48 protein-coding genes, 1 tRNA gene, 1 pseudogene and 1 riboswitch (1 of these 51 only partly in view) are annotated in these 57,671 nt (G+C 36.1%); of the genes and pseudogenes, 30 read left to right on the forward strand and 20 right to left on the reverse strand.

The features are described from left to right. The first annotated feature begins 78 nt into the window (after positions 1-78). The 9 genes from JOD29_RS11890 to JOD29_RS11930 all read left to right on the forward strand — a co-directional run bounded on the left by JOD29_RS11890 (position 79) and on the right by JOD29_RS11930 (position 17,935). Positions 79-3,141 carry a UvrD-helicase domain-containing protein gene (locus tag JOD29_RS11890; RefSeq protein ID WP_124765253.1) on the forward strand — a complete coding sequence of 1,021 codons (3,063 nt, stop codon included), beginning with the start codon at positions 79-81 and terminating at the stop codon, positions 3,139-3,141. A gap of 3 nt (positions 3,142-3,144) precedes the next feature. Further along, positions 3,145-5,808: a hypothetical protein gene (locus JOD29_RS11895; RefSeq protein WP_124765255.1), complete on the forward strand. Its 2,664-nt coding sequence runs from the start codon at positions 3,145-3,147 to the stop codon at positions 5,806-5,808. 184 nt (positions 5,809-5,992) lie between these two features. Beyond that, positions 5,993-7,408, forward strand: coding sequence for a 3'-5' exonuclease (locus tag JOD29_RS11900; protein WP_124765257.1), 1,416 nt, complete (start codon positions 5,993-5,995; stop codon positions 7,406-7,408). A 325-nt stretch (positions 7,409-7,733) separates the two neighbouring features. Further along, a complete protein-coding gene (locus tag JOD29_RS11905) occupies positions 7,734-9,971 on the forward strand; it encodes a HelD family protein (RefSeq protein WP_124765259.1) in 2,238 nt (745 codons plus the stop codon). A gap of 384 nt (positions 9,972-10,355) precedes the next feature. After that, entirely contained in the window at positions 10,356-11,825 is a 1,470-nt protein-coding gene (locus JOD29_RS11910; protein WP_124765260.1) for a MutH/Sau3AI family endonuclease, read from the forward strand. A 106-nt stretch (positions 11,826-11,931) separates the two neighbouring features. Then, entirely contained in the window at positions 11,932-13,278 is a 1,347-nt protein-coding gene (gene dcm, locus JOD29_RS11915) for a DNA (cytosine-5-)-methyltransferase (RefSeq protein ID WP_124765262.1), read from the forward strand. A gap of 292 nt (positions 13,279-13,570) precedes the next feature. After that, positions 13,571-15,211 carry an McrB family protein gene (locus tag JOD29_RS11920; RefSeq protein ID WP_124765264.1) on the forward strand — a complete coding sequence of 547 codons (1,641 nt, stop codon included), beginning with the start codon at positions 13,571-13,573 and terminating at the stop codon, positions 15,209-15,211. Next, positions 15,183-17,591, forward strand: coding sequence for a restriction endonuclease-like protein (locus JOD29_RS11925; RefSeq protein WP_158610570.1), 2,409 nt, complete (start codon positions 15,183-15,185; stop codon positions 17,589-17,591). The genes JOD29_RS11920 and JOD29_RS11925 overlap by 29 nt, the downstream gene beginning before the upstream one ends. Before the next feature lie 98 nt (positions 17,592-17,689). Then, positions 17,690-17,935 carry a hypothetical protein gene (locus JOD29_RS11930; RefSeq protein WP_124765268.1) on the forward strand — a complete coding sequence of 82 codons (246 nt, stop codon included), beginning with the start codon at positions 17,690-17,692 and terminating at the stop codon, positions 17,933-17,935. A gap of 231 nt (positions 17,936-18,166) precedes the next feature. On the opposite strand, the gene mutT is transcribed toward JOD29_RS11930, so the two are convergent. After that, entirely contained in the window at positions 18,167-18,571 is a 405-nt protein-coding gene (mutT, locus tag JOD29_RS11935; RefSeq protein WP_124765270.1) for an 8-oxo-dGTP diphosphatase MutT, read from the reverse strand. 320 nt (positions 18,572-18,891) lie between these two features. On the opposite strand from mutT, the gene JOD29_RS11940 reads away from it, so the two are divergent. Further along, positions 18,892-19,629, forward strand: coding sequence for an IclR family transcriptional regulator (locus tag JOD29_RS11940; protein ID WP_239585690.1), 738 nt, complete (start codon positions 18,892-18,894; stop codon positions 19,627-19,629). A gap of 61 nt (positions 19,630-19,690) precedes the next feature. On the opposite strand, the gene JOD29_RS11945 is transcribed toward JOD29_RS11940, so the two are convergent. From JOD29_RS11945 to JOD29_RS11960, 4 genes are all read right to left on the reverse strand, one after another. Continuing rightward, positions 19,691-21,097, reverse strand: a complete 1,407-nt coding sequence (locus tag JOD29_RS11945; protein WP_124765361.1) for an amino acid permease — start codon at positions 21,095-21,097, stop codon at positions 19,691-19,693. A gap of 251 nt (positions 21,098-21,348) precedes the next feature. Beyond that, complete coding sequence (locus tag JOD29_RS11950; RefSeq protein WP_124765272.1) at positions 21,349-22,149, reverse strand: dimethylarginine dimethylaminohydrolase family protein; 801 nt, start codon at positions 22,147-22,149, stop codon at positions 21,349-21,351. A gap of 206 nt (positions 22,150-22,355) precedes the next feature. Then, on the reverse strand, positions 22,356-23,246 hold the full coding sequence (locus JOD29_RS11955) for a dimethylarginine dimethylaminohydrolase family protein (protein ID WP_239585691.1): 891 nt from the start codon (positions 23,244-23,246) through the stop codon (positions 22,356-22,358). A 361-nt stretch (positions 23,247-23,607) separates the two neighbouring features. Further along, positions 23,608-24,159 carry a GNAT family N-acetyltransferase gene (locus JOD29_RS11960; protein WP_192894229.1) on the reverse strand — a complete coding sequence of 184 codons (552 nt, stop codon included), beginning with the start codon at positions 24,157-24,159 and terminating at the stop codon, positions 23,608-23,610. A 327-nt stretch (positions 24,160-24,486) separates the two neighbouring features. Here JOD29_RS11960 and JOD29_RS11965 point away from each other — a divergent pair, with 327 nt between their 5' ends. Beyond that, positions 24,487-25,941, forward strand: coding sequence for a serine hydrolase domain-containing protein (locus JOD29_RS11965; RefSeq protein ID WP_124765276.1), 1,455 nt, complete (start codon positions 24,487-24,489; stop codon positions 25,939-25,941). Between the two features lie 61 nt (positions 25,942-26,002). Here JOD29_RS11965 and mntA read toward each other — a convergent pair whose 3' ends face one another. Next, positions 26,003-26,413, reverse strand: coding sequence for a type VII toxin-antitoxin system MntA family adenylyltransferase antitoxin (gene mntA, locus JOD29_RS11970; protein ID WP_124765278.1), 411 nt, complete (start codon positions 26,411-26,413; stop codon positions 26,003-26,005). Positions 26,414-26,547: 134 nt separating this feature from the next. Continuing rightward, complete coding sequence (locus JOD29_RS11975; protein WP_124765280.1) at positions 26,548-27,699, reverse strand: YhgE/Pip domain-containing protein; 1,152 nt, start codon at positions 27,697-27,699, stop codon at positions 26,548-26,550. A gap of 128 nt (positions 27,700-27,827) precedes the next feature. Between JOD29_RS11975 and JOD29_RS11980 the strand changes: the two genes are divergently transcribed. The 4 genes from JOD29_RS11980 to JOD29_RS11990 all read left to right on the forward strand — a co-directional run bounded on the left by JOD29_RS11980 (position 27,828) and on the right by JOD29_RS11990 (position 29,131). After that, positions 27,828-28,412, forward strand: a complete 585-nt coding sequence (locus JOD29_RS11980; protein WP_124765282.1) for a TetR/AcrR family transcriptional regulator — start codon at positions 27,828-27,830, stop codon at positions 28,410-28,412. Between the two features lie 19 nt (positions 28,413-28,431). Next, positions 28,432-28,557 (forward strand): hypothetical protein, encoded by a 126-nt coding sequence (locus JOD29_RS20615; RefSeq protein WP_275579651.1) that lies wholly within the window; start codon positions 28,432-28,434, stop codon positions 28,555-28,557. 207 nt (positions 28,558-28,764) lie between these two features. Next, positions 28,765-28,932 (forward strand): hypothetical protein, encoded by a 168-nt coding sequence (locus JOD29_RS11985; RefSeq protein WP_192894226.1) that lies wholly within the window; start codon positions 28,765-28,767, stop codon positions 28,930-28,932. 127 nt (positions 28,933-29,059) lie between these two features. Continuing rightward, positions 29,060-29,131, forward strand: a tRNA-Asn gene (locus JOD29_RS11990). A 294-nt stretch (positions 29,132-29,425) separates the two neighbouring features. Here the strand turns inward: JOD29_RS11990 and JOD29_RS11995 are convergent. Further along, positions 29,426-30,058 (reverse strand): MOSC domain-containing protein, encoded by a 633-nt coding sequence (locus JOD29_RS11995; RefSeq protein ID WP_124765284.1) that lies wholly within the window; start codon positions 30,056-30,058, stop codon positions 29,426-29,428. 248 nt (positions 30,059-30,306) lie between these two features. On the opposite strand from JOD29_RS11995, the gene JOD29_RS12000 reads away from it, so the two are divergent. From JOD29_RS12000 to JOD29_RS12030, 7 genes and pseudogenes are all read left to right on the forward strand, one after another. After that, entirely contained in the window at positions 30,307-31,242 is a 936-nt protein-coding gene (locus JOD29_RS12000) for an NADP-dependent oxidoreductase (protein ID WP_124765286.1), read from the forward strand. Positions 31,243-31,779: 537 nt separating this feature from the next. After that, positions 31,780-33,027 carry a DUF4153 domain-containing protein gene (locus tag JOD29_RS12005; RefSeq protein WP_124765288.1) on the forward strand — a complete coding sequence of 416 codons (1,248 nt, stop codon included), beginning with the start codon at positions 31,780-31,782 and terminating at the stop codon, positions 33,025-33,027. Between the two features lie 177 nt (positions 33,028-33,204). Continuing rightward, complete coding sequence (locus JOD29_RS12010) at positions 33,205-34,086, forward strand: MaoC/PaaZ C-terminal domain-containing protein (RefSeq protein ID WP_124765290.1); 882 nt, start codon at positions 33,205-33,207, stop codon at positions 34,084-34,086. Positions 34,087-34,273: 187 nt separating this feature from the next. Further along, positions 34,274-34,582, forward strand: a pseudogene (locus JOD29_RS12015) (chromosome condensation regulator); the annotation flags it as partial. An 87-nt stretch (positions 34,583-34,669) separates the two neighbouring features. Further along, positions 34,670-35,092, forward strand: coding sequence for a VOC family protein (locus JOD29_RS12020; RefSeq protein WP_124765294.1), 423 nt, complete (start codon positions 34,670-34,672; stop codon positions 35,090-35,092). Positions 35,093-35,296: 204 nt separating this feature from the next. Beyond that, positions 35,297-35,500: a nucleic acid-binding protein gene (locus JOD29_RS12025; RefSeq protein ID WP_124765296.1), complete on the forward strand. Its 204-nt coding sequence runs from the start codon at positions 35,297-35,299 to the stop codon at positions 35,498-35,500. Between the two features lie 291 nt (positions 35,501-35,791). Continuing rightward, positions 35,792-37,045: an S-layer homology domain-containing protein gene (locus tag JOD29_RS12030; RefSeq protein ID WP_124765298.1), complete on the forward strand. Its 1,254-nt coding sequence runs from the start codon at positions 35,792-35,794 to the stop codon at positions 37,043-37,045. 277 nt (positions 37,046-37,322) lie between these two features. Here the strand turns inward: JOD29_RS12030 and JOD29_RS12035 are convergent, their stop codons facing one another. Beyond that, a complete protein-coding gene (locus JOD29_RS12035; RefSeq protein WP_124765300.1) occupies positions 37,323-37,889 on the reverse strand; it encodes a nitroreductase family protein in 567 nt (188 codons plus the stop codon). Between the two features lie 348 nt (positions 37,890-38,237). On the opposite strand from JOD29_RS12035, the gene JOD29_RS12040 reads away from it, so the two are divergent. Next, positions 38,238-38,813 (forward strand): hypothetical protein, encoded by a 576-nt coding sequence (locus tag JOD29_RS12040; RefSeq protein ID WP_239585692.1) that lies wholly within the window; start codon positions 38,238-38,240, stop codon positions 38,811-38,813. A gap of 149 nt (positions 38,814-38,962) precedes the next feature. Beyond that, entirely contained in the window at positions 38,963-39,460 is a 498-nt protein-coding gene (locus tag JOD29_RS12045) for a P-loop nucleotide/nucleoside kinase family protein (RefSeq protein ID WP_124765304.1), read from the forward strand. 159 nt (positions 39,461-39,619) lie between these two features. Here JOD29_RS12045 and JOD29_RS12050 read toward each other — a convergent pair whose 3' ends face one another. The 6 genes from JOD29_RS12050 to JOD29_RS12075 form a co-directional block, all read right to left on the reverse strand. Beyond that, a complete protein-coding gene (locus tag JOD29_RS12050; protein ID WP_124765306.1) occupies positions 39,620-40,108 on the reverse strand; it encodes an SRPBCC family protein in 489 nt (162 codons plus the stop codon). A gap of 156 nt (positions 40,109-40,264) precedes the next feature. Next, positions 40,265-40,981, reverse strand: a complete 717-nt coding sequence (locus tag JOD29_RS12055) for a hypothetical protein (RefSeq protein ID WP_124765308.1) — start codon at positions 40,979-40,981, stop codon at positions 40,265-40,267. A 186-nt stretch (positions 40,982-41,167) separates the two neighbouring features. Beyond that, positions 41,168-42,220: a nicotinate-nucleotide--dimethylbenzimidazole phosphoribosyltransferase gene (gene cobT, locus JOD29_RS12060; RefSeq protein ID WP_124765310.1), complete on the reverse strand. Its 1,053-nt coding sequence runs from the start codon at positions 42,218-42,220 to the stop codon at positions 41,168-41,170. A gap of 98 nt (positions 42,221-42,318) precedes the next feature. Then, positions 42,319-42,495: riboswitch (cobalamin riboswitch) on the reverse strand. 218 nt (positions 42,496-42,713) lie between these two features. Next, positions 42,714-44,480: a methyl-accepting chemotaxis protein gene (locus JOD29_RS12065; protein WP_124765312.1), complete on the reverse strand. Its 1,767-nt coding sequence runs from the start codon at positions 44,478-44,480 to the stop codon at positions 42,714-42,716. A gap of 231 nt (positions 44,481-44,711) precedes the next feature. Continuing rightward, entirely contained in the window at positions 44,712-45,305 is a 594-nt protein-coding gene (locus tag JOD29_RS12070; RefSeq protein ID WP_124765365.1) for a DUF421 domain-containing protein, read from the reverse strand. Between the two features lie 183 nt (positions 45,306-45,488). Continuing rightward, positions 45,489-46,220, reverse strand: a complete 732-nt coding sequence (locus JOD29_RS12075; protein ID WP_205101676.1) for a tryptophan-rich sensory protein — start codon at positions 46,218-46,220, stop codon at positions 45,489-45,491. Positions 46,221-46,539: 319 nt separating this feature from the next. Here JOD29_RS12075 and JOD29_RS12080 point away from each other — a divergent pair, with 319 nt between their 5' ends. From JOD29_RS12080 to JOD29_RS12090, 3 genes are all read left to right on the forward strand, one after another. Next, entirely contained in the window at positions 46,540-46,923 is a 384-nt protein-coding gene (locus JOD29_RS12080; RefSeq protein WP_124765316.1) for a VOC family protein, read from the forward strand. 203 nt (positions 46,924-47,126) lie between these two features. Further along, positions 47,127-47,747, forward strand: coding sequence for an NAD(P)-dependent oxidoreductase (locus tag JOD29_RS12085; RefSeq protein ID WP_124765318.1), 621 nt, complete (start codon positions 47,127-47,129; stop codon positions 47,745-47,747). Positions 47,748-47,805: 58 nt separating this feature from the next. Beyond that, positions 47,806-48,138 (forward strand): DUF1904 family protein, encoded by a 333-nt coding sequence (locus tag JOD29_RS12090; protein ID WP_124765320.1) that lies wholly within the window; start codon positions 47,806-47,808, stop codon positions 48,136-48,138. A gap of 196 nt (positions 48,139-48,334) precedes the next feature. Here the strand turns inward: JOD29_RS12090 and JOD29_RS12095 are convergent, their stop codons facing one another. Together JOD29_RS12095 and JOD29_RS12100 are read right to left on the reverse strand one after the other, a co-directional pair. After that, positions 48,335-48,742: a carboxymuconolactone decarboxylase family protein gene (locus JOD29_RS12095; RefSeq protein WP_124765322.1), complete on the reverse strand. Its 408-nt coding sequence runs from the start codon at positions 48,740-48,742 to the stop codon at positions 48,335-48,337. A 100-nt stretch (positions 48,743-48,842) separates the two neighbouring features. Next, positions 48,843-49,736 (reverse strand): LysR family transcriptional regulator, encoded by an 894-nt coding sequence (locus JOD29_RS12100; RefSeq protein WP_124765324.1) that lies wholly within the window; start codon positions 49,734-49,736, stop codon positions 48,843-48,845. Positions 49,737-50,350: 614 nt separating this feature from the next. On the opposite strand from JOD29_RS12100, the gene JOD29_RS12105 reads away from it, so the two are divergent. Continuing rightward, complete coding sequence (locus tag JOD29_RS12105; RefSeq protein WP_124765326.1) at positions 50,351-51,670, forward strand: GntP family permease; 1,320 nt, start codon at positions 50,351-50,353, stop codon at positions 51,668-51,670. 145 nt (positions 51,671-51,815) lie between these two features. Continuing rightward, positions 51,816-52,646 carry an NAD(P)-dependent oxidoreductase gene (locus JOD29_RS12110; protein WP_124765328.1) on the forward strand — a complete coding sequence of 277 codons (831 nt, stop codon included), beginning with the start codon at positions 51,816-51,818 and terminating at the stop codon, positions 52,644-52,646. 523 nt (positions 52,647-53,169) lie between these two features. Here the strand turns inward: JOD29_RS12110 and JOD29_RS12115 are convergent. Both JOD29_RS12115 and rocF read right to left on the reverse strand, forming a co-directional pair. Beyond that, complete coding sequence (locus JOD29_RS12115) at positions 53,170-54,606, reverse strand: amino acid permease (protein WP_124765330.1); 1,437 nt, start codon at positions 54,604-54,606, stop codon at positions 53,170-53,172. A 47-nt stretch (positions 54,607-54,653) separates the two neighbouring features. Next, positions 54,654-55,556 (reverse strand): arginase, encoded by a 903-nt coding sequence (rocF, locus tag JOD29_RS12120; protein WP_192894230.1) that lies wholly within the window; start codon positions 55,554-55,556, stop codon positions 54,654-54,656. An 867-nt stretch (positions 55,557-56,423) separates the two neighbouring features. Here rocF and JOD29_RS12125 point away from each other — a divergent pair. Further along, entirely contained in the window at positions 56,424-57,401 is a 978-nt protein-coding gene (locus JOD29_RS12125) for an NAD(P)H-quinone oxidoreductase (RefSeq protein WP_124765334.1), read from the forward strand. A gap of 72 nt (positions 57,402-57,473) precedes the next feature. On the opposite strand, the gene JOD29_RS12130 is transcribed toward JOD29_RS12125, so the two are convergent. Next, positions 57,474-57,671, reverse strand: partial view of a manganese catalase gene (locus JOD29_RS12130; RefSeq protein ID WP_124765336.1) — the 3' end only. The gene runs 657 nt beyond the window's last position; the window shows 198 of its 855 coding nt (coding positions 658-855); its start codon lies off the right edge, out of view — the gene reads right to left on this strand; the stop codon is at positions 57,474-57,476.

A 57,671-nucleotide genomic window follows, 5' to 3' on the forward strand; every position in this document is an offset into this window, starting at 1 on the left:
AAAAAATTATACTACTTATAAAATTTTCGTAAATTAATAGCTTATTAAGCCTATATGGAAATTTAATTGGAGGATCATATGGCTAATTTTTACAATCAGTTCGAATTACAAAAAGTGCTTTCCTTTTTAAAATCGGCTGAATACATAGAAGAACAACTAATTTCTAAGTATTTTGAACCAGCTTTTTCAAGGGTTGAATATCGCAAGTATAAAAAGAGAATGCCTTTACTTTTAAAGGAACTGTATTTATTAATTATTGAACTTCAGAATCTTCCATCATTGAATGAGTTTGAAGACGCTTATATCAAACGTCATAAAATTAAAGAAACTGAATACTTTAGCGAAATTACTGCGGTACATAAAGCGTACAACTCGTTAGTCCGAGATCTACATTTTTATTATCTACTTAAGGAAAGTAACAAGTTTGATAACGTTGAAATCAATTATCGGTTTGATTTACAGGCACAGACTGACATTTTATTGCAGAAAGGTAACAAACGACTGGGATTACAGTTGTTTACGGGTGGTAAAAATGCGAAGGAAAGGAAACTAAAGCATTATCGAAAATTTAAGGGGAAAAACAACTTTGAATTGCTATTTTTCGGTACAGAAGGTAAGGGTGAACGGAAACGAATAGTAACAGATTCTGGTGCAATCTTTACGTTGTATAGCGAAAGCGATGTGGATCTTGTATTTGATGCGTTATTAAAAAGTGACTCAATTATTCCTTCTTTAAATGATGATAATTTTGATGAATTCGATGAATTTGTTGAGAGTAAACCGCTAAATCCTCCATCATTGAAAATGGATAAAGAAGCGAAGCATTCGATACTGGAAATAGGTTATGTTACGAAAGCTGAATTGGAGAAGAAACAAAAAGAGTACAAATATAAAGGGATTACTTATTATTATTGTGAAGTAAATATCGCACCAAACATCATAGTTTTCGATGGAAAGGATTTTAAAGAATACGAGTCGCTATTAGAAAGAAATAAGTTCGAAAGTTTCAATATTGAACAATATAAAATTGAGCATGAGTTGGAAAATGTAGATATTGCAGTTATGGCTGGCGCTGGTTCTGGAAAAACCCATACTCTTGTATCTAGGACCCTTTATTTATTAAATATGGGGTACATTGACCATGTATATGAAGTTGCGATGATTACATTTACCAACGAAGCTGCAAACAACATCTTAGAAAAGTTGACTAAGCGATTCATGGAAATGTATGAGGATACAAAAAATAATCGTTTTATGCGTTATTTGGAAGAGCTTCGTGAAATGAAAATTATGACGATTCCAGCGTTTGCGAAGTTTGTACTTAATGACTATGGTCATCATATTGGCCTAGGTCAAAACGTAAAGATTTCAGCAATGACAATGAAAAAGCGTGAGTTTGTGGAAAAGCATCTAAATGATGTTTATGGTTTTAAATCATACGATTCCCGTGTTTTAGAAGGAATTGAATATTACCAAGTACGAGACTTTGTAACAGCTTTTGCAGACAAACATGAGCAAAAGGGTGTGCTTGCTGAAAATATTGTAGACAGAGTTACTAAAGACAATCAATTTGAAGAATTAATGATAAATACTCTTGTAGGAGTTGAAAAAAGCTTAAATGACTATAAACAGGAGCGTGATATTTTAGGATTATCAGATTTAAATAGATATTTAAAGCGTTTAATTGATAACTCCCAATCAATGAAAAGTTTACGTAAAAAGTTCCGTTATTTATTTATCGATGAATTTCAAGATACGGACAATTTACAAATTGAATTTATTGTTAAATTGAGCGTTAACGCAAAAATTCCATTATTAATTGTTGGAGATATTAAACAAGGTATATATCGATTCCGTGGTGCCAATGTAACGGCATTTCAACTTATATCTGAAAAGTTGTATGAATCTGGACGAGCTGTTGTTGAGCATAAGCTAGTGAAAAACTATCGTACAGCGAGGGACGTATTAATTAAAGTTGAGGATATTTTCTCTAATTGGCGCAAACTGGGGCATTTAACTAATGATGATCGTATGCAACCAACTCGCCCAAAGAGTTTAGCGAAGAAAAGCTACGTTGAAAGTAACGCCCCAATTAGTACGAAAGCAATTTTAGATTTATATAATGAAATGCTAAATCGTAAAAAGGAAAACGAAAACGAACGTCGCGTGTTGGCAATTTTAGTTCGAAAAAATAGGGATGTTAATGAAATTCATTCACTACTGACGAAAAAATGTAATGAACTTGAAATTCCTCTACAAATCGTTAAGGAAGGTACATTGTTTAATTCGCGTGCTGCTAAGGATTTAAATGCACTTTTATATTCGTGGTTAAATCCTGAGGATTCGATTGCACTATTTGAACTATCACAAACGGTATTTTGTAAACCTGTTGAACTCCCCGAACTTAAAGAAGATGATGGTTATTATGAAATGGAGGATTTATCCTACGAAGTACCAATTACATGGGAAATGGCTCTAGAACAATTTAAGTTAGCACCGGCAAATATAGTTCTTAATGAATTTCTATCTACAACACCGTTTAGAGGTAATTTCAATGAAAAGTTACAAGTTGGTAAAGCAGGAAAACCAATAGAAACTGAAGAAAAACAATACGTTTTAAACTTGCATAAGATTATCACCTTAATGAACAACGCTGTTCAAAATGAAAGCATGGATTTGTATTCCTTATATAAATGGCTAAGTCTTGAAATCGCTACAAATAAACGTGATGATGAGGCTGAATTAACTGATGCTGATTTTAATAAGGATTATATTAAAGTAATGACGGTTCATAAATCGAAAGGTCTAGAGTTTGATACAGTCATTTTACCGTACGTCCATGAACAATTCGTGTTACCGTATGTTAGAAATTGTGAGATTCTCGTTGAATTGGATGAAACTAATGTTAACTATGCTTGGCACTTTAAAACAAAAAAGGGCTTCGAAAACGTAACAGGTAATTTCGATGAAATGATGAACGATGAAAAGCCTCAGATTTTAATGGAAGAAACACGTAATTTATATGTAGCTTTAACTCGCGCGAAGGAATGCCTCGCTATATTTGATATGCAAAAGCCTGTTTCTGCTAACAATGTTAAAAACCCAAATACATGGCATCATCTCATTAAAGGGGGGCGTTAAACAATGGCAATACGAGTTTTAACTTACTCTACGGTTGAACAACTTTACGAAGAAAATTCCGCTTTTTTACAGTGGAATGATTCACTACATATTACGTCGACTGTATCCTTACGAAAGGGGATCTTTGAAAATTTAGCAGAAGAAAATGACTGGTTAACGAGACCAGTTCTAACCTTTGGTCAAATTTTAAATAAAATTGGCAATAAAGATTGGTATTGGTATAGCTCTAAAACTCAATTAAAGCAGTTTTCAATCATTTCACAAAAGCTACGTGAACTTGCTGAAGAGAATGGAATCCAAGATGAGAAGACTTTTAATGCTATGTCCAAAAATAAACAAGTATTATTACGAACTATACGGATGTTCACAGAAGCAAAGGAAACGAGCGATAGCGTAAGAAGAAAATTGTCTAACAAGGTTTCTGTGGAAGAAGAATTAGCGTTAATCATTTGGAAAGCTCTAGAGCGAGATGGAACATTTGCTGCATATCGTCAATGGTTAGCAGAGTTTACAGATGTACAAAGTACAGATGCAAAGTTTACTAGTATGGTTGGAGACATTTTATTAGATGTTTATAATAACGAAAATGAACTTGAACGACAAATGGCAAATTTAAAGCCACTTACTCGCTATTATGATGAAAAAGATTTAGAGATTCTTATACATCGTGCGACAAAGAGTTTATTATCGAGCAAAAAAATAGTTCTTCATGGATTTTACTTCATTACGCCAATTCAGAAACAAATTATCAAAGCTTTAGACGCTGCTGGCTATGAGATTGTTCAACTAATAAACTATCAGGAGAATTATCCCAATGTATTTGAAGCTGTAGAGGACTTTTTAGAAATAGAAAAATATCCATTCGAACCTGTAAGTAAAACGCCTGCTTTTATAAATAAAATTGCTCAAAAGTTTTTACAAGTTTGCGAAGGTGATTTTAGCTTAGACATAACAAATATGCCTGATAAGTATTTTGAATTTAATCATATGTATCAGTTTAAAGAGTTTATCGAGAATGATATGCAAATCGATAAGGAAATAAATGATTTCCTTATTTCACCTCGTGCTCGTGAAATCCGTAGGCAAGTAGAGGACATTAATTCGATGCCCCCCCTTACGCTAAAGGATTATCCAATAGGGAGATTTTTAATTGATTTGCACTCATTAAACATTACTACCTTCGATGAAGAGAAGAAACAGTTTAATGATCGCGAAGAATTAAGTATAGATATTTTAGTGCGTATTTTTGCTTCAGGTTATATAAAAGTTTCGGGCACCTCTACACATTTACTTGTAAAAGATTTGAAAAAGTTGGAAGAACGACTTAATAACAAGACGACTTTTGAGGAATGGATTGTTGAAATTGAAACGATTATCGATGATAAGAATCGAATAGAGGCTGCATTAACACCGGATGATATTACATTAACAGCTGACAATGAAATTTATGTTTATAAGAATCGTTTATTATCGTACTTCGATGTACCGGAGGAAAACTTAAAATTAATTTTAGAAGCATTAGAAGAGGCACGAAACTTATACAATATTATTTTTACTGACAAAACAATTGAAGTAAAAATGTACGTCGAGCGATTACTCGAACATTTAGAAGGGAAAATTGTGCCCAATATAGAGAGAGAAGAGGAAATCGCTGTAGCAGAGCAATTACTTGAAAAACTTAATGATATGCGTTCAAGTGATTTTGAACATTTTGATCGTCAGGATTTAATTCAAGGCTTGCGCTTCTTCTTAAGCGAAGAACTAGAAAATACGGATAACTCATTATTCGGGGAAAGTTTAATAGACAGCAAAATTGTATCCCTTCAAGATGGTGATTTTTTACCTTTTGCGGAAAACCAATCTGTTCACCTTGCATTTTTGGATAATAAAGCCTTACCTTTATCGCAAAAATTAGTTACTTGGCCTTTTAATGATGATTCTATGGAAGTGTTATACAAAGACTCGTTACTGGAGCTTGTTCAAAAGCGTAAAAAAAATGATGCAGCAATTACGAAATACTTACTTTATTTAATTATGGTGAACGCTGCGAACTTAAAGTTTTCAACCGTTGCGAACGTCGGGGTAGAAAGGGAACTGAAACGTTCCTTTTACTTGGATTTGTTAAAAATTGAAACAGCAAGTTCAGATGTGAAAGAAAATGGATTATCTACTAACATGCAGCAAATTAATTATATATCTAAAACAATTAGCTTCAAAAAACGGAAGCAATCAGCGCTATTACTGGAAACAAAGACAATATGCAATAAGCGAATGATTTTGAGTTATTTATTGCAACAATCACCAAGCTTTGAATCCGAGTTCCACCATAGATTCCTATTTGAGAAGTTTATTGCCCAACTGAAATTCTTTTCAAGGCATTATAGTATTGATTTATCAAAAAATGAAATTCGTGAAGTCGTCTCTGATTGGTTTCCTCAATGGGATGAAACGAAACGTTCAATTCTCGCAACCAATGGAGAAAAGTGGGATTACTATATGAAATCCGAGGAAATAGATGATGTGTTTTTTGCGGATAACTTAAAATCTATCGCTTTGTTTGGACAGCTTGATAGGGACGCTACAAAATTTGCGAACTCTGGGTCTCATTGTAAATACTGTCCTTTTCAAAATCGGTGCAGGGAGAGTGAGTATATAAAAGATGAATGAAACTCTATTAATAAAGTTAAAGAATTTAAGTAACGTCACTGTTAAGAAGTTATATAAAGCCTCGGATGAAATTACTTCATCTTCTACTATGCTAATTCGAAGAACGAGAGGACCACGTCAAAACGATGGTAGAAAAAAACAAAGACTAAAGGCACAACTAAAAGATTTATAAAGGATGTAGAATATGGTCAAATATATATTAACGCCAACCCAAATGGATGCGGTAAACGCTAAGGGTGAACATATTTTAGTAAAAGGTATTCCCGGAAGTGGAAAGACCACGGTATTACTAACTAAATTACAAAACATTGTTGAAGAAGATACCACTGCTAATATTTTGTTTATCACATTTAATAATACACTGCAAAAGTATATAAAGGAGTCTTTGCAAAACGATCTTGAAGAAGAGCTTCAAATAGAACTTGATAAATTAAATGTTGAAGTGTACACCTATCATAAGTGGGCTGCAAAAATGCTTCATAAACTAAGAATGTATAAAGATCCTGTTGAAAAGGACACATTTAGTACATTTTTTAAAGAATTAAAAGGTACACACCGTTTTTATACAGATAAAAAATATCAATCGTTTGTAGAAGAAGAGATTGCTTGGATTAAAGAGAAAGGTATTAAAACTTTCGATGAATATAAAGATATTCGCCGTACTGGTAGAGGAACAGCCCTTCAAGCAAACGATCGTAAGATTGTTTACACAATATTAGAGGCGTGGAACTCATATTTAAATGCGAAATCCTTATATATGTGGCAGGATTATGCAAACGTAGTAAATGATAATATAAATCTAGTAAATAAGAATTTCAAATATGACTACATATTTATTGATGAAGCACAGGACCTTTCGCAAATTCAATTAATAACGTTACGTAAAGTAGCTCGTAAAGGTATAGTTGTTGCCGCGGATTTAGGCCAAAAAATTTATAAAACCGACTTTACTTGGTTAAGTGTCGGTATTAAAGTTCAAGGTGGTCGTACGAAGAAGCTGAGTGGTGCCTTCCGTAGTACAAAGGAAATTATGGACTTAGCAAACTCACTACTTAAGCATGACTCAACTTTAAATCCGGAAGATATCGAGCAGGAATATGATGCAGAGGAATCAGGATTAATACCTGGGGTGCTTAATGCAGATTCTTACAAGTTTGAGACTGAATTAGTTGCGAAACTCATTAAGGATATCCAAGCTCAGACTAAGGCAGATGGCTGGGAGCCGACAATCGGTGTATTACTCTTTGAAAGTCATCGATTAGACGGTTGGCGAAAAAGTTTATACTATAGTAATATTCAAAGCGAAATTATCCGTGATCAATATGGTAGCGCCTTAACTACAGGCGTTAAACTATTAACTATGCATGGTGCCAAAGGTTTAGAATTTGATTATGTAATTATTTCAGGACTTAATGATCGTTTTCCATCCCTACGAAATCGCCTAGAAGATGAGATTACACATACAATTGATATCAATCGCCGTCTTCTTTATGTTTCAATGACACGTGCAAAGGAGAACGTATACTTAACGTACAAGGGTAAACCATCTCGTTACATTGAGGAACTAGATAAAAATTTATATAGATTTGAAGTGCAATAGTAAAGAGGGAGTATAAGTAGCACTGGGTGTTTGTTACTGACATAAAGGTAAATTTATTATTTCAGACATCTAGTGGTTAAAAGACAAATAATTAAGATAAAGTCGATTTTCTAATAAATAGGAAGTCGGCTTTTAATATATATAAATTGATATGAAATGCAACCTTTAAATTTTTTAATTCTAAATATACAGGTAAAATTAGCCAATTACAAATTATAGGAAAGTAGTTCGTTGGTTGTGTAAATTAATGATAATATATGTAAAGTAAGAATATTCTTAGTAATACCAGAACCGAATTATTCAATAGATTTGAGGTTGGTTAAATATGCAAGATGAGATAAAAAAGGAACAATTAGAATTAGATAATATAATTAAAAATATTGATAATAACGTCTATTTAGTTTCAGAATCTGCTGAAAAAAATGCCCATTCAAGAACTATAGACGACACATCGATACTAGAGAATGTTAAAAGTAATCCGTATTTTGGTAAAATGACAATTTATTCTGAGGATTATGGTGAAGAAACTATTTCTCTTGGGAAAAATGGTATAAGAAATAAAGAAGAAGATTTAGTTGTTGTTGATTGGCGCAGGCCAGTTGCAAGTGTATATTACAATTTTACCCCTGGGCAAAGTTTACAAGAATACACTATAGACCTAAATGGAATTGAAATGAAAGAAACAGTTGAAGTATTAAATAAAAAGGAAATTCAAATAAAAAATCGAAAAGTATTAAAAATTATTCAACAAGTTTCGGAAGAACATAGCGAGTTAAATGGGGTTATTACCGAAAATGGAATCGAAGTAAACGTAACTGATGAGGTGTTACGTTCAATATTAGAAGAAGGCGAAACTTCTGGGTATCTAAAAGAGATTATTGCCACAATCCAAAAAGAACAAGATATAGCCATCAGACAATCAATTGATAAAAACGTTATTATACAGGGGGTTGCAGGATCAGGGAAATCCTCTATCGCATTACATAGACTCTCATATTTACTTTATAATCATAAAAATTTAAACTCTGATAATGTATTAATAATTGCTCCATCTGAATTATTCATCCATTCAATTAAAGACTTATTACCAGGATTAGAGCTAACAGGAATAAAACAAGTTACATTCAACAGGTTGGTAAAAGAATACTTAAAGTCAAATACGAAAATAAAAGATTATAACTATAAACAACACTTCGAGAAGACCCTTTTTGCTGAAGATGTAAGTAATTCTCAATATATAGGATTTAAGGGTTCCAAAGAGTTTAAAGAATTACTTGATCAACACTTAAACAATATAAAAAGTCAGTATAGAGAGGGTATAGCATTTATTGATGTTAATGGTGATTTTCTAACGAAAGAAGAGCTTCAAAAGATATATGATGAGTATAGTTATCTTTCCTTTTATAAGCAAGCTGAAAAATTTCTTCAGCATGTAGAAAACCATTTTAAGGATTTGTCAAAACAAAAAGTAATTCAATTGAAGAATAAAGAAGAAGACATACTTAGCTTTATAAGAGGAGGTGGCTTAACAGACTCTGAAAATAAAGAACTAACAGTATTGTTAGAAAAGGTAAAGCGTAATAAAGCAATGATAATAAAAACAGAACTTGAGAGAGAAGTAACATCTTGGGTTACTGATATGAAGCCACCAAGTATATTAGATATATATCATCAACTATTTGTATACTTGAATTCGGAAGAATTTAAAACTAGTGAAATGCAAGCTATTTTGAAACACTATAAACCAGGTGAAATAGATTATTTTGATCTTGCTCCTTTATTCTATATTCAGGTATTTCTAGAATATGATAAACCGAAATACTCTCATATTATCATTGATGAAGCTCAAGATTTTAGTTACATACATTTTGCTGCTTTAAAAAAATTAACTTCTACAATGACGATAATAGGTGACACTGAACAATCTATTTTTATGGAATATGGTCAAAAAACATGGGATGAAATTGTACAAAGTTTATTTTTAAACGAAGAAACAACTATCTTGCAACTGAAAATGAGTTATCGTTCTACTAAAGAAGTTATTGAGGTTGCTAATCATATCCTAAATACCAAGTTTAAAGATAAGAGAGAAGATATTGTTCCTTTTAGTAGGAATGGTGAACCAGTTGGCTATAACCGAGTGGAGACGGGAATAGAATTACGAGATAAAATTATCGATACATTAAAAGAGTGGGAGTCAAAATATAAGAGAATTGCCATTATCCATAAAGATGAAAATAGAGCTAAGGCTTTAAGTGAAGTATTAAAGAATCACTTTAGTAATGTACAATATGTGACATTAGATGATGAAGCAAATGAACAAACAATCTCTGTAATTGCATCTTATAACTCAAAAGGTATGGAATTTGATGCAGTAGTAATCGCTAATGCAAACGAAAGAAGCTATCCAAACGATGATCTACATGCAAAATTATTATATGTTGCTGTTACAAGAGCACAAAAAGAATTGAAGATATTCTATCAAAATAATCCATCGGAATTATTGGCAGGATTAATTAATACTGAACATACTAATCAGTCGGAGTTGGATTTTATATTATAGTAGAAGTTAGAGGATTACATAGAAATACTATGTAATCCTTAATTTTTTTTCTATTATTAGTATCATAATATTTGTTATTAGTTGAAGAAGTATACTTATGAAGGGGATAACTGTTAAGACTAGGTGCCACTATAAAATGCTATAATATTTTAGTTAAGCAATCAAAATGTAATTCTATTGTAAAATAACACTATGGATTAACTTGCTGAAAACGAGGAGTGTTAAGGTTTAATCCAAGCAAAGAAAAACAGAGGCACGTAATCCAATCAATTTATATATTTGAATATAGGTCAAGGAATGGATAAATCTATTCTATGTATTAATTTAAAATCAGAGAAATCTTCGACGTGATATAGACTTCAGGGTTTCGTTAGGGGAATTAATATGGAGCATATTTTTACAAGAAAAGAACTTGATGAGAAATTAACTAGTGTAACAAGTAAGACACTTGGAGAAGTGGATGTTAATGACGTTTTCGCTAGAGCAATTGATAAGCCAAAGATTACGGGAATAGCGGGAGATGTTATTGAACAATCGGTGCTAGGATATCCTGCTGATAATAAGCAAGAGCCGGACTTGATAGTTGATGGAGTACATACAGAATTAAAAACTACTGGTCTTAGGAAGCCAAAGAAACATGAAAATAGTGAAAATGACAAAGATTTTATCGCAAAAGAAGGTGTTTCTATAACAGCTGTTTCTCCAGAAAACATTACAAGCCAAGAATTTGAAAATTCTTATTTGTGGCATAAGATGGAGCATATGTTATTTGTGTTTTATCATTACGATTCTTATCAAGTTGTACCCGCGTATGATTACTCTAAGTTCAAAATATTAGGGCATCATTTTTATGAGTTTTCAGATGAAGATAAGGAAGTTATTTATAATGATTGGAAAATCGTACGTGATAAAGTTGAAGAAATTCAAAAGACTTCGTCAAATCCTAAGGCGGAATACCCATCGCTTACCAAATTACGGAGTGAGCTGATGTATTTCGATTTAGCACCTAAGAAAAGTCCTCGTTTTCGTTTGAAGAAAGATGTTGCAAATGGGATTATCGGTGAGTTTTTTGATAAGAAACTCGAAAAGTTACAAAGAAGGATTACAAGCTACTCCCAATTAGATGAGTTATTGCATCATTTTACTGTGCTTTACAATGGTAAAACTCTTAAAGAAATTGCGACAGATTTAGATGTTGAATTACCAAAAGCCGTTAATAAAAATATTGTTGAACAAATTATTACGAAGTTCTTTGGTTCTGAAAAACAAAAGTTAAGACAGATTGATTTATTTTCGAAAATTGGTCTGATACCGAAAACAATTGTCTTAAACCCAAATGGCGGAAGAACAGAGGATATGAAGTTTGACAAGATTAATTTCAACGAATGGTTTGTTGATGGAGAAGAATATGAAGATAGCTATCTTTATGATTTTTTCTATAATCATAAGTTTCTTTTTGTAATTTTTAAAGAATCTAAAAAGGATTCTCCGCTACTTGAAAATCAATTTGTTGGATTCAAACGATACAGTTTTACAGAAGAGTTTTTGGAAACTGAATTAAAGCCATATTACTATGAGTTGAAACGATTGATTTCAAATAATGAAATTCGCGAGGAACCTGTACTTTATAAAACCGGCGAAAAAAAGGGACAACCGATTATTAATCCAAAAGGTACTATGAAAACTGAGATAAATTTCCCTAAATCTAAAGATTATAAAGTGTTTACGAGAGGTTCAGGTGTTGATTCATCAAAAAAACCAGTAGTTCTCAATGGCGTAAAAATGTATGCACAATACTTTTGGATTAAAGGAAAATGGATTGTAGACGAACTTGAAAACGAGAAATATATCTAGTAAGAAAATAAAATCTTGTGTAGTGATTTCTTTTTGAATTTATGCTTGATCTTTTAAAAATGATCGGTTATAATAAAAACAACAATAAACGAAAGGATGTTCGTATATGTGTCAAAGACAATTAAACATCCTCGAACTCTTTGCTGGAGTCGGAGGATTTCGAGTTGGTTTAGAGAACTCAAATCCTGATTTATATAAAACTAAATGGGCGAATCAGTGGGAACCTTCTAAAAAATCACAAGATGCATTTGAAGTGTATAACTATAAATTTCCGGATAGTGAAAATATCAATATTTCAATTGAGGATATTACCAATGAAAAGTTTGCAAGCATGGATGCAGATATTATTGTAGGCGGTTTTCCTTGCCAAGATTATTCGGTTGCAAGAAGTAAAAAACATGAATTAGGAATTGAGGGGAAAAAGGGAGTTCTATTCTGGCAAATCATTAGAGCAACTAATTGCATAAAACCCAAATATTTGATTTTAGAAAATGTAGATAGACTATTGAAAAGTCCATCAAAGCAACGTGGACGTGACTTTGCGATAATGTTATCTGCTTTCAATAATTTAGGCTATTCAGTTGAATGGAGAGTTATAAACGCTGCTGAACATGGCGGTGCACAACGACGTCGTCGAGTATTTTTCTTCGTTTATCGTAATGATACTCCATTTGCAAAGGAAATGGATGAAAAATACGGAGTAATGAAGAATGATGTTATTCTAGACTGGGATGACCATGCATTTGATGAATACATTTTCAAAGATGGATTATTTGCACGCCAATTTCCAATAAAACAAGAGTTGAAATATGACGGAAAAAAAGCACGTCACTATTCAGACCGACTTAGTGATGATACAGTTGAAGTTTCTGATAGGTTTACAGGAAAGGTTTGGAATACTGGTATTATGCGTTATGGTCGATATTTTACGATTGATACACAAGCATCAGACTCAGAATTAGCAAAAGTACGTACACTTGGTTCAATTTCACAACTAGTTGAAGAAGTGGACGAGAGTTTCTATATTACTGATGAATCTAAATTAAAGAAATTCCAGTATTTGCGTGGACCGAAGAAAATTCAACGTACGAGTGCTGAGGGACATCAGTACACGTTTTCAGAAGGTGGAATGGCTCCATTTGATGATTTAAATTTACCAGGGCGTACGATGCTAACAAGTGAAGGATCTGTAAATAGAAGCACACACCTCTTGAAAATAGGAGAACGTTACCGTTTAATAACTCCGATTGAGGCAGAGAGATTAAATGATTTTCCTAGTGATTGGACACGCTATAAGTTACATAGTGGCCAAATAGTTGAGGTTAGTGACCGCATGCGTTACTTCTTTATGGGAAATGCGTTAGTGACAAGCATTATCAAACGTATTGGTGATGAATTACAAAGCATCATTGCGATGGAAGAAGAAGAGGAAAAAGAGAAAGTTCTAATATAATTTTCAAGAAAACTAATAGACTTTTTATAAGAGATTTAGAAAGCTCATGTTAAGTTTGTAGAAGATGGTGTCTGTATTGTGCAGGCATCATCTTTTTTAGTAACCATATTCTTGGAGTAATTCAATATTTATTAAATGGTTCTCCTAAATAGTCAATACTTTATATGAGCATTAAGACTTTCCGTCTGACGGATGTACTTTTATTTAGTAATGGATAATGGATATGTGTAAAAATGAAATTGGATATTCATGGAATAAGTGTAGTAGTCAATAAGCTAAAGGAGATGTATAAATGGATAGCTATGAAGAATGGTTGATAAAACAAAATTTATCTGACTCTTCAAAAGGTAATTACATAAGAGCAATAAATTTTTTAAAAGCTGAATTAAACAATGCCTATACAAAAGAGTTATTCGAAAGTGATGATTTATCTGCAATCGATAAATTACTTAAAGAGAAAGCATTTATTGAAATAAATAACAGACACCATCATGTTTATAGTGCCGCCTTGAGGCATTATAGAAAGTATATTGAGGAAACAGCTAAAAGTGACAAGGATATGGATGGAAATTCTCAGTCAATTAAAGATGAAATCATTGAGGCATTAAAAGAATTAGGCGGGAGTGGGAGCTTAGAAGAAATTTATAATAGTGTAAAAAACAGAAATATATTGGATTTAAATAAATATAAAGATTGGCGAGCTCAAATTAGAAAGGTTATTTATTTATATTCTAGTGATGCAGACAAAGTATTTAAAGGGCAGCCTAGAGACTATAATGATATTTTTTATGCTATACAGGGCAAGGGGAATGGGATATGGGGGTTACGTAATTTTGGCCAAGATCCTAGAAACGGTAATTCAGAAGACAAAGAAGTGAAGTTAATGGAATTAAATAATGTAGAGTTAATTGAGCATATCTATTCTTACATTTCATCCATTGGATTTAGTTATTCATACTCCAACATTAAAAATCTCTTTCTATCCATACGCTCAAAACCCTTCGTCATTATCTCAGGAATCTCCGGAACAGGAAAAACAAAAATTGTCCAACTATTCGCAGAGGCAATTGGCGCAACAGAAAAAAACGGGCAGTTCAAATTAATCCCAGTACGCCCTGATTGGAGCGATAGTTCGGACTTACTTGGTTACAGAGATATTAAAGGGGAATTTGTGAAAGGTCCGTTAACTGAGATAGTGGAACATGCTTTAGACAATCCTGATTTACCGCATTTTGTTCTTTTAGATGAAATGAACCTGGCGCGTGTTGAGTATTACTTTAGTGATGTTCTAAGCGTGATGGAAAGTCGCAAAAAGGATGGGAAGGGGCGCTTTTCTTCATCCCCATTACTTCCGAGTTATGATGAATCGCTGACGCTCCCTGGCAACTTGTACGTAATCGGTACCGTGAACATGGATGAAACCACTTATTCTTTCAGTAAGAAAGTATTGGATCGTGCCAATACGATTGAATTTAATGAAATTGATTTACTGAATTTTGATTCGATGATGGATAATGAGCCGATTGAGCCGATTCGAGTTTCAAACGATGTACTTGAATCTACTTACATTCATTTAAAAGATGCATTCCAAACTCACGAAGCACTTATTCGAAAAGTTTCAGAAAAGATCAATACAATCAACGACTATCTGGTACCAATTCATGCCCAAGTTGGTTATCGTGTTCGGGACGAGATTTCTTTTTACATGGCACATAATACTGAAGGCGGAATGTTACTAACAGAAAATGAAGCGATGGATTTCTGTATGATGCAAAAGATCCTTCCACGTATTAGCGGTACCGAAAGTGTTGTTCGCCCAGTATTGAAAAATCTAGAAGAAGAGTTAAAACAGTATCCTAAATGTACAGCCAAGATTACTGAAATGATTGCGAGGTTAGATGATCATGGCTTCGTATCCTTCTGGACTGCTTAAGAACGAGCAACTGCTAACGATCAAAACCGATGAACTCTATTTAGTCATTTCGGGTGATCTCGATTTGAACCGCTACAATCAGGAAAGCTACAAATCCTTTATTGAAGAGAACGAATCCATGTATTTTAGCTCTTCAAAAGAAGCCATAGTCGAAGTATTTGATATTGAAAGTAAACAATTAGTTGAGCGAGTTGGTCAACCTTTTCTGCCAATTTTCTTTGAGAACGGAAGATATGAAGTACAGGTCATGCCGAAGAATGATAGTGTGATTCAGTTTTATCATGAATATGAAGGCTTTCGAAAAGCTGTACGTCCCATATTGAACACAAACATTCTGAGTGGTACGCTTCATTTCCAAAATGAAGTGGGCTTTAGTAACTTTGAAATTCGTGATAATCATGGAAATACATTGCTATCGGTTGTTATTGAGGTCTATCCAACCAAACTCGATTATAAGAAGGACTATCGTGCACTTTTAAATGAAGTGAGTGAGGAAGTTTATAATCTAGCATATGACTTTTTGAAGCGTACCTTTTTAAAAGGGTCTACCGAAGTGTACAAAGAGCGAACAGGCGTGGAATTTTATCGTCTCATTCAAAAACATTTTGAAGAGTATTTGAAAGCAGTTAACTTCGTGGAGCAAAAGCCGCATCGCCAATTAGAAACAACCTACCAGGAAGTTCGTGGGGAGCGCTTACGAAAGCAGGATAGTGTAGGACGAGCCTATTTGCGAAAGAATGCCAATTTGTTTGTTGAGGTGGGGAGTGGTATTCCCATTAATGGGAAACAAATGTTGCCTAAAAAAGGGCTGCTCATTAAGAAGGTTCATACTTATGATACCCATGAGAATCGCTATGTGAAGATGACGCTTGAACGACTTTATCATCGCATTGAGAGTCTTTCCCAAAGTATCCAAAAAGCAAAAGAGCAATTTCAGGTGAACCCGGATCTAGAAGTGATAAGAATACTTGATTCAATGAAAGATGATTTATCAAAAAAACTGAAAAAACCTTTTTGGAGAAACATCGGAAGACTAGATCGTTCCGTAATGAGCGTCGTATTACAAATGGCGGCAGGCTACCGGGATGTTTATCAAATCTATGCGACTCTTTCTAAAGGGATAGTTCTTAGTGGTGAAATTTATAAGATGTCCATTAAAGATATTGCGTTACTTTATGAATATTGGACATTTTTAAGACTCGGTCGAATTTTAAATGAGCAGTGTGATCAAATTTCTCAAGATATTATTAAGGTGCATAACAATGGATTAGTCGTCAATCTTCGTTCAGGTAGTGGGGCTAAGAGAGTATTTCGTAATAAAACAACTGGCGAAATCATCAAGCTCCAATATCAATATTCAACAGGGAAGAGCGCAGTTACCGTAAGACAAATCCCTGATACCATGCTCATCATTGAAAAGTTGGGGAAAAGTTATAAATATATGTACATTTTTGATGCGAAGTATAGGGTGAACTTTGGAAATGATAACAACCCAAATGGGCCTGGGCCAATGGAAGATGACATTAATACGATGCACAGATATCGAGATGCTATCGTTGCTGAGAGTAATGGTGAATATGAACGGGCTGCTTTTGGAGCGTTCGTGTTATTCCCATGGAGCAATCAAGAGGACTATCAAAACCATTCTCTGTATCAAAGTATTGAAAAGGTAAATATCGGTGGACTCCCATTCTTACCGAAAGCTACAGATTTGGTTGAGGGCATAATTCATAACCTATTAAACAAAAGCGCGGATGAATTACAGAGTGAAGGGATTTTACCAAGAGGCACGAAGGAATTTTTATATTCCAACAATGAGGACTTAGTGTTGATTGTGCCGGTAGAAGACGGTTTGGAAGAGATTTTATTAAACCGTTCAATTCATGTACTAGAGAAAGCTCTTCCTTCTCATTGGACGAAAGCAAACAAAGTAGCTTTATGTACGAATGAAGGGATTATAGAAGAAGGCCTCATTGAGAAGGTTGTAAGAAAAGGTAAACAGCTTACATTCTACTTAGAATCTTGGGCATCACAATGGGAGCCTATTGAGGCAAAAGGTTATCAGTTAACAGAACCTATATTAGTTGAAGAATATTTATATAATGATGCAAAGATGTTACCTGAATTATTCATAACACCAGAGCAGCGGCAGGTTTGGTTGATGTTGAAGGGGATATCTAACCACATTGACATCGAACTAGATTCAAATCTCGCCTCACAACAATCTAGAATTAATTCCTATCAACTAAATGAACATAAATTTATTTGGACATCCAGTTACTTACTCCATGAATATCACGAAACTATTGACTTAATTCCTTTAGAAGATTTAAAAGACAATTCATTTAGAGTTCTAAGCGAGCTAGCAGCTAAAATTTAGTAGGGTTTATGCATTACAAACAATGGATTCATTCATTATGTTCTTGAAATAAATATGCTATCCTAATGATAAATGACAAAAACAAGGAGTGATAAATAATGAAATGGGAAGATGTTCGTAATTTATACCCTGATCAATATGTAAAACTTAACATCCTTGATTTTTATCTAGAACCTGATAGGAAAATTGTCACTGACGTTGCATTGGTGAATGTTATTGAAGATTCAAAATTGGCTACAAAAGAGTTACTAAAATCCAAAGGCGATACCATTGTTTATCATACAGGTTCAGAAAAAATTGTGATTAAAATGAGAAACCCTACAGGCTTAAGGAGTATCAGTTAGCATTAGTGGATAAGAATATTCTTTTCAAAAAACCGTTGATTTTATAAGGCTCGGTTCTCATTGAAAAAAGAAATGAAGCTTGATTTTGGAAATTTAGCTGATTGGGGAATCAATGGTCTCATAGACTCGATATTTTAATTAATGGGAAATTTACCATTGACCTAGATAAGTTAGAGTTAGTTCAAAATTATTAATAAAAACATGGATTTGCGGCGTACCTTCAAATGAGGGCTACGCTTTTTCTTTTTCACTTGCAATTTTCTCAACAGCTGGAATATCGGCAGGGGCAAAAGTAAGGTTCTTGATTTCATCTCGTGTTACCCATTTTGTGTCTGCATGTTCTAAAGCGGTAGGTTGTCCATTAACTAGTTTAGCCTTATAGGTCTCCAGACGAACTATGACTTTTTCATACTCGTAAGTTGTATCTTCAACTTTTTCTCCAACTTGGATGGTACAATTGAATTCCTCTTGAATTTCTCGTTCTAACGCTTGTTCAGGCGTTTCTCCTTCTTCAATCTTGCCTCCAGGGAATTCCCAAAAGTTTGGAAGGGACATTTTCGGACTTCGTAATGCGCAAAAAATTTCATTGCTTTCATTTTCAATAATTGCTCCAACTACGTGGACTGTTTTTTTCATAGATAGATCACCTTTGCTTATTTTGATAATGTAATTCTACCCAACTTCCAATACTTGAGCATCACTTTAATCGAAGTTGAAATAAGCTCTTTTTCTAGAATTAAATATATATTTAATTGTCATTTTGTCCCTTTTCTAAAATTAGCATATACTTAACCCAAATTATAGTTTTGTTAGATGGGTGGAATAGTCTTTTTCGCTGGATAAATAAAGTTAATAGATTATATTCCGTATAATGAAAGTGACTTTTACACAATGGAAAACAACCTCATTCTATGCTATAATTAACATATAACAACCGAAGTAGAAAGTGATGTGACATGATGCAAACAATTGATCGAGCGATGGATATTATAAGGGTATTGTCCAAAAATGCCCAAGGACTACCGATCACAGAGCTTTCAAAGGAATGTGGCCTTCCACTTAGCACAATGCACCGCTTGTTGAAATCATTAGAAGAAAATGGTCTCATTCAACAGAATGAAAAAACGAAGGAATACGGCATGGGAACGCTTTGGCTTGAGTATGGGTTACAAATGTATGATTCCATGGACTTTACTAGTCATATCAGAACGGAAATGGAAAAGCTGATGCACATAGTGAAGGAAAGTATTTATTATAATAAGCCAGTGAGTGGGATAGAATCTTTAATCCTTGAACGTATTGATAGTCCTGAAAATGCCATCCGCGTTTTCGATAAAATTGGTTTAAGAATTCCCATGAATATTGGGGCAGCCAATAAAACCATGCTTGCTCATATGAATAAGGTAAAGTCAGATCAGTTCATCAATGCGCTCATTCCGGAAGAGGAAAAGTCTAGTTTTTATGAGCAACTACATGAAATCAAAGCAAATGGTTATGGAATTAGCCGTGGTGAACGAACTGAAGGAACCATTTCTATAGCAGCGCCTGTTTTTAATCACTCTGGTGATATAGAAGGGGCTATTAGTATTGGGTGCGTAAGCTTTAACATGACGGATGAAAGGCTGCAATTTTTAATTGAATATGTGCTGGAAAGTGGCAAACGCATTTCGAAAAATTTAGCTTATAATGGCTAATGGTTAGACTTGTAATCAATGAAAAAATGCCCCAAAGTTTTGGGGCACATCAAGGTCTTGCTTATACTTTTAAAGTTTCTTTTTCTCTATCTTCAACAATTACCTCAGCTTGAAGTATATCAACGGGTTCTCGTTTTTTACGATACTCATTTTTGAAATAGTAGAATAGATAACATGCAGCTAAGAATGCGATTCCGATGACCAGTCCTAATATTTGTGATGGATCTGTTGCTAAGAATGCTAATAACCCAGTACAAATGACAATACATGCGATGGGTACGAAAGGATAGAATCTAACTCTGTACCTTAAATCCTCTACTTTTCCACCAGCTTTGATATATTTTCGTCTAAACATAAGTTGTGACACGGCAATCCCAATCCAAGAAATTGTTACGGAAATACCTGCGATGGACATTAAGATGACAAATACAGTATCAGCTGCTAATACGCTTGTTAATAACGATAACAAGGAAAATACCATGGTAAAGACTAGTGCCGCAAATGGAACTTTGCGTTTATTTAAGGTACCAAACATTCTCGGAGCCATGCCTTCATTGGACATGGACCATAGTAAACGTGTGGAAGCATAAATACATGAGTTTCCTACCGATAGAACAGCTGTTAAAATAACAAAATTCATAATATCGGCTGCATAAGGAATGCCGACTAAATCCATTAACGTCACGAAAGGACTTTCCATTAACCCTAGTTCACTTGCTGGGAAAATCGCAGACAAGATAATAATAGAAGAAAGGTAGAACACGACGATTCGGAATAATACATTTCGAATGGCGCGAGGAATGTCTTTATTCGGATTTTCACTTTCACCAGCCGCAATCCCGATGAGCTCAGACCCTTGATAGGAGAAAATAACATTCATCATCGTTATAAAAATAATGGCAAGTCCAGCAGGGAACATACCTGTTGGGGCTAAATTCTCTACAAATGGTGCGGGGCGGTCTTCTAGTGGCATGATGCCCACTGCAGCTGCTAGTCCAATCAAAATAAATAAAATAACGGCCACCACTTTAATCCCTGCAAACCAATATTCCGCTTCCCCAAATGCTTTTGTTGTCAGAGCATTGAGTCCAAAGAGTAGGGCGATAAAAACGGCACACCAGATCCATATTGATGTATCCGGGAACCAGCGTTGCATCAAGATTCCAGCTGCCGTAAATTCAACGCCTGCTGTTGTCGCAGAGCCAACGAAATACATCCAACCCAATGAGAAACCTGCAGAAGGGTTAATAAATTTCGTTGCATAGGTTTGGAATGAACCCGAAACAGGCATGAATACTGCAAGCTCTCCTAAACAAACCATCACCATGTATAATATTAAGCCACCAAATATATAACCTATTAATGCACCTCCAGGGCCCGCCTGATTAATCGTATACCCTGCATTTAAAAATAGACCTGTCCCAATTACACCACCAAGAGACAACATAAATAAATGGCGACTCTTCATCGCGCGGTTTAATTGGTTTGATTGATTATTCAAATTTTCCACTCATTTCACCATCCTCTTTGTCTAGTGGGTGTTCTTTTAATCCTTAAAAGTAGGAGAACACTAGATTATTTCTATCTAAATTTCCAGACAGATTAGTAGAGCAATTTACATGAGGAACACTTTATTTCATATGGTTTATGCAATGATGAAGGGGAGAGGGAGGGGCCTAAAAGTTAGACCCATTCTCTCGGTTTAACAATGTTTGGTTATTAAAAACGTAGTGATAAACAGCTTAACCCGCCATCTTGTTTTTGGAATTCTGTCATTTCAAGCTCAATTGTCTTAAAGCCTGCATCTTCAATTTTTTGCTTTGTTTCATCGTATCCTTTTGGAAGAATCACATAGTCATTGACGCGAATACAATTTGCTGAGTATTCATTCGTTTTGGAAACAATGATTTTGACATATTGTTCAAAATCAGGGTGATCAATAAACTCCCCAGCCACAACCATTTTGTTATTGCCAAGATACGCGATTCCAGTTTTTAGATGGAAGAACTCTTTTAGTTGAACAATGGTTGCTTTATAACCTTCAGACTCTAAAATTTCTTTTAATTGGCGAGCACCTTCTTCGTTCGTACGTGTTGAAATCCCAATATAAAAGTGATCATCAGCTTGAAGAACATCACCGCCATCAAGAGTACCTGGAGATTGGATGTGATAAATTTTGTCATAGAATTCCTTTAACACAGGTTCCATTTCAACGATTTCTTGATTTCTAGATGCCGCGCCTGGATTTGATACAACTGCGAATTCCTTAGTTAAAACGGCTGTATCTTCAACAAACGTAGAGTCTGGGTAATCTTCACTGGCTGCTAGGTGAGTGACTTCCACACCACATTGTTTTAATGCTTCAATATAAGCGGCATGTTGAACTAACAGTTGATCGTAATCGGGTGTTCCTAAATCAGAAGTCGTTAATCCGTTCACGTAGCTTTTTCCTGGAGTTTTAACAATGACATGTTTAAACGTAATTTCTTCTAACGTTTTTTGAGTTTCATTTTTTAACATAATTAATCTTCCTTTCTATTTATCAAGTTTAATGGGGTAGTGGATAGCACAGTTTCTTAAAATAAAATTTCAAATTTTGAACAGTGTCTAGCTGCGGCGGCTACACCCTCGAGGTCGCTTCGACAATACCAGCGAAGGCAAAAAAGCGCCTTCACCGGTATTGTCTCCAGCGCTTGTCGGGTGTGGACGAGCCGCCTTCGCTTTTCTTAAATCCGAACAACCGGGCAAGTTAGGCAAGTAGGGCCACCTGTTCCTTTGTAGCTAATTTCAGTTCCTGTGTATTCGTAAACCGTAGCACCCACATCTAACAAATGTTTCTTTGTCACTTCATTTCCAGCGACCATAACACATACTCTTGGAGCTAAAGCCAGAACGTTACATCCTAATTTCAGATACTCATCGTCTGGCACTTCGACTAATTTAATGCCGCGTTTAATTAATAACTGTCTAAAGAAAACAGGCATTAATCGAGAGTGCACAACTGCTAAATCGTGATCAACCATACTAATAAAGGACATCAAGTGAAGACACTCACTTTCTCCTTGATCATGTGGAAGCTGTACAACAATGAACTCATCAACTAGATCTTTTGTGATTTCTCTTAATTGATTAATAGCTTCTAAGTTTGTTCGATAACCCAAACCTACAGCAAGTGTGCGTTCTCCTAACCAAACGATATCTCCGCCGTCACATACGGCATCACCAGTTAATTCTCCGATGATTGGGATTCCTTTTTCTTTTAAATATTCTTTATAAACTTGAGCTTCAGGTTGTCTGAGTTCTTTACCAGACTTTAAGATAATTGCTCCGTCTTTAGTGAACTTGACTGGATCATGAGCATAAATGGAATCCAATCCTACTCGACTTGTTTGCGGGAGAAAATCAATGCTAGGTACATGCTTTTCTAGGATGGAAAGAAATTCACCATATTCTTTTAAGCTTTCTTCAAAATTAGGCTCTTCAATATAATTGAATGTTTGCCAGTTCTCACTTAAGTGCTTCTGACTAATAAACGCATCATTTGGGTGTTTAACAATGACTCTTTGTAGGGAGTTCACCATGGATGTGCAATAACTAGTTGAAGTTTGAGTTGACATGTAAAATACCTCCGTTTCCGTTATGCGGAAAATTATTTTATTAATCGGAAAACCTGATTTAAATTTAACATCGACATCATTAAACAGTCAATTGAATTTTTTGAATATTTGATAAATCAACTTCTTATGATTCTTATTTTGGGGATCCTGGTGAAGCGGGCAGGGGGTAAAGGTGAGAAGGGGTGGTGAGTTAAATAAGGATTGTGTTGGAGCATAACTAGCGTCTGAGTAAATTGATTGGCCACTTTGATGAAAGCGATAGCGACTAGCCGAAACAATGGTTTTTAATTTCGTATAGTAAACTTGTTCTAAAATAAAAAAAGAGAACTTTGAGGTTCTCTTTTTGAATCAATATCTATTACTACAGGATTATAAAATCTCGCTTCAACAAAGAATACATAAACAAATCATCAAACTTCCCACGGGTATATTCATAGCTCCGTAATAGACCTTCCTTTAGGAAACCATGTTTTATTACTAGCTTTTGCGACGATAGGTTAGCAGGTTCAATCAGTGCTTCGATTCGATTTAAATGCAGATGTTCAAAACCGTAGTTCAAAATAGTACTTACAGCTTCACTGGCGAATCCTTGTCCCCAATAGGTCTTACTCAACTCAAAGCCAATTTCTGAACGGTGGTGTTGCGAAACCATCCGGTGGAATCCGCAACTGCCAATCACTTCATCTTGCCCTTTGATCGTAATGCCCCATCTGATTCCCGTCTCTTCCGAAAAGATCTTGTCGTACCAGTCAATCTCTGCGAGTGCATCATCAATTGTCTGGAAAGGGGATAAACCATAATATCTCATGACATCTTCATCCGAAAGATAGCTAAGCACGCTACCTGCATCGGCTTCTGTAATTCTTCTTAATACCAATCGCTCTGTTTCTATAACAGGGAACTCCCTAGTTATGTTCATCGTAAACACCCCTAATCATTAGTTGTAACGATTTACTAAATAGTCTACAGAAATCTCTTTCTTAGCGAACAATCGAATTGTCTAAAATATAACATTCGGTTATAAGGAGAAAAATGGAAATAGAAGTTTACTAAAAGTTTAACATAAGTAGGATTATTTTAGTGTTATACATAAAGCAACTTTCCAATTTAAAGAAATTCTTTTGTGCTTACCAATTTCATCCTATTCATGTGAATCGTACTAAAAGCAATGAAGAGAGGGGAAGGCTTACAAAAGACGTAGGAAAATAGCAAAAGATTTAATCTAGAAAGGGGATCGGTTATGTGTAAGAAAATAAGTTGTGTTTTTCTACTACTGATAATACTTTTCGGACAACTATGGTCGGTTCCACTCTTAGCCGTCGCGGCAAAATCCTTCGATCCAGCAGATGTTGATGAATATGTGACGAATTATATTTATAAAAATGGACTGCCTGGTGCAGCTGTTGTCATTGTGAAGGATGGGAAGGTGCTTTACGAAAAAGGGTTTGGTCATGATTCGAATGGAAACCCACTAACCGCCAAGTCCAAAACTGGGCTTGCTTCTGGTACGAAACCATTCACTGCGTTTGCTGTTTTACAATTGGTGGACCGGGGGGGAATTAAACTAGATGAACCGGTTGTCACGTATCTTCCGGAGCTAACATTAAACGATGAAAGATGGCAACAGGTAACGATTCGCCAATTACTAAGCCACACATCGGGACTGCCGAATCCTACCATTGTAGGTCCGGCAAGTACCCCTAAAGAAGGGGTAGGTCGTTTCCATGATTGGCAACTACAAGCAGACCCTGGGCAAAAATATTCGTATAGCAATGCAAACTACTGGACGCTAGCTTATTTGGTTGAGCAAATCAGTGGAATGACGTTTAACGACTACCTCACACAAAATGTATTTCAACCACTTGGAATGAATGACTCCATTTCTGCTGTAAACTCAGGGGAGATTGTGGGGAAGTTAGGGATTCCTCGTGGGTATGTTACGTTATTTGGTACCGCGATGCCGTGGACAGAGCTTGAACAAATGTTTAGTGGGGCGGGAAGCATTTTTACGACAGCGAGTGATATGGGGAAATGGTTATCCATGCATACGAACGGTGGAGTAAATGAAAAAGGGGAGCGGTTATTATCTGAAGCGTTACTAAAGGAGTCGTATTCTCCACAACCTGGCAGTGAAAAATATGGGCTTGGTTGGTCCTTAAGCTCTCCAACTATTAAACCAGCACGGATTTCTCATAGTGGTTCGCTTTCAACATTCCAATCTCAACAAGACATCGTTCCAAGTAGTGGCTATGCCGTTGCTGCTTTACTCAATAGTTTCACCACGACATTCGAACATTCCTATGAAATTAGTTCCGGGATTATCCAACTAACAGAAGGACAAGAACCCGAATTGAAAGCCCCAACGCCTAAAATTATTGACTTCATACTTGGTGGCGTCACATTGATTTATCTAATTTTAGGGGTCAGAGGAATCGTAAGAAGTAAAAAATGGGTAGAAAAACGAAAACAACAGCCATCCTGGAGATTTTATTTGCGGTTAATTCCACAATTGATTCCAGTTATAGGGGTGGGCTGGCTACTATTTATTGTTCCGAATCTACAAAATAACAGCTCAACGATGAAGGATGCGTTCGGTCTTTTCCCGTCTGCGATGATACTCTTGGTGCTGGCTTTTATCATTGGATGTGTTCTTACCATTATGAGGGTTTATCATCGAGTGAAGTTAGGTAGATAGTAGTGGGTACAATAGAAAAGAGCTAGGGAAGTGCTCGTAGGTCATTTTATTTAAAATGACTTCATTCACCGCAAAATACACTTCCTCGTTCTTTAATTGCATCAATGACGACTGCACGTTGCTCGCTTAATGTTGCATACATGCTATATGCACGCATTTTTTGGCGTATCAATTCATTTTCATTGTGAATATAGAGTGGAATTCCATGCTCAAAAATTTGCATCGTCAACACAGTGTCGATTTGCTTGATATCCACTAAATCCACTTCACGCCCACAAAGCAAAGCTAATTCCCCGATAAGTTCAAACCGTTCATAGGATGATAGCTGCTTGTTGCTGAAATACGCAAGGTCCAGATCGCTCTTTTCATGCGCGGTCCCTTTTGCAAAAGAGCCAAATAGGATAATGAAGTCGGGATTTACATGTTGTTTTAACTTTTTAATAACTTGCGCTTGGATTTCTTCTTCAAGCATGCATATCACCACCTTTTCTTTATTATAAACGTATATGAAAAAACCGCACTTATACTTATTAAGGGGTGCACAACATCATAAAAAGACAACCAAGGAATTCTAAGCATTCCCCGGTTGTCTTTTTAGTTTATTGTTTATTCCGTATCAGTTTTTGGTGCACGTACTGGTTTGAAAATAGATAGGATATAAATCACTAAGCCTACAAGTCCAATTCCTAAAATCGTCATGAACGACCCACCAGTGTAGAAGCCACTACCGAAGTAGAAAATTTCACGTAACCCATCCGCAGCAAAGCGAATTGGAACCCAAGGGCGAATGAATGTGACGAAGAAATCTGGTAGCATTTCTTTTGGCGTCATGAGAACCCCCATACCTAATAACATCACAACCATGAATAACGTAATCGCTGGTTTACCAATCCATGCCGTAACTGCTGATACTAATAAGAAGAAACAGAACGCTGCAAAGGATACGAACGAACCAACTAAGAAGTAACTAGGCATATTAATACCCGCGACCTTACCTAACGTTGCCACGGTAAATCCTGAGAATAGGGCGATAATAATCCCGAATAACACTTGGCCGCCCATTAAGCGTAAAGTCTGTTTGCGAGTTAACATTTCCTTTTTCAAAATGCCCGATGTAGATAGGAATAAAACGAACCCACCGATTAACGCACCTACCCAAGCAGGCACCGCCATTAACGTAGGGGCACTACCGTTTGCAGTAGAAGCTGTAATGGCGTTAAATACTTTTTCTTCAGAAACAATTGGATTTACAAGTACAGCTGCTTGGTCCGCATCAATTTGTTGACCATTCAGTTGCGCAATAAAGTTTGTAGAATATTGGTTGCTCAATTGCGTAATGAAACCGTTTAAAGCAGTCTTTGCATAGTTCGCACCCGTCATGTTATAACCTTGGTTAATATAAACTTGTAAAGTTGCTGGCGTGTTGTCAGTCAACGTATTTTGTAAGGCATTATTATAGCCTTCAGGAATGACTAATGCCGCATAATATGTTTTGTCTTTAAATAAATCTTCAATATCCGCTTCGTCTTCACTTGTAAAAGCTAACATCGGCTCTTCATCATCAGTACCTTTACTCATATGTTCGATTGCTGATTTAACAGTGTCCACATGCTCGCCTTCATCATTTACAATCAATGCAACAGGTAAATTTCTTACTTGTGGATTGCCTTGTGCGAATAAGTTTACCGAGAATAAAGCGATGATTAATATAACAGCAATAGGAGCAGCCCACGCTAATTTTTCTTTAAATAATCTCAAGGAGATCATCCTTTCTCAATTTTCAACAGGTTGTTTAGTAGTACGTGAATATCTTATAATGTTGGGGTACACTAAGCAATGAACAAAAGTGAACATATTGTTGGATTTTACTGAGAAGAGTGGATGTAATGAGCGTTTATACTGAAAAAAATAGAAAAACAAAACAGCTGATTCAAAAGTCATTTATGGAAATTTTGGAGAGTAAATCATTTGAATCAATCACAATAGGGGACATTACGAAGACAGCACAAATCAATCGCGGAACTTTCTATCTGCATTATCAAGATAAATTCGATTTGCTCGATCAAATAGAACAACAGTTGTTTGAGGATTTAGGCCAACATATCGATGAACTGCAATCTCGTTATTCATCTACCCAAACCTTTGAAAAAGAACAAGAGCAGTTAGCCGCTACATTATTTAGTTTTATTGAAATACACGCGCCAATGCTTAAGATATTCTTAAGCGATCATGGAAGAGCGGGCTTTCACATTCGCTTTAAAAATGCCGTTTCAACAAAGGTGCGATTTAACTTAGAGAAAAATGAAAGCTTCACGGCCAATTTAAAAGTCCCAATGGAATACTTTTTATCCTTTATCACATCAGCTTTCTTAGGCCTAATTGAACAATGGGTCCAAAATGGGCTAGACAAAACCCCTCAAGAAATGACCGCATTATATATTGATATTATTTTGTTTATCAAAAAGAGATAGGGACAGGGGGACAGGCACCTTGTCCCAGTTTCGATCAAAGGCATTTGAATTTCCATTTCAAATGCCTTTACAAAAAACGAATCGAAAAGAGCCAGTCCTAATGGGGCTGGCTCTTTATCTATTGACAGTAAGCTTCATCGAATAAATCTGCTCTGGTTTGTCATTTGGAGTTAAGTGAAGTCATGTTTGTCCAATGCAGTAACGCCTTTACCATCACACGCTGGGCAAATTTTTTTTGAGGATTAATGCAATTAAAAAATCCTCTTAATAGTTTTTCACTAAAAAAGAAAAAGAATAAGAATAAAAAAGCCATTACCTTCACATGCTATTTTTTGTGGAGGTGAGAGAACACATGGCACAAAACAACAACAACAACAACCAACGCAACAACCGTCAAAATAATGATGCAAACAACCGTAACAACCGTGAGGAGTTTGCTGAAGATTTAAACTTTGACCGCAACAACAACAATAACAACAACCGCAACAATAACAACCAAAACAACAATAACAATCGTTAATAAAACCATTTTATAGATTAGAGAAGTTGGAAGACTACTCTCATCTGAATCCTGAATAATGTTACTTTTTCATAAAGTGCGTTATTCGGGATTTAATAATTGGATAAGTTATAGGCCATAAAATCTTTCCGTAGTAGCTCAGTGGTAGAGCAATCGGCTGTTAACCGATTGGTCGTAGGTTCGAGTCCTACCTCCGGAGTATTAAATAATCGATTTGAATTTCCAAATCTCAAACAGACGAACGATATTCTTGTTAAAGGATAAGCGTTCGTTTTTTCATGATCACCAATAAATAACTTTAACAAAATAAAATGAGTATTTTACAGCATTTATTTTTTTAATAATATGGCGCATTTTCAGAGGATGAGCTCTCAATTTACAGGAGAATTGTTGTAGTGGTTTGTGGGAATTTCGCTCGAACTTGATAGGCAAGCACAAAAAACCTAGCACTATAGGCTAGGTTTTCGCGTTATCGTTCGTTGGGATGAAAGAATTATAGCAATTTTAAAAACCTATTTCTCCATTCCTCTGCAAGAGCATCAACAGTCAATATTTTTTCAATTGATGCTTTATCTTGCTTTTGGTGGAAAAGAATTTGTGTAGCAAAAGAAACGGATATTTCTTTTTCATGTTTTTCTAAAAGTGTGATTTCTGAATCTAACATAATAGTTCCTTCTTCCAATACCCGAAAGAAGTAGCCGGTTAGTGTTGTATCAATCACTTTCTTTAAAAAACCTTTTTCCTCGTTATAATTGGAGATCGTAACACAAGGTACCCTTCCTTGTGTTACTTGAAGAATAGTATCTCCTATTTTAAAAATGTCACCAATACATACCTGTTCTTCTGTCATACCTGCTGCGGTAATATTTTCTCCAAAAGCAGGTAATATAAGCTTTCTTTGAAATTCCTCTTCCCAATAAGAGTAATGTTCGAATGGATACATACAAACTACACGGTCTGGTCCCCCGTGAAATTTGTGATTTGCAACATCATCATCAACGATTCCAAGTTTCTCTACCTTAAAAGCTTGTACAGCTGATTTTCCTATGCCAGAAACTTCTTTTCTATTATTCCAATTATATTCCTTAGGTTTTCCGATAGCTAAATTAATAATTTTTCTAGTCACGTTGAATTTACCTCGTTTCTACAGAGCTACAAAATTAAATGCAATTATAAATTCTATTATACTAGTGACATCTGAAAATTTACAATTTTTAAGAAACTGAGGATAAGAAAAGGTGAGGATTTCAAGGATATCAATAAGTTCTTGTTTAAGTTTAAAGTTAGTTTCCTCATAATCTTAGGGAAGGAATAACTTCTTAGGGGGAAACTAATACTAAGTTTAAATATATTTGTTTAAGGGAGTGCTATTTAATGCGTGCTGTTGTGATTGATGAATATGGTAGTAAAAATGTGTTAGTAGAACGGGAACTACCGAAACCGGAAATAAAGCCAAACCAAGTACTTGTTGAGGTTTATGCAACGTCTGTTAATCCTATTGATTGGAAGCTTCGAGCTGGGTATTTGAAGGGGATGCTTGATTGGACTTTCCCTATAATTCTCGGTTGGGATGTTGCTGGAAAGATTGTGGAAGTGGGAGATGAAGTAAAGAATTTTCAGGTTGGGGATGAAGTTTTTGCGCGACCGGATACGACCCCAAGAGGTACATATGCGGAATACACTACTGTGGATGAAGAATTACTTGCTAAAAAGCCGAGTAACCTGACATTTGAAGAAGCTGCCTCGATTCCATTAGCAGGCCTAACCGCTTGGCAATGTTTAGTGGACCAAACAAAAGTCAAACAGGGTGATAAAGTACTCATCCATGCCGGAGCTGGGGGAGTAGGAAGCCTGGCGATCCAAATGGCCAAACATTTAGGTGCCTATGTTGCTACAACAGCAAGTGAAAAAAATGAAGCATACGTAAAAAAGCTTGGAGCAGATGAATTCATTAATTACCGCACCCAACAATTTGAAGAAGAATTAAGTGATTATGATGTGGTCATTGATACAATGGGTGGCGATATTTTAAATAAAAGCTTCACAATATTAAAACCTGGTGGCAGACTCGTCACGATTACGGGACAACCCGACCCAGCATTAATCGAAAAGCATCAAGTTACCGCAAGCTCCTATTGGTTAACGCCAAATGGTAAACAGCTGGGTGAATTAGGCGAATTACTTGAGAAAGAAATCCTAAAGCCTCAAGTGGGGAGTGTATTTGACTTTTCAGCAGAAGCATTACAAAAAGCACATGAATTAAGTGAAACAAATCATGCCAAAGGGAAAATTGTAATTAAAGTGAAATAATCGGGACAGGAGGGTCTTGTCCCAGTTACTGGGACAGGGGGGACAGGTTCCTTGTCCCACTTTAATCACAATGCAGGGCTAACTCGTTGATTCAAATAGTGGTCACGTTGTTGAATGGCATTCGTATTGAAATTCACAAGAGGTCTTGAAAATCTGCACTTAAATTAACGACTAGGCTAGTGTACAAATTATAAATTTTATAGGTTGAAGATTTAGAGCATTTCTTTAAATGAGGAATGCCTTTTCTTTTTCTTAGAACTAACGATGCAATAAAAATTTTACCCAAATTAATAAAAGTTTATTGTAAAACGATAAATTTTATATTAAAATCAAAATCGAAATAAATAAGTGAGCAGCTTTTTTTAGGGGTCCCAATTCATGCTCAGTTCATTTTTGGGGTTCCAGAGATGGCGAACCTTTAAAAAGAAAGGCAAAAGCGCCTCCATGATTCACTTTATTTAGCAAGCCCTTAGAAGTCAGTCTGGCAATTTTTTTAAAAGGAAACTTTATTTAACAAATATTAGAGGAGGTATAACTATGGACATGAACAATTTGATTACTGAAAATATGGCGAACCCCCATGAGCTGGAGCGAATGTATAGAAAAGACCCGAAAGCTTTTAACAAGTCATTTTCACACGCATGGGAACAAAATCCTGATTCCCCGATTCTGGGTGTTTGGTATGAAAGATTGCATTTTAAAGAGACGGCAAATACAACAGAAAAATCTCCCTTGTGCCAAAAAGGTTTCATATTCATGGGTATTTTAGCTATTCTGGCTGGGATCATCACGAGGATTATTTTCCACTTTGTTGAACAGGAAGCAATTGCTCCAATTAACCTGGCTTTTGGAATAATTCCCTTTATTGCTGCCTATTTTATTTACAATAATAATCCGAAAAAAAGTGTTATTTATACCATTGCAGCGTTGTTCCTAATTTCCGGATTTTATATTAATATGCTGCCATTAAATTACACTGACAGTATGATCCTTGCTTATTTACACCTTCCGATCTTCTTATGGGTATTAGTAGGGCTGGCTTTTGCAGGAAATGAATATTCAAAAGGCAGTACAAGATTAGCCTATATTAAATTTAATTTGGAGTTTTGTATTCTCTACGCCAGCATGGCCGTTAGCGGAATGGTACTAGCAGCATTAACTATGCAATTATTTAGCTTTGTTGGCCTCAATATAGAAGACTTTTATTTTAGTAATGTCGTTTTATTTGGTGCTGCTGCTCTTGCTATTGTGGCTGCATACCTGGTATCCATGAATCTTAAACTGGCTAAAAATATTACACCCTTTATAGCTAAAATTTTTAGTCCGCTTGTCCTCATCACATTGGTGGTCTATCTGATCACAGTTTTCTGGGTTGGAAAAAATCCATTCTTGGACCGCGATTTCCTGATCGCCTTCAACGGAATACTCCTTGGTGTATTGGCCGTTACGATATTTTCCATTACCGAGAGCGACTCAGACGAGAAAAAGAACATTTCGGATTATATCAATGTTGCTTTAATTGTTCTTGCGCTGATTATCGACAGTGTGGCGCTGTCAGCCATCGTGTTCAGACTTTCTTCTTATGGAATTAGTCCGAATCGACTTGCTGTTCTAGGAGTAAACGTGCTGGTTTGCGCAAATCTAATTTGGATTATGCTTTCTTATATTCGTTTTCTACAAAACAAAACTGGACCTTCAACGATCCAAGATGCCGTTACAAAGTATTTGCCGGTTTACGGACTTTGGGCAGCCTTCGTTATTTTTACTTTTCCAATCATTTTCTAAGCACTGTGAAATCTAATCTATATAGGTACAATTCTGTAGCGAGAATTGTGCCTTTTTCTTATATCAAATACATAAAAGCAAGATTGGAAATTTGATATAAATATAGGAGAAGGTTTGTTTTAAGTTTTATTAAGGTAAATAACAGTTATGGAAGATTTATTGAAAGGCGGAATCTGAATGGATGTTGAAAAATATATTGGACTCAGTGGTGGCTATAGAAAGTTAGAATACAATTGGAGAGACATAGCTCTATATGCACTGGCAGTAGGAGCCCATAAAGAAGATCTACACTATTATTACGAGAAAGAAATGAAAGCAATCCCTACATATGGAGCCATCCCTTATTGGAACGCAATAAATACGACACCTCAAAGACCTACTCCATATCCTGCATCCCTTATGGTCGTGGAAGAGTTACAAAGGGAATTAGGAGTGCCACTAACCTTTCTTCATATGGAACATGAATTAATCATGCATCAAACCATAGATCCTATTAAAGGCTCTTTTATATTTGAAGATGTGATAACGAATATATATGACCGGGGAAAAGATAAGGGGATTATTGTTAAAACAGAATTGAAGGTTTACGATGAAGCAGGAAATTTGGTTTGCACGAACATTTCAAGTACGGTCATTTTTGCTAAGGGCGGATTTGGTGGAGAAAAACCTCCAAAGAGTACAGTGGTAATTCCAGATCGTGAACCAGATTACGTTGTTTCTGATTATATTAGTGAGACTCAGAACATTCTTTACCGACTGACAGGGGATACCAATCATATACATGTAAATCCGGAGTTAGCAAAAGAAGCAGGTTTTCAAGTTCCTTTCATGCAGGGGTTATGTTCACTTGGATTTGCTTGCAGAATGGGAATTGAAGCAATCATTCCAAATGAACCAGAAAGAATAACCCGAATTTCCGCTCAAATGAGAAGCATTTGCTATCCTGACACTAAAGTTCAGTTTGTCGGGTGGGAGGTAGAAGGCGGAGTATACTTTAAGTTATTAAACGCTGAAACATCTGAAGCCATCCTTGATAAAGGAATCTTTGCGTATAAATAAAAAGTTTCTCCAGTTCTCCTATACGATCGTCTTTAAACAAAAGTAAGTTGATAAAACGATTACCGCAATCGACGCGATTCTGTAGAAAGAATTGTGCCCTTTTTAGGGTAAGGGCCTGTTAATGAAGTAAACTATAGTAGATATAATCCCATTATTACAAAAGGTTCCTTTTTCAAGGAGGTCAAACATGGATCACATCTTACCAAAAGAGGCGGAGTTAAAAGTAAAACGCTGGCCCAAAGAAACGATAGCAGCTGGTCGCCGTCATACTGTTGCGATTAAGTCAGATGGTACTGTATTGGCAGTAGGTGGTAATAAATATGACCAATGTGATGTAAATGGCTGGCGCAATATTGTAGCGGTCACGGCTGGTAATGTTCATATGGCAACGAACACAGGTAATACTCATACTGTCGGGCTTAAAACTGATCGTACGGTGATGGCTGTGGGGTGGAATAATCATGGCCAATGCAATGTAAGTGACTGGCGTGGTATCCAACTGCCCGGCATTAGTTAAAACAACAACACAATCACTAAAGAAGTTAATGTATAAGTATTTCAAAAATTAGAAGGAGGTATGGATATGAAGATACATAAAATAGATCATGTAGGGATCATTGTAAATGACCTTTCTGCTGCTAAAGAGTTTTTTATCGATTTTGGGCTGGATGTGCTAGGGGAAGCAGAAGTGGATGGAAAGTGGGCAGAACGGATTATTGGGCTTACTAATGTGAAGTCGACCATTGTCATGTTAGGGATGCCAGATGGCCAGGCAGCTTTGGAGTTGGTCAAATTCCATACGCCGTCAGATATTGGAATTCAGCAATCTTTTGCAAATCATATTGCCTTTGCAGTTGAAGATATTGAATCCATTGTGGCCAAATTGAAAAAGAAGGGCACGGAGGTATTTTTTGACATACAAAACTACGGAAATGCTTATAAGTTATGCTTCGTTCATGGGCCAGAAGGGATCGTTTTAGAGCTGGCGGAGAAAATCAAAAATTGAACGAGACTTTACATGAATTAGATCTCTAACTTTAAAGATGTCTTCTTAGACTTGGGTAAGCGGATCAACAACCAAGGGTGTAATTCTTCTGCAACAAGAATTGTGCTTTTTCTATAGAGAAGAGCCATTTCATTGAATATAGCAGTCGCCTCTTGGGATAACGAAGTAGATCGCTTTAAATTAGACAATAGGGGGGATGAAGGAATGAAAAGAATTTGTCATCAATGCCAAACTGAAATGATTAAGGATTGTAAAGTAAGTGTTGAAGGGGATTTCTCTGGAATTAAGATTACTCAAAAACGTAAAGGAATGTTCAATAGTATTTCCGCAAAGGCAAAAGCATCTGTATGCCCAAACTGTGGTTATGTAGCTTTCTATATTGATGAATTTAAAGATTTTGATAAGTAGAATGCTCCATAAGAGGGCGCGATTCCTAAACAAAGAATCTGCACTTTCTTACATAAATAGGCCATTTAAACTCCATAGAACATAATAGGTCTAAAGTAATAAACCATCATTTATCCAACGGGATGAATGGTGGTTTATTTTTGTTTAGGGATATAGGAATTTTAGGGTATGCAAAGCTCGGAAATACATCCATGAATTAGTAGTACTAAAATATCAAATTATCATTTATCATTAATAAAAAACTGCTATGATAGTTTGAGAATATAAGATTAATATAAAGGAGTTGTGTATTTGGTAAATACAACAAGAATAGGGATATCGCTTATCATTTTGTTACTATTTACAAATATTATCCCGTTGACTTCAAGTGCAGCTAGGGTGAATCTTTTACCGTTTGAAGATGAAGAGCTAGGAAGAAATAGTTATGCTTATTTATCGATATACGGTGTTCCATCAAACGAAATGAAAGAAGATTTTATAAACGAAATCTCTAAATATGCAGTGGAAGCAAATGAAAAGTGGGGGATCCCTGCTAGTGCTATTATTGGAATGGCCATTCTTGAAAGCGGATATGGAACAACAAGAATAGCGATCAATGCGAATAATATTTTTGGAATAAAGGTATGGGGATATAATCCGGAGTTTGCGTGGCAACTAAAGGGACAACCCGATGAAGACTATGAAGCGGTACCTGTTTTAGCAGATTATGGACAAGACCGAAAAATATACGATGAAAGCAAAAGAAGAGATAACTGGTATCGTGCGTTCGATTCTTATAAAGAAGCGGTTAATTATTTAGCAGGTAACTTGCTATTGAATCAGAGATATCGTTTCGCCAAATCAAATTATGAAGAAAGAATTAAAAGTGGATGGAGTTTGGAACAAGCATCTAAAGAATATGCTTACGATATTGCCAATGCCGGATATAACCATTTGGGCGGTGAATATTACCGAAAAAAGGTAGGCTCAATAATTGACGAACAGGATTTATCCCGCTTTGATTATAGAGGATTCAGAGATGTAAGGGGACATTGGGCTGAAAAACAAATTATGTTCTTAGCAGAAAAGGGTTGGATCTCTGGATATTCTAATGGAACATATAAACCAAATAATTCTTTAACAAGAGCTCAAGCCGCTACAATTATTAGTAACTATTTAGCGCTGACGCCAACAAATGAAATAATTTCATTTAGTGATGTGGATAAAGGCTTTTGGGCATTCAATCCGATTAGTTTAGTTGCGCAACATAAAATAATGAATGGTGTTGGCGATGGACGTTTTTCTCCTAATACCATTTTAACAAGAGCGCAAATGGCACAAATCTTCTATAGTGCTGGTTTTTATAGCAAATCTGTGAATAATCCTATGAATTCATTTTTAGATGTCGACAATAACTTTTGGGCATATATTGCGATTGAAACAATGAAACAAGAAGGAATTATGTCTGGCTATCAAGATGGACGATTTGGCCCTAATGATTTCACAACAAGAGCGCAAATGGCCGCTATTATTTATAAATTGCATGAAAAAGGGTTAAACAAATAAAATTCAGTTCTTTAAGAAGCACTTAATCGTGCTTCTTTTTTTGTATTTGAAGGTTTTATGAACTAAGAAAAAACCGCACATCATATGAGCTTAATCCAATGGGCGACAATTTAGAAAAAACGAAGCAAATTATTATAGAGGCACATTTGATTGCTGAAGGCCGACTTCAAAATAAAAAGAGTTAAACGCTAAATTAACAGAGGTACCCATAACATAAACAAGCCGTTCAGTATAAAAGCTGAACGGCTTGTTTTAGGATTATTCATTTACCTAAAGACTATTTGAATGAACCTTCAAATAAAATTTCTTCTAATGGGCGGCGACCTGATGGTATTTCTCGTTCTTGTAATTCGGGAGAAAGCATTTCTTTATCACCTTTGTAACCAATCGCGATGGCTAAGTGTACATCGAAGTTATCAGGAATGTTTAATACTTCCTTCGCCACATCTTTGTAAATACCGCTCATTGGGTGAGTGATTAAGCCTTCTTTAGCTGCTTGTAATGACAGGAATCCCCAAGCCGCGCCAGCATCAAATTCATTTGAACCTTTTGTATTATCTGAAACTACTATTGCTAACACTGGTGCATTTTTAGCCCATACGATGTTTCCTTCCATTAGGATTGGATGGAACTTTTCAAGATCAGTTTTTGTTTTAGCGACAATGAAGCGCCACGGTTGGTTGTTACCTGAAGAAGGTGCCCAACGCGCTGCTTCGAAAATTCGGTTTAATACGTCGTCTGCTACTGGTTTGTCAGCAAAAGCACGTGGAGACCAACGATTTAAAAATAAGTCTGCAATTTCGTGTTCAGCTGTACGGTAATCTTTTGCTTGAAATGTTGTCATAATAAAATCCTCCTATATATATCTAACTATTGTTAATTTTAGATGATTCAAACTAGTTTGCAAGTAAATTGACTTACAAAAAGTAAGCTTGTGATTTCTCGTAAGGGGATTAAGGAATGATAAACTTCTTGCAAATAAAATAGAATTCAACTCTATTTAACTATTTTTAAAAAAGAAATCTTAATTAGATAGGATTACTCCCAAAGTCGGGCACATACTTGAGAATCGGCCACCATTTAACGGAGTAAAGGCTTATTGTGAAAGTGGAGATAATTTGAAATAATTTAATGAAACATATTAATTGGGGGAGCGAAAATGCGGCACTTTAAAGGCTACTACTTTTTTATAATGTTTACCTTGTTATTAACAGGGTGCGCGGATGTAGAAAAATCTCCATCAAATACGAAACTAACCATTGAGTCTTACACCATGAGTGATCAGGAAAGCTTACTCATTAGTAAAACGGGTGTAGAGCAAATTGAATTTTTTAAGCTGAATGGTACATTGAAAGAAGAGGATGATTTGCAAATTTCAGTAGAGGTGTTTGAAAATGGGAAGGCGAAAGCGGAGTTACTAAAGTCTTGGGATGATATCGAAACAAAATATAAAGACAGCCTTATTTCTTTTGGAATAAGTGACAGTACAGACGAAGACCCTTCTTTAAAACTGATCAATGGTATACCTTCTGGCCTTGCTACAACGTTTTATCCAAGTAACATGACTACTTATTCTTTCAGTAAGCTAATCGACGAAAAAATAACTTTAGAAAAAAATAAACCTATTTATTTAGCAGGGTGGCTAGGCACTACTAAAAACGAGCTACGTTCAAGTGGGGTCGTAAATGGGGAACTACCCCCGGGTATAGAAGAAACTGAACTCGCATTTTTATACAAAGTTTTATGGACCGATAAAGAAAATAAATAGTTTTTAGCTAACTAACAATTGTGCGCATTTCAATTAGCTAACAAGCTGCTGAATTCAATTTAATTCAATACAATTCAGTTATGATCTCAATCAAGAAACATAAGTTTTACAAGGTGGACAACACCACTAAATTCAGGGAGATAAAAAATATGAAACAATTGGGGACGTTATATTTTTTCTGTGGGAAGATGGGGGCAGGGAAGTCCACTAAATCAAAACAAGTGGCAATAGATAAGCATGCAGTACTATTGTCAGAGGATGAATGGCTTGAATCGCTTTATCCCAAGCAGATCACATCATTTGACGACTATCTAAAATTTTCAGCACAGCTTAAGCCGTTGGTGAAAAAGCATGTCCAAAACATATTAAGTGTCGGTACGGATGTCGTGATGGACTTTCCAGCGAACACCCAAAAACTGCGAAAATGGTTTTTGGAAATAGCGTCAGAGGTCAATGCAAACCATCAACTAATTTTCCTTAATTTAACGAACGAGCAATGCTTACGTCAAATTGCACAAAGGCGTATCGAACAACCTGAAAGAGCAGCTTTTGACACGGAAGCGGTGTTTATTCAGGTTACGAATTATTTTGAAGCACCGGAATCATACGAGGGTTTAAATATTTTAGTGTTTACCGGAAAAGAATAACAAATAATTCAACACGGCTTTATAGAACAAGAAGAAATATTCGTTTATAAAGCCGATTAAAAAGCTGTTAAAAAGCTGATAATTTATATTACACAACCGGAGCTAAACAGCTTAGGTTTCACATACTTGCTGGTGTTTTGTTGACGCTAATTTAACTGCTTATATCTTTGTTAGGTATTCAGCTAATTGATTAAAGGTTCCGGAATAACCTTCCCGAGCCATCTCTTTTGAATCCTCGAAGCTTTTAATTTCTTCTTCAGTCGGAGATACGGGAGACACAACCATTGTAATCGTTGTTTTATCTTCGTCTTCGGTTAGTGTAATGATATTCATGATTTCCATAGGCCAATTTGCGTCAAAGGGGGCACGTACAGTGTTCCCTACTTCATCAGAGAAGAAACTGGTGTAAACAATTTTCTCTGGTGCAATCATTTCATCATATTTAAATTTAACCCACATTTTATTGCCATCAGCAGGTTTCTGGCTATAGTGAAAAACACCGCCCGGACGGAAATCTGATTTGGAAACCTCGAATGTCCATCCCTTTGGCCCCCACCAGTTTTTTAAGTGATCTGATTCAGTCAATGCCTTAAACACAAGTTCACGTGGGGCATTGAGAGTATGAGTGACTTTGATTTGAGTTGTCATTTGATTCCTCCAATAATGTTATTTATGAGCGAGTTCGCGTACCGGCTTTAGTAGAAAATCCTACTGCTTAGTATAAAATGATGATAATAGTAAATAAAATAAAAGATTGCCCAAAAGTTACTACTTTTGGGCGAGGGATCTGAAGTCTTTTCTTTTCTACATCATTTTCATCTCGTTTGCAATTTCTTCTTGAGTTTTATGCTTTGATTTGGCCGAACTGGAAGAAGCCTTATTAGAGGACTTACCAGCTTGCCCGTTAGAAGGTACAAACTCTTTCGCAATTTCTTCCTGGTTCTTCGGTTTTGATTTCGCCGAACTGGAAGAAGCCTTATTAGAGGACTTACCAGCTTGCCCGTTAGAAGGAACAAACTCTTTCGCAATTTCTTCCTGGTTCTTCGGTTTTGATTTCGCCGGACTGGAAGAAGCCTTGTTAGAGGACTTACTTGCTTGCCCGTTAGAAGGAACAAATTCTTTCGCAATTTCTTCTACAACATTTTTAGGTAAAACTTCCTTTGCAAGTTGCTCAAGATTGTTAGGGATTGCGTTTGCTGATGACTTTCCAGCAGTTGTATTAGAAGAACTTTTCGATTGATTTTGATTCGATGTTGGGACAAACTCTTTTGCGATTTCTTCTACAACGTCTTTAGGTAAAAACTGTTTGGCAAGTGCTTCTAAACCTTTAGTATTTGCGTTTGTCGATGGCTTTGCAGAAGGTGTGTTAGAAGAACTCTTCGATTTATTCGATGTAGGGAAAAATTCTTTCGCAATCTCTTCAACATTCTTTATTAAGGATTTTATCGGATTTCCTTGTTTCCCTTGACCTTTATTCGATTGGCCATTACTTCTATATTTCTTATGATCAAAAATTGACATCTCATCATCTCCTTCAGTACTTAATATGAGAGAAGGAGAGAGTGATTATGTCAAGAAAGGATTGTCAAATCTTACGAATAAGTTGTGGATTCAAATCAAATAAGGTGAAATATCCAAATTTTATAGAGAATTTTACTTGATCCTTTAAGGTATACCAAATCCATAACCTTTTTTTATCCGAACCAGTTACTTTAAAAGTAGCATTGCTTCTTCAAGGGTCGCCATGTTTTTCATCATCGAACATGCTGCATCCAGAATAGGGAAAGCTAAGGCTGCACCAGAACCTTCACCTAGACGCATATTCATATGCAACATCGGTTCAATGTCTAGTAATTGAGCGGCAATTTTTGCACCTGGTTCTTCAGAAGCGTGAGAGGGGATTACATATTCTTTTACTTTGGCTTCAAGTTTGTAAGCAATTAAAGCAGCTACTGTTGAAATATAGCCATCAATTACAACTGGAACGCGATTAGCTGCAGCGGCAAGGATGACACCCGCCATTCCTGCAATTTCTAATCCACCGACTTTCGCTAAAATATCAAGTGGGTCTTGTGGATTCGGTTTGTTTAATGCAATGGCTTTACGAATAACCTCTGCTTTGTACTCAATTCCTCCAGCACCCACACCTGCACCAAATCCTGTTACTTCAAGTGGATCGCAATCATGTATAACGGATAAAATCGCCGCACTCGGAGTTGTGTTGCCGATTCCCATTTCACCAGTACCAAGTAAATTAACTCCTTTTTTAATTTCTTCAGTTGCTACTTCAATACCAACTTCAATTGCTTGTACTGCTTCTTCTCTCGTCATTGCAGGACCTTTTGCCATATTATCAGTACCGTATTTTACTTTCTTTATCATGACTCCAGCATCTGTAGGAAGATCTTCTTTTACACCAATATCTACTGGGACCACTTTGGCGTTGGTAATGTTTGCGATCGCACATACACCTGTTAAGCCTCTAGGAAAACTTAACGTTTGAAAAACAGTTACGTTTTGCGGATTTGTTGTAACACCTTCATCATAAACACCGTGATCTCCAGCCATCACAATCATGGCCTTTTGATCAATATTAGGGAATAGCTCTCCCGTAATCCCAGATAGTTGGATAGCAAGAGCTTCTAGTTTTCCTAAGCTTTGGGGTGGTTTACTAAGGGCATCAACACGTTCTCTTGCTTTACCCATCATCTCTTGATCAACCGCTTGAATTTTTTCCATTGTTTCTTGTAATAATTGCATTATTTCAATTCTCCTTTTGTTTTTTATTCAATAGGAAAATAAAAAAAGTCTGCAGTTTATTCCATTACGAATAAACTACAGACTTTTCCATCGCCTATATAATTCCAAGTAAGTAGGCAGGTCTCCTGGCTCAAGATCAACATTCCATAAAACCTTCCCGGAATAGTTCCAGTGGCATTCTCTATGAAACTCACTTTTACAGTGGTGGGACCGCTAAAGATTTTCACTTTATTCCCTATTCTCCCTAATCGGGCACCTAATACTTTTATGTAGTTAACTTTACTTTACGACGGAGAAATCCATTCGTCAAGAGGGACGAGGGGACAGGTCCCTTGTCCCAAAAATAAGCCTGTAGCAATGCTGATCTTAGTTAAGATGATAGAGTTTCTCTTGTAACTATTTTTTATTCAATATTGGGAGGGGGAGTTACGGGAAATATAAAAAGGATACTACGCTTGCACATGAAGTCGTAGTATCCCATTTAAATCTGTATCTAAGAAAGCTTAAATTGTTGGATTAAATGATTTAACTCTACAGCCAATTTTTCAAGCTCCTCAGAACTCGCCGCTACTTCTTCCATTGAGCTGCTTGTTTGCTGAGAAGAGGCCGATGTTTGTTCCACACCTGCTGCAGATTCTTGTGAAATCGAAGCAATTTCCTCTATGGATGAATTCATTTCCTGGCTAGTTGATTGAATCATCATTAAACTTTCACTAACCGTTTGTATATTTTCAACCATTACTTGTACAGAATCACTAATTTTCTCAAATGTTTCGCCAGTTGTTTTAAGTTGGCTCGTTCCTTTTTCTACTTCTTTGTAGCCTGTTTGTAAGGAGATGGCCACTTCCGAAGAATCTGATTGAATTGTTTTAACGATATGCGTAATCTCCGAAACCGAACTTGCTACTTGTTCCGCGAGCTTTTTCACTTCCTTTGCTACCACTGAAAAGCCTCGTCCGTGTTCACCAGCACGAGCGGCTTCAATTGCTGCATTCAAGGCTAAAAGGTTTGTTTGTTCTGCAACTTCTCGGATGACAGTTACTAATTTTGAAATTTCCCCCGACTGAACATCTAATTGTTGAACCTTTTGAACAGAGTCTTGGACAATTCGGTCAATATTTGCCATCTGTTCAATCGATTGCATCATTAGTTTCGAACCGCCTTCAGTTAATTGTAAAACCTCATGGGATGACTGGTGGATTCTTTCGCCATTTTCATTGGCTTCTTCTACTTTCTCCACATATGTTCCCATAGCGGAGGAAAGATCAGCTGCGTGACTTGCTTGTGATTCTGTACCTGAAGCAATTTCCTCCATCGTTCTCGCAACCTGTTCAGCACCAGTTTTCACTTCATTTGCAGATTGCGTTAGTTCCTCACTATGTCCTGTAATCAATTGGGATGCTTGAGAAATATTTTGAACCATATTTTTTAATTTATCTTGCAGATGATTGATGCCATTCGCCAACTGTCCAGTTTCATCTTTAGAGCTGATTTCAAGTTGATGACGTGTTAAGTCGCCATCTGCTATATATGACATTTGTTCTGTTACTTTTTTTATTGGGTTAGAAACGTGATTTGCAAAGAACCAAATAATCAAAATACCAATGACTAATGTAATACTGATAATGATTAAATTTAATTGTAAGATTTCATTCGCAGGTTCGTTAAAATCGATCATGTAAGTACCCGCAACGACAACCAAGCCCCAATCCTCGAAAGCTTTTGAGTAGGTTACCTTTTCTTCAATTTGTTCAGGGTTATTAGGGAGAGGGTAAGAATAATATGTAAATCCGCCTCCATTTAATCCGTGATCTATGTATTCTTGTGCATAATTTTTTCCATCATTATCTTGTTTATCCCAAAGGTTACTTCCTTCATTTGTTGGATGTGCAATGAGATTCCCTTCGTTATCTGAGATAAAGACATATCCATTTTCGCCTAAGTCTAAATTTTTGTTAATGGGTCTTGTGTTATCTTGTTGTTTCTCACCAAGGATTGCTAGTTTTACTTTTTCCTTCGCCTCAACTAAGGTAAGGTCGCCATTTTCAACTTGTTCGTTTAGTACATTCATTAACTCAATTGTGTATTCAACACTATTCTTTAAATTCGTCTCTCCAAGTTCACTTAAACTATTACTACTTTTCTGAAAGCTAAATATCCCTAAAACAATCATCGGAATAGTTAGTAGCAAGATCGAAACCGTTAATAACTTACTTTTAATTGAATGAGCAAACAAACCTTTAATACTGAATTTCATCATGTTTTACATCCTCATCACTTCGATTAGTACTTTAAATTATAGCGTTTATTCCAAATTCTTCTCCTTCATTCTTTGTTTGATTATATTACTGCTATATTTAAAATTCAATATATTATAATAATTGATAGGGACAGGGGGACAGGTTCCTTGTCCCAGTCTTTAAGAGAAGGGCACTAATTTTCACTAAGAAGAAGGCCACCTCCCACTAGTAGCAGGTGGTGACCTCCAAAGCTATTGTAAATGTTTCGGTAAATCATCATCACTATTTTCATTTAACGTTTCAGCGAAAATATTATGTTGAGTTTGGTTATTCGTATTTAAAAGTTGTCCGTTTTGAATGAGCATCATCAGATTTTGAATGTCCTCTTTTGTGGCAGGCTGCTTTTCCGGCTTTAATGTATAGCCTAAGAGTCCGTTAGATTCGAGAGTGGCGTATTGTACATCTTGAATACTCGTAACCCCAACTTGCCGCAATCGTTCTTCTAATTTATCGACGGTCAATCTAAGCTTTTTTAAATTGTTCTCCATTAACGAGCCATTTTGAATAACCGGTACTGCCTTACCAGATATGGTTGTCTCTGCTTTGTCGAATTTTAATTGAATATACTCGGTTAAAATTAAACTTAATACCAATACGCCAGCAGTTACAAAAGTGGTCCCAAGCCCTTTAGTCGTAACGGGTTGGATTAGTAACGTACCAAGGGCAATCATCATCACCGTTTGAGGAATCGTCATTTGAGATATCGTTTTTCTTCCACCGATTCTTAAAAAAATAGTCCCTACAATGAAAATAAGAATTGTTTGCCAAATTAAATTTAAATCCATCATCGATTAAATCCCTTCTTATATTTATAGTTCATTATATTTTGCACTATTTGGTTAAAAGTATAAGTTCTAAAATTCCAGATTTAATTGCACCAAAAAAGCCAATTTTCTCAATCAGAAAATTGGACAGGGACATGGGGGACAGGTACCTTGTCCCAAAAGAATGGGACAGTGTACCTGTCCCTATGGCAATATAGAATACTTGTTTCGATAGAATTGAATTGCTGCCATACCAATTAATACGACCATACCGGCAAGGGAAACGAACTGAAGAATGTCATATTCTCCTTTATAGTTAAGTGATCTAAGAGACAGATAGATTCCAAGGTAAGCCCAAGCTACCGGTAAAGGAAATACAGCATTCTTGTTAGTCGAAAGGATCGTATAGACTAAAGATACCGCGATTATAAGAATGGAGATTGCCCAAATCATATTAGGAATTCCAAAGCCGTTCCATTCTATTTTGACTAACCACGCAGCAATGTTCACTATTGTGGCAATAAAAAGCCAGCCTCCATATAATCCAAATGTTAATGGCAGTAAAAAGCGTTTTCCATCGTGTATCTTCGTAACTCTCTGAAGAATAAGTAACAGTGTGATTAAGAGCAACAAAATAAAGATTACCGAGCTTCCGATTTGAAGGTAAGAAAAACTGATAATCCACGCTATGTTCATCAGGCAAGAAATCCAGAATAGCTCGCTAATTTCATCGACAGCTTTCTGATAGTACGAATCATTTTTCTTTACGATCATCACAATAAGTGAAATGATCAAGAGCGGATAGATAACACTCCAAATACTAAAAGTAATCGGTGCTGGTGTGATTAAAGTAAAGTATCGATCTGAAACCTCTTTTTGTGAATTTCCATTAATTAAGCCAATAGCGCCCATAAAGTTGATAATCAAAGTAATCACCAAAAGTACTGCATTGATGTAGGACTTTTTTGTTCTGTTCATAAGAAACCTCCAACTTTTCTATAGCTTCTGTATAATTACAACTATATGACTCAATTCAATTAATCTTGCATTAATTAATGGGACGTAGGGGACAGGTACCTCGTCCCATTAAATGGGACAGTGTACCTGTCCCCTCTGTCCCTTAAGTTCAATTGGTATTAATAATCGTCAGTAAATGGCATGATAGGTGTAGGGAATGTAAACGTATCGATTCTCTACATGGCCCAAATTGTAGCGGAGCGTCATACACTTCAAATAGAAAAGGAGACAAAACCATATGAAAATCATTGTTACGAGCATATTCGTAAACGACCAAGAAAAGGCACTAAAGTTTTATACTGAAACACTAGGCTTTGCAATAAAACACGATGTACCTGTCGGAGAATTTAGATGGATTGCCCTTGTTTCACCTAATCATCCAGACGGTACCGAGCTGATACTCGAACCAAATAATCATCCAGCTGCCGAGGAATATCAAAAGAGATTATATGAAGATGGCATACCAGTAACGATGTTTGGTGTCGAAGATGTCAACAAAGAGTACGAAAGGTTATTAAAACTAGGAGTGAACTTTGCGGTGGAGCCGAAAGAAGCGGGTGGCGTCACATTAGCAATCTTCGATGATACATGTGGTAACTATCTACAAATTATACAACAATAACTTTGAGCCAATTGAGTACGAAGTGGCTAGCTCTCTAATAGGCAGCACATGTTTTATCATAAATGAAACAAAATCTATTAACCCCTGTCTTAAAAATAGGACAGGGGTTTATTTGTTCTATACAATAGAAATAGATTTTAGTGAATTCATATAGTTCAACGAATTCATACGTTGGCACTTCGATAGAAAGGGGAGAGGTTCTCATGAATATTTTAATTTTAGGGGGAACAGGACGAGTTGGGCGTCACATCGTTTCTTTTGCACTTCAGGACAAGCATCAGGTGACTGCGCTAGTTCGCACGCCAGAAAAGCTTCAAATAAAACATGAAAACTTAACGATTCTTCAAGGAAATGTTTTAAATAAAGAGGAGATTGCTCGTGCAATGCGCGGAATGGATGTGGTGATTAGTGCACTCAATACCGATGGAGGAAATACTCTATCAGAAAGTATGCCACTTATAATCGAAGCGATGGGAAACGAAGGAATTAAAAGAATCATTACAGTAGGGACTGCCGGAATTCTCCAAAGTCGAGTGAGCCCAGATATTTTGCGTTATCAATCAAGTGAATCGAAACGTAAAATCACCCGTGCCGCCGAAGAACATCATAAAGTCTATAATCTGCTTCAACAATCAAACCTCGAATGGACGATTGTCTGTCCTACGTATTTGCCAGATGGGGAAAGAGAAGGAAACTATCGTATCGAACGTAATTTCTTACCGGAGAATGGGGTTAAAATTTCTGTGCCAGATACAGCAGAATTTACATTAAGCCAAATAACAAATAACGATTTTATTAGAACGCGTGTAGGAATCGCCTACTAATAAAAGGTACAATTAATAGAAAGCTAAAAAATATTGAACCATCATGGAGGGAATGTAAATGCCACATTTAGTAGTTCGAGGAATTTCAATTGAAGAAATGAAAAGAATCAGCAAGCCATTAGTAAGGGAACTCGCAGAAATTTGTGAATGCGGGACAGATAATTTTACGTTCGAAGTGCCCCATTCCACATTTGTATTTGACGGAGAAGAGATCCCTTCCTTTCCGCTAATAGAAGTAAAGTGGTTTGAACGTGGGCGAGAAACTCGCGATCGCTTCGCAAAATCAGTTACCGAACATATTCTGTCAACTGGAGTGGAAGAAGTAGAGGTCGTATTTATTCCATTCTCAGAGCCTAATTATTATATTAATGGCAAAAGGATAGTGGATTAAAACGAGCGCTTCGCTTTGTAAGAAAGACCTTCTCCTCTGATAAAACTACATTATCAAAATAGGTCATTATAAAAAAATAACTCGAAAACGTTCTGTGACTAAGATAGCCGCAGCGTTTTCGAATTCATTTATAATAGATATGGTTTACCATAATTGCCCCTATTATGACGGCTAGTCATTCTACTCTGCATTTTTTTTAATCGTTAATTGTAACATTTCGCTGAGCAAATACTTGTTTAACGACACCAAGAGCGTTTAAAACACGCGGGAACCCTGCATAGGGAAGCATGTGCACAATTGCACCAACAACTTGCTTTGGAGTTAAGCCAATATTAAGTCCGTTGTTGATATGCAATTCCAATTGTGGCTCTGTACCTAAAGTTGTAAGACCCGAAAGTGTTGCGATCGTACGTTCTTTATCCGTTAACCCTTCACGTGAATAAATATCTCCAAAACCAAATGAAACAATAAGATCTTCTAAATCTGGTGCAAGGCTTCTATAGGCTTCTCGAAGTTGTTGTACAGATGAAATTTCATCATTTCCTTCTAAAGAATATTTTTTTATAATATCTAATCCTCTTTGATAACGATCTACTTCTGCCATTATTTTTATTCCTCCTAAAAACTATTTGTTTTGTCGGAAATAAATATAACGCTATAAGGATTATTCGTAAAATACATATATACTATTATATATATTCGTATTATTCATAATTAGGAGGCGTTATGTTTGAGATATATTGGATAAATTCACGAACTGCTGGTGAAGCGTATTTCTTTTTCTTTGATATAAATCCTAAATTCCAAGGAAAAGTTGGATTCACAATTTGAATCGCCTTGATAAACTTGTGATCGACTATATTTGCAATGGGCTTTGGGAAAATGGAAATTCCCAAGTTCTCGTTAATCATTCCTCTAATCATGTCCCACTGGGAACTCTCGTAAGCAATTTCCGGACGAAAACCAGCTCTTAGGCATTCTTGAATAATGATGTCATGAATAGCAAAACTTTTATTAAATAAAATAAATGATTCATTTTCTAATTCTTTTATTTCCACTTGATCCCTCTGCGCTAATGGATGAGAAGTGTGGACGAATAGCGACAGTTCATCAGTAACAAAGGGAACAATATCAAATTCCTTCTCATCCACCGGTAGCATGACCACGCCAAGATCTAATGTTCCTTCTTTAACATCTTGTATAACCTTTCTTGAATCATCTTCGGAAATTTTAATTTTAATATCAGGGTACAGGTTATTGAAACCTTTAATAATTTTTGGGAAAAATAAAAACCCAATGATTGGCGGTATACCGATTTTAATTTTTCCTTTTTTTAAGTTCATTAAATCATATAGGTGGGTCGATAAATCATTTAACGATTCCATTATAATTTCTCCTTCAGCAAAAACGATTTCACCTGCTTCGGTTAATTCAATTTGCTTTGCGGAGCGGTCAATCAGTTCTACATTTAACTCTTCTTCCAAACCTTTCACTACTTTACTAATTGTAGATTGTGACAAGTGTAGGGATTGAGAAGCTTTCGTAAAACTCTTATATTTGGCTACTTCAATAAAGTAAGTAAGGTGATGTATATCCATAAATTTAATCTCCAATCTATGAAAAATATAGATATCTTGTGTTTGCTTCATTCATTTTAATCATTCTACTTTTAGATGTACAACCATCTACTTTCAAAAGAGTCATTTTATTAATCATTAATTTTAGTTTATGACTTCTTTACTTTAAAATATGAAAAAAAGGAATACATACTATGAATAATATATATTTTACGAATATATGAACTTTGCGTTATAGTAGCTTTGTTAAACAAATCACAATCCCAAAGGATTAACACGAAGGAGAGATAAAGCGCTACCAAATAGTGTTAAATGTCGAGAAAGAGTAGAAATTTACAATTGGAGGAAATTTCGAACAGTTTTAAATTGAAAGAGGAGTTAGGAAAGATGTTGGTGAATAACTCTGAACTCTGACTTTGGCGATTCTAATGGGAATCCAAACTAAATAGTTTCGAGTTAAAAACATTGAATAACTTAAGCGAAAAATTCAATGGTACCTCGAATTAGAGATTTACTGATTTGTAATACTCAATTTCAAAGTATATTCCTATAAGTAAGGAATTGCTTGGAAAAGGTATGTATTCAGGGTAACAATTTATATCCAGAAACAACTAGAGAATAAGAGGTGAAAAGAAGTGGATATATTAGGTATTTTGGGGATTCTGTTAGGGATTCTGACAGTCATCCTATTTATAGTTAAAAAGTTTAATATTATCGTTGCTGCACCAATTGCCACAATCGTCGTGTTGTTATTTAACGATGTTGACATATTAGCGACTGTATTCGGTAAAGAAAGTTCGTACATGACATACCTTGCAGGGTTTGTTGCATCGAACTTTGCAATCTTCTTATTAGGATCAATATTAGCGAAATATATGGATATGGGTGGCGCGACGGTTTCGATTGCCAACAAGATTCTGTCGATTGTAGGGACGAAAAATCCATATAACGCGTTGGTAGCATTATTTATTATCTCTGCAGTTTTAACTTACGGTGGTATTAACGTATTCGTTATTATTTTTGCCTTAGTACCAATGGCAAGACCTATTTTCCAACAATTAAATATCTCTTGGAAATTAGTAATCATTCCAATTTTCGGTGGTACATCAACATTTACAATGACGATGTTACCAGGTGCTCCATCGATGCATAACATTGTACCATCAAATGCGTTAGGTACTTCACTAACAGCTGGAGCATTAATCGGTATCGTTACAACGATTGCTGCTATTATTTTCATCTTAGTATTTATGAAAATAGTGTTAAACCGCAGCCTAAGTAAAAATGAAGTGTTTGAATCACGATTTGCAGAAATTGAAACAGGCAAGGAAGAGAACCGTGAACTTCCAGGATTCTTTATCAGTTTCTTACCAATCTTAGTTTTATTAGCAACCATCTTAATCTTTACAGATGTACCTTATATCATCTATATTGCGTTAATTCTTGCCATTGTTTTAAGTGCAATTTTCTTCCGCAAACAAATTAAAGATCAAAAAGAATTGCTTAGTCTAGGTGCTAATGAATCAGTTGGTTCAACAATTACAACTGGTAGTACAATCGCATTTGGTAGTATCGCGACTGGTGTACCAGCGTTCAAGGGTATATTCTCATTAATTCAATCGATCCCTGGACCACCAGTTCTTTCATTAATGGTAGGTACTGGTTTAATCGGTGGTATTACAGCATCTGCTGTAGGGGCGATCGGTATTTCGATTGCAAACTTTGTACCGTACTATTTAGAACTAGGCTTGGACCCAGAAACAATTCACCGTGCAGTTGCAATCGGTTCGGTTTCACTTTCAATTGTTCCTTATTCAGGATTCTTATTAATCTTCAACAAAATCACAGGTTTAACAATGAAAGAATCATTCAGAAATGGTTTCATCGCTGTCTGTGTAACGCACTGGGTTGCAATGGCAATTGTCGTAATTATGGCAGTAATGGGCTTAGCATAATTTAAATGTCTTATAAGTAATTGGCATCAAAACTTCCATTAGGACAGTTTTTATGTATAAAGAGTATTGCTCCATTCATAGTGATGGATTTGTTTCCGTAGATAAGTAATCGCAAATAGATTTATAAAAATTGGAGGAATTAGAAATGGCTAAAAAAATCGGATTTATCGGACTAGGAACAATGGGATTCCCAATGGCAGCAAACCTTAAAAAGGCAGGATTTGAAGTAATTGGTTTCGACGCTTGGAAAGGTGTTTATGAAAAAGCAGAAGCTGCAGGATTTACAATGGTAAATACTGTGAAAGAAGTGGCAGAACTAGCTGACGAAGCAGTAATCTCAATGGTTCGTGACTATGCACAAAACGTAGACGTTATTTTTGGTGAAAACGGTATTCTATCTGCAGAAAACACTGCTGGTAAAACTGTAATCGTGATGAGTACACTTTCTCCTGATGCAATGAATGAATTAGGCGCTAGAGTAGAATCTGAAAGTGGATTAAAATTAATCAGTGCTGCAGTTTCTGGTGGTGCTTCAGGTGCTCAAGCCGGTACTTTATCCATCATGACTTCAGGTGCTGAAGAAATCGTTAAAGGTTTTGCTCCTTACTTCGATGCTATGGGTTCAAACACATTCTACTATGGTGCTGAAGCAGGTAACAGCCAAGTGGCTAAATTAGTAAACAACATGATTTTAGGTATCAATATGAACGCTCTTGCAGAAGGTTTAAAATTAGGTGCTCATTACGGATTACCACAAGATGAAATTATTAAATTATTACAAGTAAGTACAGGCGATAGCTGGGTAGCACGAAACTGGTCAGATGTTTCTGAGTGGACTGCAGATACAGCATTAGCAGTATTACAAAAAGACTTAAAAGCTACTTATGAAGAAAGCATTAAACACAATTTAGAAATGCCATTTAACGCAATTTCTTCAATTCAATTATTCCATTCAATGGGTAAAGAAAGAAAATAAAATAACCACTTAAATTAAAAAGGAAAGTGTTCTGTGTTATGCAGAGTACTTTCCTTTTTTTATGTAGTGACACACTATCTATTTATACGATAAAAGCACTTGCCACCTTTATATATAGAAGAACTTGCTAAAAATTAATTCTATCAATTAATTCTGATTAAGAGTCCGGTAAGAGCGGTCTAAGCACACAAGCCGCAAAGCCATGTTGAAACATGGCTTTTCGACTTGTCTATGTGCTTTGTGTAAGGACCGCTCACTTAAAATTTGTCCTTCTAAACTTTCTGGAAACTTTGCGCGGCTTACAGTGGTAGGCCGCGGTTTCTGGAATGTGGCTAACGCTAATTAATTTCAAATTGTAAAGCATGAGAACCCTATCGTTAAAATAATATTCAGAACTTAAGAAATCCTTAATACAACAGTAAACCCCTACGCCCATTCATAAAAGAAGGGGGTAGGGGTTTTATACTATTTGAGTGGGGGGCTATAAAAAATATTTTATAAACTCAAATAGATACTACAAAAATTAAAAGACCATTTTTTTATCGGATACTAATTGGATTTCTTGTTCCTCTATATCCGGCTGCTGTTTTTTCTTTACCTTGAAATGATAAACGCCGTAGCAACCGATAAAGAACGCGCCACCACAATAAAGTGCTATTCGCTGCGTTGGATCGAATGCTAAACTGCCCATTACAATACAGTTTGCTAATAATGCGACCATCGGAAGGAACGGATAAAGTGGGGCTTTGAATTTTAGATCTTCCACTTTTCCACCTTCACGGATAAATCTTCTTCTAAATGCAAGATGTGAAGCTGTAATGGCAATCCATCCAATTTGTGCTCCTAAACCTGCAAGGGAAATTAACCAAAGGAATACCGTTTCTGCAGCGATTACACTTGAAAGTAGGGATAAGCCAGCAATTGCAAAAGTAATAAGCAGAGCATTCATAGGTACGCCTCGTTTATTCACTTTACCTAGTTTAGGGCTTGCCATTCCTTGTTGAGAAAGCGAGTAAAGCATTCGTGTCGCTGCATAAATTCCAGAATTGGCCACCGATAATAGTGCTGTCAGAATTACGAAATTCATCAAATCAGCAGCGTAAGGAATTCCTATATTTTCTAAAACGACAACAAATGGACTTTCCACAACTCCTGCTTGATTCATTGGAATCAGCCCGGCAAGTATGAAAACAGATAAAACAAAGAAGAAAAGTGTACGCCAAACGGTTTGCTTAATCGACTTAGGAATTGTCTTTTCTGGATTTTCACTTTCTCCAGCAGCAATCCCAATTAATTCTGTACCTTGAAAAGAAAAATTAACCGTAATCATCGTGATCAGCAGTGCTGTTACGCCATTCGGGAAGAGACCTTCAGCAAAATAATTAGAGAACAGAGGGGCATTCTGTTCATTGTTCATGTCAATAAGCCCGAACATAGCAGAGCCACCAAGTACGATAAAGATCAGTATGGCTAACACTTTAATGCTTGAAAACAAAAACTCTGATTCTGCAAATGCCCTAGTGGATAAGGCATTTAATAGAAAGAGTGAAGAAGCAAAAATCAAACACCACATCCAAATAGGTGAGGTAGGAAACCATCTTTGCATAAGCTGACCTGCAGCCAAAAACTCAAGGGCAACCGTTACTGCCCATCCTAACCAATAAAGCCAACCGACAGAAAAACCAATGGCCGGACTAATAAACTTCGTTGTGTATACTTGGAATGAACCAGAGACAGGCATGGCGACAGAGAGTTCACCAAGACATAGCATCGTTAAATACATAATCAGTCCACCTACTAAGTAGGAGAGAATAGCGCCAGTTGGTCCAGCTTGCTGAATCGTATAACCTGAGCCTAGGAAGAACCCTGTACCGATACAACCTCCAAGTGAAATCATAAACAAATGTCTTGCTTTCATACTACGCTTTAATTCGTGTGATTGGTTCTCCAATGCTCCCATTTTGCAACACCCCTTTTAGCTTATATTTTAAGATCGCTTTACTGTTATTAAAGTAATGTGTCTCCTAATAATGAGCTCATTAGGGCAACCGCAACATCCGCTGTTTTATTTTTTTCGTCTAATATTGGGTTAATCTCTACGAATTCCGCAGATGTAATAATGTTGGATTCAGATAGCATCTCCATAGCTAAATGGCTTTCGCGGTAACTAAGACCTCCTGCAACAGGCGTACCTACTCCCGGTGCTGCCTCTGGATCTAAGCCATCTAGGTCAAGCGATAAGTGTACACCATCTGTACGTTCCTTTAAATAACTAATCGTTTCTTCCATAACTTTTGTCATACCAAGTCGGTCAACTTCATGCATCGTATAGACTTTAATGCCTTTTTCTTTAATTAGTATTCTTTCTCCCTCGTCTAAAGAGCGAGCTCCGATGATGACAATGTTCTCAGGTTTAACTTTTGGACAATACCCGCCGATATTTGTTAGGGTAGGGTGCCCGATTCCTAAGCTCACCGCTAATGGCATCCCATGGATATTTCCAGATGGTGAAGTTTCCGCCGTATTTAAATCACCGTGCGCATCATACCAGATGACTCCTAGGTTCTTGTAATGTTTCGATACACCAGCTAATGTTCCAATCGCAATACTATGATCTCCACCTAAAACTAAAGGAAATCGATTAGAACGAATGGCTTCATCTACTTTTTGGCCTAGCTTTTCATTGCCATCTGCAACCGCTTTCAAGTTTTTCAAATTACTTTCTGTATCGGATTGTGCTCTTTCTTTAATCTCAACTCGAATATCACCTTCGTCATGAACTACATAGTTAAGGGATTCAAGTCTTTCGCTCACACCTGCATAACGGATAGCGCTTGGTCCCATGTCCACGCCTCTTCTAGTTTGCCCAAGGTCCATTGGTACCCCGATAATTGAAATTTCTTTTCGCATCATTTGAATATCCCCTTTGAATTTTCAAAATTTTCTCCCCTAGTATAAAGTCAAAGTAAGTGATGAATCAACTCGATAAAAATTTGCATATTAATACATTTTCTGTTTATTTCGTTAGGATAAAATGAAACATTAGGATGTTCATAGATGCTGATATATAAGGAATATTAGGAGATTTCTTTGAGTGTTTCATTGTATTTCACTTGGTTTTTTGTATACAAAATAGAATGAATATTTTATTGATAATTTTTACCATCAATTTCATTTATTGAGATATATTTTATGTGGGAAATTCACATCCTGTCACTTTAATGAAATAATTTTAAGATTGTATTTTATTTATTTTGTATGTGAAATTTTAGTAGGAGAAAATGGATTTAATGGTTGATAAATATGGAATTGAGGATGTTTAAGACTAGTTACAATTCAAAGTATTGATTCGCAATTTATTTTATATTCAAAAAATAAAAATGAAGAAAATGCCCACTTGAAAATAGGATGAATAATCGTTTATAAAAAATTTATAATTTTTTTATTTTTTATGTAAACTGGGGAAAAATGGTTGTATTTTTGCTCGTTAAAACGGGATTTGTATAGGATAATGCATAAAATCCTGTATATGAAATTGGGATTAAAGTGGAGTTTTGTTACTTGGGATTCTCCGTTGCTGCTAACACGCTTTTTTGATTAGACCTTTTTAATCGTGAATGGAAGTGAGCCTTTCTAAAACACGGGGATTAATACATACAATACGTAATGGAGCTTGTGTATTTTCAATCGCTTCAACCTTTTATGACACAACTAATAAATAATCATACCTCAAAGAGCAAAAAAGGAAAAACAATTTCCAAAGAAGGAGGTTTATAAATGAAAGCGATTAAGGTAAAACAACCAGGTGGCGCCGACCAATTGCAAGTGGTGGACTATGAAAAACCAACTCCAAAAGATGGAGAATTATTAATCAAAGTAATGGCGGCGGCTGTGAATCGTACGGATATCGTCAATAGACAAAAAAGTTCGGGGTACTTGAAAAATCCTATTTTAGGTGTTGAAGTGGCTGGGATTGTTGAAAGTGCTGGGGCAGGTACAAAAACATCAGTTGGCACACGGGTGATGGGACTTGTCAATGGCGGCGGTTATGCAGAATACGTCGTGATGCCGGATGATCGAGCGATCGAAATACCAGAAAACCTTTCATTTGAAGAAGCAGCAGCCATTCCGGAAGTATTTTTGACTGCGTATCAAACACTATTTTGGATTGGTCAATTACAGGCTGGTGAAACCGTGTTAATTCATGCTGGTGGAAGTGGCGTTGGAACTGCAGCAATTCAGCTTGCCAAACAATTAGGTCAAGCCAAGGTCATTACAACAGCTGGCTCCAATGAGAAATTGGAAGTTTGCCGTTCATTAGGAGCGGATGTTTGTATTAACTATAAGGAACAAAACTTTGACGAGGAAGTGTTGAAGGAGACAAACAATCAAGGGGTGGACTTGATTCTTGATTTTGTCGGTTCATCCTATTGGGATAAAAATTACGCTAGTATCAAAGTAGATGGCCGCTGGGTGCTGATTGGAATTTTAGGTGGGGCCGTAATAGAAAAGTTAAATTTAATGGATCTTATGTTAAAACGAATCCAACTAACAGGAACACTGCTCACTCCAAGAAGTGATGAATACAAAGCGGAACTGACAACTGATTTTTTCTCTAAAACAAAGGAACTTTTCCGTCATAACAAGCTTCGACCGATTATTGATTGTGTATATCCGCTTAATCAAATTCAACAAGCCCATGAACATATGGAGAGTAACCGAAATATTGGGAAGATCGTTTTGAAGGTAGATTAAAGGGAAAACCCATCATTTTGTTTGGCCGAATGATGGGTTTTTGCTTTAGAAGGAATCCTTGCTAAGAAGGAATTAACAAATATTAGGGGGAAGCATATCCCCTTTAATGACAGATGGTAATGTATCGTGTATATAAGGAGGGGCAGGTTTTAAGACCGGTTTTTTGGCTAGTGGGAGAGGTTTTTGGACATATTGGAAATCACCTTCGCCATCCATGCTTGGTCCACTTGCCCATCTACCTGTAGCGCTTTCTTCACCTCGAGAGAAATT

Origin of the sequence: Lysinibacillus composti, from assembly GCF_016908465.1 — a bacterium.
In the GTDB taxonomy this organism is placed as follows: domain Bacteria; phylum Bacillota; class Bacilli; order Bacillales_A; family Planococcaceae; genus Ureibacillus; species Ureibacillus composti_A.

Bases quoted from the DNA above. Each gene is read 5' to 3' on its own strand.
- JOD29_RS12045 (WP_124765304.1), top strand. From the start codon at position 38,963: ATGAAACAATTGGGGACGTTATATTTTTTCTGTGGGAAGATGGGGGCA.
- JOD29_RS12025 (WP_124765296.1), top strand. From the start codon at position 35,297: ATGAAAAGAATTTGTCATCAATGCCAAACTGAAATGATTAAGGATTGT.
- JOD29_RS11945 (WP_124765361.1), bottom strand. From the start codon at position 21,097: ATGAAGAGTCGCCATTTATTTATGTTGTCTCTTGGTGGTGTAATTGGG.
- JOD29_RS12085 (WP_124765318.1), top strand. From the start codon at position 47,127: ATGAATATTTTAATTTTAGGGGGAACAGGACGAGTTGGGCGTCACATC.
- JOD29_RS11950 (WP_124765272.1), bottom strand. From the start codon at position 22,149: ATGTTAAAAAATGAAACTCAAAAAACGTTAGAAGAAATTACGTTTAAA.
- JOD29_RS11965 (WP_124765276.1), top strand. From the start codon at position 24,487: ATGTGTAAGAAAATAAGTTGTGTTTTTCTACTACTGATAATACTTTTC.
- JOD29_RS12125 (WP_124765334.1), top strand. From the start codon at position 56,424: ATGAAAGCGATTAAGGTAAAACAACCAGGTGGCGCCGACCAATTGCAA.
- JOD29_RS11895 (WP_124765255.1), top strand. From the start codon at position 3,145: ATGGCAATACGAGTTTTAACTTACTCTACGGTTGAACAACTTTACGAA.
- JOD29_RS11980 (WP_124765282.1), top strand. From the start codon at position 27,828: ATGAGCGTTTATACTGAAAAAAATAGAAAAACAAAACAGCTGATTCAA.
- dcm (WP_124765262.1), top strand. From the start codon at position 11,932: ATGTGTCAAAGACAATTAAACATCCTCGAACTCTTTGCTGGAGTCGGA.
- JOD29_RS12050 (WP_124765306.1), bottom strand. From the start codon at position 40,108: ATGACAACTCAAATCAAAGTCACTCATACTCTCAATGCCCCACGTGAA.
- rocF (WP_192894230.1), bottom strand. From the start codon at position 55,556: ATGCGAAAAGAAATTTCAATTATCGGGGTACCAATGGACCTTGGGCAA.
- JOD29_RS12110 (WP_124765328.1), top strand. From the start codon at position 51,816: ATGGCTAAAAAAATCGGATTTATCGGACTAGGAACAATGGGATTCCCA.
- JOD29_RS12055 (WP_124765308.1), bottom strand. From the start codon at position 40,981: ATGTCAATTTTTGATCATAAGAAATATAGAAGTAATGGCCAATCGAAT.
- mntA (WP_124765278.1), bottom strand. From the start codon at position 26,413: ATGCTTGAAGAAGAAATCCAAGCGCAAGTTATTAAAAAGTTAAAACAA.
- JOD29_RS12115 (WP_124765330.1), bottom strand. From the start codon at position 54,606: ATGGGAGCATTGGAGAACCAATCACACGAATTAAAGCGTAGTATGAAA.
- JOD29_RS11955 (WP_239585691.1), bottom strand. From the start codon at position 23,246: ATGTCAACTCAAACTTCAACTAGTTATTGCACATCCATGGTGAACTCC.
- JOD29_RS12035 (WP_124765300.1), bottom strand. From the start codon at position 37,889: ATGACAACATTTCAAGCAAAAGATTACCGTACAGCTGAACACGAAATT.
- JOD29_RS11900 (WP_124765257.1), top strand. From the start codon at position 5,993: ATGGTCAAATATATATTAACGCCAACCCAAATGGATGCGGTAAACGCT.
- JOD29_RS12040 (WP_239585692.1), top strand. From the start codon at position 38,238: ATGTTTACCTTGTTATTAACAGGGTGCGCGGATGTAGAAAAATCTCCA.
- JOD29_RS12065 (WP_124765312.1), bottom strand. From the start codon at position 44,480: ATGATGAAATTCAGTATTAAAGGTTTGTTTGCTCATTCAATTAAAAGT.
- JOD29_RS12090 (WP_124765320.1), top strand. From the start codon at position 47,806: ATGCCACATTTAGTAGTTCGAGGAATTTCAATTGAAGAAATGAAAAGA.
- JOD29_RS11930 (WP_124765268.1), top strand. From the start codon at position 17,690: ATGAAATGGGAAGATGTTCGTAATTTATACCCTGATCAATATGTAAAA.
- JOD29_RS12100 (WP_124765324.1), bottom strand. From the start codon at position 49,736: ATGGATATACATCACCTTACTTACTTTATTGAAGTAGCCAAATATAAG.
- JOD29_RS12010 (WP_124765290.1), top strand. From the start codon at position 33,205: ATGGATGTTGAAAAATATATTGGACTCAGTGGTGGCTATAGAAAGTTA.
- JOD29_RS12080 (WP_124765316.1), top strand. From the start codon at position 46,540: ATGAAAATCATTGTTACGAGCATATTCGTAAACGACCAAGAAAAGGCA.
- JOD29_RS11940 (WP_239585690.1), top strand. From the start codon at position 18,892: ATGATGCAAACAATTGATCGAGCGATGGATATTATAAGGGTATTGTCC.
- JOD29_RS11910 (WP_124765260.1), top strand. From the start codon at position 10,356: ATGGAGCATATTTTTACAAGAAAAGAACTTGATGAGAAATTAACTAGT.
- JOD29_RS11920 (WP_124765264.1), top strand. From the start codon at position 13,571: ATGGATAGCTATGAAGAATGGTTGATAAAACAAAATTTATCTGACTCT.
- JOD29_RS12000 (WP_124765286.1), top strand. From the start codon at position 30,307: ATGCGTGCTGTTGTGATTGATGAATATGGTAGTAAAAATGTGTTAGTA.
- JOD29_RS11985 (WP_192894226.1), top strand. From the start codon at position 28,765: ATGGCACAAAACAACAACAACAACAACCAACGCAACAACCGTCAAAAT.
- cobT (WP_124765310.1), bottom strand. From the start codon at position 42,220: ATGCAATTATTACAAGAAACAATGGAAAAAATTCAAGCGGTTGATCAA.
- JOD29_RS11925 (WP_158610570.1), top strand. From the start codon at position 15,183: ATGGCTTCGTATCCTTCTGGACTGCTTAAGAACGAGCAACTGCTAACG.
- mutT (WP_124765270.1), bottom strand. From the start codon at position 18,571: ATGAAAAAAACAGTCCACGTAGTTGGAGCAATTATTGAAAATGAAAGC.
- JOD29_RS11905 (WP_124765259.1), top strand. From the start codon at position 7,734: ATGCAAGATGAGATAAAAAAGGAACAATTAGAATTAGATAATATAATT.
- JOD29_RS12095 (WP_124765322.1), bottom strand. From the start codon at position 48,742: ATGGCAGAAGTAGATCGTTATCAAAGAGGATTAGATATTATAAAAAAA.
- JOD29_RS11890 (WP_124765253.1), top strand. From the start codon at position 79: ATGGCTAATTTTTACAATCAGTTCGAATTACAAAAAGTGCTTTCCTTT.
- JOD29_RS12005 (WP_124765288.1), top strand. From the start codon at position 31,780: ATGGACATGAACAATTTGATTACTGAAAATATGGCGAACCCCCATGAG.
- JOD29_RS12020 (WP_124765294.1), top strand. From the start codon at position 34,670: ATGAAGATACATAAAATAGATCATGTAGGGATCATTGTAAATGACCTT.
- JOD29_RS12070 (WP_124765365.1), bottom strand. From the start codon at position 45,305: ATGGATTTAAATTTAATTTGGCAAACAATTCTTATTTTCATTGTAGGG.